Here is a 54,387-nt window from a genome sequence, read left to right on the forward strand (position 1 = left end):
GTCGTCAAGAACAAGGTGGCCCCGCCGTTCCGTCAGGCCGAGTTCCAGATTCTGTACGGCACCGGCATCTACCACAACGCGGAGATCATCGATCTGGGTGTGCAGATCGGTCTGGTTGAAAAGTCAGGCGCCTGGTACAGCTACCAGGGCAACAAGATCGGTCAGGGCAAGGCCAATGCGGCCAAGTTCCTGCAGGAAAACCAGCAGATCGCGGACGAAATTGAGAAGGCTATCCGTGATCAGTTGCTGGCCAAGCCGAGTAAGGCCAAGGCGGAAGCTGAGGCTGACGCCGAACTGGAAGGCTAAGAGCTGAGTGTGATGCGTTCGCGCGCCGCGTTGGACAGTCCGCTGGCGATTCGTCGCTCAGCAATGGATTTGCTGGCGCGGCGCGAGCATAGCTACAGCGAGCTGCTGGGCAAGCTACGTCAGCGCGGCGCCCCGACTGAGGCGGCAGAGATTGAGCTGGACCGTCTGGTCGAAGATGGCTTGCTCAGCGATGCGCGTTTTTGTGAAGCCTATCTGTATGCCCGTAGTCAGCGCGGTTACGGGCCTGCCCGTTTGAGAGAGGAGCTGCGCCAGCGTGGTGTGGCCGAGTCGCTGGTTGAGCGGACATTGGCGGAGTTTGATCAGGACTGGTCAGCTCTCGCCCAGCGTGTATTCAACAAACGGTTTCCCGAAGGTCGAGCCAGTGACGCTGCCGAGCGCGGTAAGCAATTGCGCTTCATGCAGTACCGCGGTTTTGGTGGTTTTCAGGTTGATTGACGAAGTCGATCAAGGCTCGCAAGCTACCCTGATCCCGCTCATTGAAGTCAAAGCACAGCCGTGTCAACGACCCTAACTCGGGCTCATCCTGTTCCATCGCGCAGACGCCTTGCTGAACAAACCCACCTGATTTGCAAATATGCCCGAAGCGGGCGTCCAACTGAGCCAGAGCCTGTTCGTTCAGTGGCTGGTTCAAGCGCAGCATGAACTGCTCGTCGACGCGCCTGGAAGAGTGGTAGTTGCTATAGAAATCTAGTACCACCTGCATCGCCTGAGCGGGGGATGCACAGGGTGTCAGCAGGTTGATGTCGTCCGGCTTGATGTAGTGGCTGTCTGCCAGGTGGCTTTGGACGAACTGCAGGAATGCTTGCCAGTACTGACCATCTGGCTGATCGAGCAGAATGATCGGCACCATCGGGCTCTTGCCTGTTTGCACCAGTGTCAGTACTTCCAGCGCTTCATCAAGGGTTCCAAAGCCACCGGGACAAAGGATCAGCGCGTCGGCTTCCTTGACGAAGAACAACTTGCGCAAAAAGAAGAAGCCAAACGACAGGTCGTGGCTGGTGCCGTGCACTACGTTGTTGGAGCGCTGCTCGAAGGGCAGAGTGATATTGAAGCCCAGGCTATGATCCAACCCAGCGCCTTCGTGGGTGGCGGTCATGATGCCGCCACCAGCGCCGGTAATCGCCATGTAATCGTTGGCTGCTAGCTCCGCGCCCATCGCGCGGGCAAGCGCATACAGGGGGTGGTCGGTTGGCGTGCGTGCCGAACCAAAAACCGTTACCTTGCGCCGCCGCTTGAATATTTCCATGCGGGCAAACGCTTGTTCCATCTCGCGGATGGTGTGCAGCATGATCTTGGCGTCCCAGCGATTGCGGTCTGCCTGCGCCATGCGAATAACATCCAGCAGCATGTCGCGGTAAAGCGGTGCGTTCTCGCTGTCCGCGGCGCAAAGTTGAATCAGTTCGTCGACCTTGACCGGTATTTCGCTACTACCGGTTTGCCAGTGACGACTGAGAAAATCGGCCGGATCGTTGTCTTGCATTGGGTGGACGCCTTAGAGAGTTTGGCAGTGGTCGGCAATAAAACTCTGGGTCAGCACGGGCTGGTGACTTTCCTTGAGGACGAAGTGATAGGTCAGGGTCGCTCCCATATCCAGCAGGCGACGGAAGCGCAGGTCGGTGCAAACGCTCGACTGCAACTGGCTGCGGATCAGTAACGGGTCCTCCTGCATGCGTTGGGCATAGTCGGGATTGACTGCCAGGCGGTTGATCAACTCATCGCCCTTGGCAGTGAAGCCAAGGTCAGTAATGTTGCTGTTAATCTCTCGCGGGGTGTTCTCGCTGCTCTGGGCGGCAACCTGCTGCAGGGTTTCCGTCAGGCGAATATCACGCAGGGAGGCTGCTTGAATGGGGGCCGCCAGGCTCGCGGCGAGAAGCAGGGGTAACCAGCGCATTGTCTTTCTCCAGATCAGATCATCTTGGTGCTGCGACTTCCCTTTCAGACCACGACTCCGGCAACTGGTTCGCGGTGGGTAACACACTGTTAGCGCGCCATCGGTCAGCAATGAATCGAGTAGAATGCTGGCATTGTGATGCTGTACCTGTCTAGCCTAGGAGTTAAGGGATGTCGGATAAGCCCGGCCATGCGGTCAATCGCTTACGCGAACAAGCGGTTGCGCGCTCCACCCGGCCGTTCAAGGCGCGTGGCGCAAGGGTGCAGCGTTGCCCCGGTTGTCAGCTGGCGCATTGGGCCTGTATCTGTGCGCAGCGTCCAACGCTGGAATGCGGAGTCAGTTTCTGCCTGCTGATGCATGCCTATGAACCGCTGAAGCCGACCAACACCGGTCGGTTGATTGCAGATTGTCTGCCGGATACCCGTGCCTTTGTCTGGGCCCGTACCGAGGTGGATCCGGCCTTGCTGGCGGTATTAGCCGACCCGCGCTATCAGCCCTACGTGGTCTTTCCCGGGGAGTACGCGTTGCCGGAGCAGCCGGTGTGCCGCTCGATTGGCCCCGAGGGTGGTCGCCGGCCACTGTTGATCATTCTTGATGCAACCTGGACGCAGGCACGCAAGATGTTTCGCAAGAGCCCGTACCTGGCCAGCTTGCCTGTGCTCAGCCTGCATACCGAGCGACTTTCCCGCTATCGACTGCGTCGCTCCAGCCGCGATGACCATTTGTGTACTGTCGAAGTGGCTGCGGCGTGTCTCGAATTGGCGGGGGAGGCGCTGGTCGCTCAGCAACTTGACGATTACTTCGAACTATTCAGCCAAGGCTATATGGCCTCCTGCCGACAGCGTTCTCAGTGATGCCCGGCTGGCTCTTGCTGCACCGCAACGGCGGCTTGCTTGCGCCGATCCAGATAGATCGGTACCAGCTGCGCGGTCAACATACCAGCCAGCATTAACCCACAGCCGAGCAGTCCCCGCGGGGAGAGTGTTTCTCCCAGAATCAGCCAGCCAGCGAGGGCGGCGAACACGGCTTCCAGACTGAGGATAATGGCCGCGTGGGAGGTGATTGCATCCTTTTGGGCGACGACCTGCAGGGTGAACGCCACACCCACAGCCAGAATACCGCCGTAGAGGATGGCCGGCAGGGCTTCAACGATGGCCGCCAGGCTGATGGGCTCGAAGACCAGCGCGAGGCTTAGGCTGACCACAGCGCAGACCAAAAACTGAATGAACGACACGATAATCGGGTCGTAGCGGCTGGCCAACGCGCCGACCAGCAGCACGTGCACTGCCCAGAAGCAGGCTCCCACCAGCTGCAGCCAGTCACCGGGGGCGACGGTGAATTCACTGGTTACACTCAGCAGCACCATGCCGACCAGTGCCATGACGGCTCCGGCCCAGGTGCCGCGATGGGTGCGCATGCCGATAAAAAGACCAAATACCGGCACCAGAATGACGTACAGTCCGGTAATGAAGCCGGAGTTGGTGACGGTGGTGAACATCAGGCCAATCTGCTGCAGGTTGATGCCGAGCGTCAGCACTGCACCAAGGGCCATGCTGCCGAGCAGCATGGCTTTGCCCATACGTGGTTGAGCGTTGCTCTTGGCCGGTTTGCGCAGTAGCCAGATCAACGGCATGACTGTGATGGCGCCAATCAGAAAGCGCAGGCCGGTGTAGAGGAACGGGCCAATATGGTCCATGCCCAGACGCTGGGCAACAAAGGTACTACCCCAGATCAGAGCAGTGATCAGCATCAGCACATCGGCACGATAGTGGCGCAAGTTCATTCAGGCAGGCTCGGCAGGCAAAAGCGCTATTATCCTCGGCGGCCGGCTGAATTTGCCAGATACAGCTGTTGGTGCAGACTGTACCGGAACAAAGGTGGCATTGACTGGAACGCCTCTGGCTGGCAGTCTCAGCCTGCTTGTCTCAGCCAATAACAAAAACGACTGCCAGGACACCTCGCATGGGTCTGACCTATGACATTTTGATCGCCGACGACCATCCCCTGTTTCGCAGCGCTCTGCGCCAGGCCTTGCACGACGGTCTGGGCGAAACCATCAGCCTGAGCGAAGTGGGCAGTATCAGTGAGTTACAGCAGCGCATGGCTGAGCGAGCGGATTGGGATCTGGTTCTGCTGGATTTGAATATGCCCGGCGCCTATGGTTTTTCGGGGCTGGCCCAGATGCGTGGCCAGTATCCGCAGATTCCCGTGATTCTGATTTCCGCCCAGGAAGAGCCGACAATCGCCCGTCGTGCGCGTGATTTCGGTGCCAGCGGGTTTATCCCCAAGTCCGCCAGCCTGGAGGACATTCAGGCCGCGGTCCAGGCGGTGCTTGATGGCGGTATCTGCTGGCCGGCCGGGATCGACAACCCGCCGGGCATGAGTGACGAACAGCAGCAGATCAGCGAGCGTGTTGCCAGTCTCACGCCGCAGCAGTTCCGCGTGCTGACCATGGTTTGCGACGGGTTGCTGAACAAGCAGATCGCCTACGAGCTGGATGTTTCCGAAGCAACCGTCAAAGCTCACGTTACTGCCATCTTCCGCAAGTTGAACGTGCGCACCCGCACCCAGGCGGCGCTGGTGCTGCAGCAGATGGAGCTCGCAAGCTAGCGCAGCTACGACGGAAGTCTGCTGGGCAAAGGCTTCCGGCACTGCCAGACTGCAGGTTGTGACACTGTTGCGGGTTGAACGCGCCTCATGATGCTTTCCGGTGGGCTGGTAGCCTTCATATTTCTGCTCTACATGGCCTTGCTGTTTGTCATCGCTTTTTGGGGTGATCGAAACGCGAGTGTGCTGAAGCCGCGTCTGCGGGTTTGGATCTACAGCCTTTCGTTGTCGGTTTGGTGTACCAGCTGGACCTTCTTCGGCTCGGTTGGCATGGCGACCAATCAGCTCTGGGGCTTCTTGCCTATCTACCTCGGGCCTTTGCTACTGTTTCTGTTCGGCTGGCGCCTTTACGCGCGCATGATCGCTATCAGCAAGCAGGAAAATATCACCTCCATCGCCGACTTCATCGCCTCGCGCTACGGGAAGTCGCAAAGCCTTGGCGTAGTGGTGTCGCTGCTCTGCCTGGTCAGCGTTCTGCCTTACATTGCCTTGCAGCTCAAGGGGATAGTGCTGGGCTACAGCCTGCTCAGTGGTTCGACCGCAGGTGCCGAAACAACGCCTAATGCGTTTGGTGCGGAGGATACAGCGCTGGCTGTGACGCTGGTGCTGGCGCTATTTACTGTGCTGTTCGGCACCCGCAGCCTGGATGTCACCGAGCACCATCGCGGCATGATGCTGGCGATTGCCTTCGAGGCGCTGGTCAAGTTGCTGGCGTTTCTGGCGGTTGGTCTGTTCGTGGTGTTTGGTCTGTTTGGCGGTGCGGTGGATTTGTTCAACCAGGCACGTGACAGCGCGGTACTGGATGGTTATTGGCAGCAGGACACGCCGGTGGTTGGCATTTTGCTGCAGACGTCCATCGCGATTTTTGCGTTTATCTGCTTGCCGCGGCAGTTCCAGGTGGCCGTGGTGGAGAACAGTGAGCCGGGTGATCTGCGCCTGGCGCGCTGGGTATTTCCGGTGTATCTGCTGCTGGCCGGTCTATTTGTGGTTCCCATTGCGCTGGCCGGGCAGATGCTGCTTGGTGGCGGTATGTCGGCCGACTCCTATGTGATCAACCTGCCGCTGCTGCAAGGAAGTCCGGTTCTGGCCATGGCAGCGTTCCTTGGCGGGGCATCGGCGGCCTCAGGTATGGTCATCGTGGCTGCGATTGCGCTCAGCACCATGGTGTCGAATGATGTAGTGCTACCCATTCTGTTGCGTAATCGTGTGCGTCCCGAGCGCTCTTACGAGCAGTTCCGCGGCTGGTTGCTGAATGTGCGTCGCACCAGCATTCTGATTATTTTGCTGCTGGCCTATGTCGTCTATCGCATGATTGGCAGCGAGACCAGTCTGGCCAGTATCGGTCAGGTGGCGTTTGCCGCGATCGGTCAGCTGGCACCGGCAATGTTTGGCGCGTTGTTCTGGAAGCAGGCCAACCGCACCGGTGTGCTTGCCGGGCTGTTGGTTGGGATTGTGCTATGGCTGTATTTGCTGGTGTTGCCGCTGGTTGGTGCCGGGCTGCATTGGCATACCCACCAGTTGCCGGTCATCGAGTCGGTGCGCAATGCAGCGGCGGATTGGGGGGTGGACGCACTGACGTTGGCCAGTGTGGTTTCGCTGGTGTGCAACTTCCTGGTCTTTGTTGCCGGCTCGCTGTTCAGTCGCACCCGGGTGCTGGAGCACTGGCAGGCCAGCCGTTTTGTCAGTCAGGACAGTGAGCCGTGGATTGGTGGTCCGGGCAAGGTGTTGCTGCGCGTTCGGGTGGACGATCTGCTCGAGCTGGCCTCGCGCTTTGTTGGTGAAGAACGCGCCGAATCGGCCTTCAACCAGTATGCGAAGCGTCTCGGTGGCGGTTTACACGGCAGCCAGACGGCCGACTCTGGCTGGATTACCTTGACCGAGCGTTTGCTCGCCGGGGTGCTTGGCGCGTCCTCCGCCCGGCTGGTGGTGAAAGCCGCGATTGAAGGCCGTGACATGCAGTTTGATGATGTAGTGCGCATCGTCGACGAAGCCTCCGAGGTGCTGCAATTCAACCGCGGCTTGCTGCAGGGCGCGATTGAGAACATCAGTCAGGGCATCAGCGTGGTCGACAAGTCGTTGCGACTGGTGGCCTGGAATCGTCGCTATCTGGAGATGTTTCAGTACCCGGACGGACTGATTGCGATTGGCCGTCCGATTGCCGACATCATCCTGCACAATGCCCAGCGTGGGCTGTGTGGTCCTGGTGACCCGCAGATGCATGTCGATAAGCGTATTTCCTGGATGCAGCAGGGCACACCGCATCGCTCTGAACGCATGTTCCCGGATGGCAGCGTGATTGAGATCATCGGAAACCCGATGCCGGGCGGTGGCTTTGTCATGAGCTTTACGGATATCTCGGCTTTCCGCGAGGCCGAGAAAGCGCTGCAGGAGGCCAACGAGAGTCTGGAGCGACGGGTGGATGAGCGCACCCGCGAACTGTCGCAGCTGAATCAGGCACTGCTACAGGCGCAGGCGCAGACCGAGCGGGCCAGCCAATCGAAAAGCCGCTTCCTGACCGCCGTCAGTCATGATCTGATGCAGCCGCTGAATGCGGCGCGGTTGTTCTCTGCTTCGCTGGCGCATCAGTCCGATATGCCGGCAGAGGTCGAGGAGCTGGTGCGCCACCTGGACAGCTCGCTGGCTTCGGCCGAAGAACTGATTTCCGATCTGCTGGATATCTCGCGCCTGGAAGCCGGTCGTATTGTGCCTGAGCTAGGCGACTTCGCGCTCAGCGAGCTGTTAGACCCGTTGCGCATTGAGTTCAGTGCGCTGGCGGTCGAACAGGGCATTGATCTGCGCATCCACAGCAGCCGCCTGCGGGTGCGCAGCGACATGCGCCTGCTGCGGCGGGTGCTGCAAAACTTCCTCACCAATGCTTTCCGCTATGCCAGCGCCGCCCGTGTGGTGCTCGGTGTACGGCACCTGCGAGGTGCCGTGCGGATCGAGGTCTGGGATCAGGGGCCAGGTATCCCGCAGGACAAGTTGCAGCTCATCTTTGAAGAGTTTCAGCGGCTGGACAGTCATCGTACCCAGGCTGAAAAGGGGCTTGGGCTTGGATTGGCGATTGCCGATGGTCTGTGCCGCGTGCTTGGGCACGAGCTGAGTGTACGTTCCTGGCCGGGCCACGGCAGTGTGTTCAGCGTCACCGTGCCGATGGCGAGTACACCGCGGATGGTGCGCAGCCGGACGGTCCAGCCTGAACTGCCGCCGCAGTTCGAGGGGGCACCGGTGTTGTGTATCGATAATGAGAGCAGCATTCTGGCAGGCATGCAGAGTCTGCTTGGGCGCTGGCAGTGTCGCGTGGCGGTTGCACGTGACCGGCAGGAGGCGCAGCGGGTGCTGGATCAAGGGTTTGTACCTGAACTGGTTCTGGTCGACTATCACCTTGATGATGGCGACACCGGCACCCAACTGATGCTCTGGTTGCGCGAGCGCCTTGGTTCCGATCTGCCTGGCGTGGTAATCAGCGCTGATGGACGTCAGGACGTGCTTAGCGAGATTTCGCTGGCGGGACTGTCCTACCTGCCCAAGCCAGTGAAGCCGGCGGCGTTGAGAGCGCTGATCAGTCGCCATATCGCTTTGGCATAAGCCCAGACCGTAACAGTTGTGCAGGGTGTTACGTTACAGCTGTATCTGTTCTGTTTTTGTTGGGCCGGATAGGCTGTTGCTTTCAATATTCTGATACTGCCTCAGCCTGCCGGTTAGCCCCATGTCTGCCAAAACCAATGCCCTGTTGCGCGGCGCGCGCGACACTGTTCCTATGCTGATCGGCGCTTTGCCGTTCGGTATCATCTTTGGCACGCTTGCCGTTGCCAGCGGGATTTCTGTGCCTGCAACGCTGTTGATGTCGGCGCTGGTCTTTGCCGGGTCTTCCCAGTTCATTGCGGTCAGCCTGATTGCCAGTGGCACGGGATTGTTCGTGTTGTTGCTTACCACCTTCATCGTCAATCTGCGACATATGTTGTACAGCGCCAGCCTGATGTCTTATGTCCGTCATCTGCCGCAGCGCTGGAAGATTCCGCTGGCGTTCTGGTTGACCGATGAGAGTTTTGCTGTGGTACATCGTCACTATCAGGATCCGCAGATGCCTGACGAGACCAAGCACTGGTACTTCCTCGGCTCCTGCATTGCCATGTACAGCAACTGGTTTATCTGCACGCTGATTGGTGCCCTGCTGGGGAATGCCCTGCCGGGTCTTGCCGGTTGGGGGCTGGATTTTGCCATGGTCGCGACTTTCACCGGCATTGTCGTGCCGCTGCTGCGCACCCGGCCGATGCTATTGGCTGCGGTCGTCGCCGGTGTTGTCGCGGTTCTGGCCTATGATCTGCCTTGGAAGCTGGGGTTGATGCTTGCCGCTTTGGCAGGTGTGGCTACCGGTGTGCTGGCTGAGCGCTGGGCGCTTGGACAGCGAGCCGAGGAGGTCGCCAATGAGTCAGTTTGAGATTGCCCTCCTGCTGGGCATGGCCACCATTACCTTTGCCATTCGCTACACCCTATTCGCAGTTGGAGACCGGGTACGCTTCAGCCCGCTGGTGAAGCAGGGGCTGGGGTATGTTCCGGTTGCCGTGCTGACGGCGATTATTGTCCCGGCGATGTTGATGCCGAACGGAGAGGGGCTGCAGTTGACGCTGGATAACGCCTATCTGGTCGGTGGCATTGTTGCTGCACTGATTGCCGCGTTCAGCCGCAACCTGCTGTTGACCATCTTCGGCAGCATGCTGGTGTTCTTTCTCTGGCGCTGGTGGCTGTTCGGCTGATCACCAGAGCGAGACGCGCTTGCTGCTCAGCGCGACCAGCATCAGTGCCAGCGCTGCACAGGAGATGATGCTGGTAAAGCCCAGCACGGTCGGCGCAAAGCCGATCATGTCGCTGACAAAGCCGACGCCCAACACCACCGAGGCCATGGTCAGGTAGGCCATCAGGTAAAACGCTGAGTTGATTCCGCCGCGCTGATCGGCCGGTGCGGTGTTGCTGATGGAGGCGATGCCGACCACACCGGTCGCGCCAGCGCCGCAGGCCGTCGCCAGAGTGGCGAGGGTGAACATCCAGGGTGAGCTGTAAAGCACCGCGGCGGCCATGACGCCCAGACCGATGATCAATGTGGTCGGGCCGACCAGCAGCAGGCGATCCAGAGGCTGGCGTTTGCAGGCAAATTGACTTATCCCTGCCATCAACTGCCAGCCGGCGGCGAACAGTCCGGCCTTGGTGCGGTCATCGATGCCCACCAGCTTGGTTGCCAGCGACGGGCCAAGGGAAGCATACAGGCTGCCGGTAGACCAGGCCAGACAGATGGCCGCCGCAGCAAAGATGAACGCGCCGAGCATTTCCCGTGGCACCTTGATGGTCGTCGGGCGCCATGCGCGCCAGCGGAAATCGGGGTGGCGCTGGCCTATATCGGCAGGCCAGGGAATGAGCAGCAGCAGGGCAACGGTCATGCCGCCCAATATCAGCGTCACCGCAAATGGCCATATCAGTGCGGCATCGCCCAGGCCAAGCATCAATGAACTGACGGTCGGGCCAGCAAAGGCGCCCAGGGTAAAGAACAGCGCCGACAGGGTGGCGGCCCGTGTCCAGTTGCCATCCGGCTCCAGCTCCACCAGCGCGGCAGAGGATGCACCGGTAACAATTCCCGTGCCGATGCCGGTTAGCACCCGGGCGATTCCCAGGCCGTAGATATCACGGGCCAATATGAACATTACTGCGCCAGCCAGAATAAACAGCAGGCCCGGTACCATCATCTGGCGGCGGCCGATCTTGTCTGACAGCGAGCCCAGGGTGAGCAGGGTGGTTACGACGCCGAGTACATAGATCGAAAATACGGCGGTCAGTGCGGTGGAGGAAAACCCCATCTTCGCCTGCCAGACCGAGTACAGAGGGGTGGGCACGTTGCTGGCGAAGATGGTCGTGAAGATCGCCATGAGTGCGGCGACCATCGCCAGGTGGCGATGGGATGCTGCAGTGTTGGCTGGCGAAAGGCCTGACATCTTCACGTTCCCCCTCGGGCAAAAGCGGGCATTATCGCAAAATCCCTGGCTCAGCGGACAGCCAGTGCGGCCATCACCGTTGCTGATGGGGCGCCGGTTCGGCGAGTGAGCGTGACAACTCGGCAATCGACAGCGGCGCTCTTGCGTCCAGCGCCCGCTCGGCCATCAGGCGCAATGCGGCGACATCCGGTCGTCGTTGTGGCCATTGCTCCACCTGCGGGATCAGTCGAACCTCGCCGGTTTCGGGGTCAACGGTAGCCAGGGCGAAGCGGAACGGATGGTAGCCGCTCATGCCAAGGCGCAGATCGGTCGCCACCCACTGCCCATCGATCAGGTCGTAACGCAAACGCTCGCCGGTAAACCAGCGCAGTCGTTGATCCTGCGGTGACTCTGCCAGCGCCTGCTGCGCCTCACTGGCATGGGTCGGCAGCGCCGTAAGGGTGAGCGGTTCACGATCCAACCAGCCGACCAACCCCTCATAATACGTATCGCCGTCGACCGCCATCACCCGCCAGAGCAGGGTATTGAATGGCGTCGGCGTGCTGAAGGTCGCCTGCGGCTCGATACCTTGCTGTGCCAGTGCTGCATGAAGCTGGTGTTCTGCCATCTGCTTACCGATCAGCGTGCTGCCGAGATACAGCGAACTGAGCAGCAGACCGGCGTATTGCCAGCGTAAACCGCTGCGGCCAAGGCCGATAAACAGCCCCACCAGCATCGCTAGCAGCAGTGGCAGGGTGTAGAGCGGGTCGATGATAAAAATGCTGGAAATAGCGATCGGCGGGATCGGCAGTGGCCAGAACAGCTGGGTGCCGTAGGTGGTGAAACTGTCGAGCAGAGGGTGGGTGCAAAGCACCAACGCCAGAGTGGCAAACAGCCGTCGGCTGCTGTATTCCGCGTTCGGCCAGCGCTTGCGGATCAGCCACGTCAGCAGCGCCGCAAGTGTTGCCAGCACGAGCAGAGAGTGGCTAAACCCGCGGTGGTAGGTCATATCGGCCACGGCGTCGCCGTAGTCGATCAGCACATCCAGATCGGGCACCGTGGCGAGCGCAGCGCCGTAGATCAGCGCCTTACGGCCTTGCCAGCGGCCAAGCATCGCGCCTTGGATCGAAGCGCCGAGAACGATCTGGGTAACTGAATCCATGGCAAGACTCCGCAGGGTGAGATGCACAGACTACTGCATCTCGCTGTCTCGCGCAGTCCTGCCACGTTTCCCGGTTTTTCAGCTCAGGTCGTGCTGACGGTCCAGCTCAATGCACTGGTCCAGCAGTTCCAGGTAGGCTTTGCGGCTCTTGACCTTGGTCTGGCGGAACGCAGTCATATTCAGCGCTGCCAGCTCTTTGGCTTTGGCCATGGCTGCCGCCTCCAAGTCATCGGCGGCGACTACCTTGTCGAGGAAACCGGCGGTTACGGCTTCTGCCGGATCGAACATTTCGGCATTGATCACCGCGCGGCCGAAGGCTGCTGGCGTCAGGCGGGCACGGGCCAGCTCAATGCCGGCGTGGTGCATGGTCATGCCGATGGCGGTTTCGTTCAGACCGATCTTGAACGGACCCTCAACGCCCAGTCGGTAATCGGACGACAGCAGCAGAAAGGCGCCCTTGGCAATCGCGTGGCCGGTGCACACGGCAACGATCGGGAAGGGATGGGCAAGCATGCGGCGCGACAGTGTCGAGCCGGAAGCGACCAGCGCCTTGGCCGCGTCCGGGCCCGAGGTCATGACTTTCAGATCATAGCCGCCGGAGAAAATGCCGGGCTTGCCGCTCAGTACCACCACGGCGCGGTCTTTTTCCGCCTGATCCAGCGCAGCGTTAATCGCAGCGATCATGTCGGGCGACAGGGCGTTGACCTTGCCATTGTCCAGGCTCAGGTGGGCAACGCCGTCAGCGAAACGATAGGAGACCAGCTCGCTCATCAGAAAGTCCTCACATAGTAAAGTCCTACGGCATCAGTGCCGCAGCAGAAAGCAGGCAGTTTACCAACTAATTTATGACTGGCGAGTCCGCGGCAGTCACAGCCACGAGTGGTTGAAAACAATGGAAAAAGGGTTTGCCAAAGCGCCTGCGTTTCGATACATTAGCGCGCCTCGGTAGCAGGGTAACCTGTGACCGAGATCCGGAGAGGTGTCCGAGTGGCTGAAGGAGCACGCCTGGAAAGTGTGTATACGTTAATCGCGTATCGAGGGTTCGAATCCCTCTCTCTCCGCCATACAAACAAAAAAGCCCCAGCGCAAGCTGGGGCTTTTTTGTTTGTGCGGTGAAACGACGGAAGAGAATCCTAATGGTTCGACCGGAGCCAGTATCGCTGGCGAAGGAACGTTGGAGCGCAGCGACGACGGCCAGAGTGCTGGCCCAGCCGTAGGGCGAGGCGCTCAGCGCCGAGTAATTCCTTTCTACCAGAAAATGAAGGACCTTGGCGCAAGCTGGGGTTTTTCTTTTTTAGCTTCCGAAACTGTCGACAAACTGTCGAGCGGATCTGCAGCGCAGACTCCTCAGCGAGTTACCAAGCGCACTGTGCGGGTATCGCCAGCGTGGTATGCCGCAATCTTCAGCCCCCACTTTCTCTCTCCTGCCAAAGTGATCAGCGCTATCGCTGAGGGTTTCTGCGTGCCGCAAAAACGCGAGCGCGCCGGCGGGGCTCATGCCGCGCACGATAGCCCGCTCGAATCTGCTCGACCATGCCCAGAATCTTGGCAGTCAGGAGGGCTGAAGCAGAGAGCTTTCATTGGCCGGTTTGGGGCGCGAACGACGCCAAGAAAAACATGATCTGGTTAACCAGTTGAAAATAATTCTCAAAAAATGATTTGCATCAACTAACGTATGTCTAGGTGCTGATACATTCAACAGTGTCAGTATTCGGCTTTACGGCTGTTTATTAATGGTCGTTTGAATGGATTTGCCCTTGCCTGTGCGTCGTGTCAGGGGTGAATGCGGACAGGGCTTCATTCTTCTGGAGGTGTCCAATGGACAGTGCACCCGAGCTTGAGAAAGATAAGAGCCAGGATCTGGCTTCCCGTTTTCCCACTGCATATTCGATACTTTTCCTTCTTATCATTCTGATGGCCGGCCTCACCTGGATCATTCCGGCAGGCAAGTATGACCGCGAGATGAATGAGGCGGTTGGACGTGAGGTGGCGGTCGCCGGGACTTACCATCAGGTTGAGCCGAATCCGCAAGGCATCGTTGAGGTGATGCTGGCACCCGGTGCAGGTTTTTACGATCCGGACAGTTATGTTGCCAATGCAATTGATGTGGCGCTGTTCGTGCTCTTTCTTGGGGGCTTTCTCGGGGTAGTGAATGCCACTGGCGCCATTGATACCGGCATACGGTCGGCGATGGTCCACCTGAAGGGCCATGAAATCTGGATGATCCCCATACTCATGAGTCTGTTTGCCATCGGTGGCACGACCTATGGCATGGCTGAGGAGACGCTGGCGTTCTATGCCTTGCTGATTCCCGTGATGATGGCGGCGGGGTATGACTCCGTCACCGGCGTGGCGATCATTCTGGTCGGTGCCGGCATTGGTGTGCTTGGCTCGACAATCAACCCGTTCGCGACGGTCATTGCCGCTAATGCGGCGGGTATTCCTTTCACTGACGGGATTATCCCGCGGTTCGTGATTCTGCTCGGCGGTCTGGTGATCTGCATCGCCTATGTAATGGTCTATGCCCATCGGGTGAAGCGGGACCCGTCCAGGTCTGCTGTTGCCAAACAGTTTGAAGAGCACAAGGCCTTTTTCCTGAAGCGTCAGGAAGCTGAGCAGCATAGTGATCACCTGACTGGCATACAGTCGGTTGTGCTCGTGCTGTTTGCGGTGACGTTCGCAGTGATGATCTGGGGCGTTTCATCGCAAGGCTGGTGGATGGCACAAATGGGCGCGCTGTTCCTGGGCGCTGCGATCGTTATCGGCGTGATTGCGCGGCTGGGTGAGAAGGGTCTCACCAATCATTTTGTTGACGGTGCCAGAGAGTTGCTGGGTGTGGCATTGGTTGTTGGGCTGGCGCGCGGGATTGTGGTGATCATGGAAAACGGCCTGATCGCAGACACCATGCTGCACAGCGCAGCACAAGCACTGGACGGGGTTGGCGGGTTGGCTTTCGTCAATCTGATGTTCTGGATTGAGGCGGCTATGAGTTTTCTGGTGCCATCGTCTTCCGGACTGGCCGTGCTGTCCATGCCGATTCTTGCTCCTTTGGCCGATTTCGCTGGCGTAGGACGCGACCTCGTCGTAACTGCCTATCAGTCCGCAAACGGGCTGGTGAACTTCATCAATCCGACATTTGCAGTCGTGGTTGGCGGGCTTGCCATTGGCCGGGTTTCCTATGACCGCTGGCTGGCTTTCATCTGGCCTCTTTTGCTTATTTTGATCCTGTTCATAACCGTCGTTCTGAGCATTTCCACCCTGCTTTGAGCGGTTCACCAATGGAATATGGAGAAATGGATATGTCTGTACAAAAGCTTGGTGTGCATTCTGAAACTGGGCGTCTGCGCCAGGTGGTTGTCTGCCGGCCTGGTTTGGCGCACCGGCGCTTGACCCCTGGTAACTGCCAGGAGCTGCTGTTTGATGATGTGTTTTGGGTAAAACAGGCTCAAAAGGATCACGACGTCTTTACCCAGGCGATGCGCAACGAAGGGGTGGAGGTGTTGGACGTCAACACCCTACTGGCAGAAACCCTCGATAATGCAGAAGCGCGCAGCTGGGTGCTCGATCACCGAATTACCGCAGACCAGGTAGGGGTGGGGGCGAAAGCGGAGCTGGCCAGCTGGATGAAAGAGATTCCGAGTGAGCTGCTGGCGACGCACCTGCTGGGTGGCTTGACGGTAGAGGAGTTGCCATTTGAGCCTTCGGGGCTGTTCGGCAGTTACATCGGGCACCACGGATTTGTATTGCCGCCGTTGCCAAACGCGCTCTTTACTCGGGATAACAGCGCCTGGATCTATGACGGTGTCGTGGTTAACCCCATGTACTGGAATGCCCGTCGTCCGGAGACTCTGCTGAATACCGCCATTTACAAGTTTCACCCGAACTTCGCTGGCCGCACGAACATTCACTGGGGTGACCCGACAGTCGACCATGGCTTGGCGACCCTTGAAGGGGGCGACATCATGCCCGTCGGCAACAAGACGGTACTGGTTGGCATGGGGGAGCGCTCCTCGCCGCAAGCGGTCGGCCAGTTGGCGCAGGCCCTGTTCGCCAAAGGCGTGGTCGAGCGCGTGCTGGCTTTCCGCATACCCAAGTCCCGTTCGGCCATGCACCTGGACACCGTTTTCACCCTGTGCGGTGGCGATGTGGTGACAACCTTCAAGGAAGTGGCGGATGAACTGGTGTGCTACGACATCCGCCCCGGTAATGTTGAAGGCGCACTGGATTTCCGTCAGGACCCGCGGCCGATCTTCGAGATCGTGGCCGAGGTGCTCGGCTACAGCAAGCTGCACATTGTGCCCACGGGTGGCGCTACCGAGGAGGAGCGGGCACGTGAACAGTGGAATGATGGCAACAACGTGTTGGCGATTCGTCCCGGCGTAGTCATCGGTTACGACCGCAATGACGATACCAACGCTGAGCTGAAAGCAGCGGGTATTGAAGTGCTGGAGATTCCTGGCGCCGAGCTTGGCCGTGGCCGTGGCGGCGGCCATTGCATGAGCTGCCCAACGGCACGTGACCCGCTGTGAACAGGACAGGAGATAACAGGTTATGGCATTCAATCTGAAAAATCGTAGCTTTCTGACGCTACGTGATTACACGCCGAAAGAGATCGCTTTTCTGCTGAAGTTGGCAGCCGATCTCAAGGCGGCCAAATACGCCGGTACCGAGCGTCCTGGTCTGCAGGGCAAGGATATTGCGCTCATTTTTGAAAAGAGCTCCACCCGAACCCGCGTTGGGTTCGAGGTGGCCGCCTATGATCAGGGCGCCAGAGTGACCTATCTCGGGCCTTCCGGGAACCACATTGGTCACAAGGAAACGGTCAAGGATACCGCGCGGGTGCTTGGCCGAATCTATGACGCCATCGAGTACCGGGGGTTTGGGCAAGAGGTGGTGCAGACGCTGGCCGATTACTCGGGTGTTCCGGTCTACAACGGGCTGACGGACGAGTTTCACCCAACCCAGATTCTGGCTGACTTCCTGACCATGCAGGAGCATGTCGACAAACCGTTGCATCAGGTTGCCTACGCCTTCCTCGGCGATGCGGGCAACAACATGGGCGACAGTCTGCTGATCGGTGGCGCCAAAATGGGCATGGATGTGCGCCTCTGTGCTCCGCGTGCCTGCTGGCCTGAAGAGAGCGTGCAGCGTGAGGCTCAAGACATCGCAGAGCAGACTGGTGCGCGTCTCATGCTGACCGAGAGCGTGGATGAGGCTGTGCAGGGAGTGGATTTTATCTACACCGATGTCTGGGTCTCCATGGGCGAGGCCAAGGAGAAATGGGCAGAGCGCATCAAGTTGCTCAAGCCCTATCAGGTCACCCGCGAGGTGATGGAGAAAACCGGTAATCCGCGTGCCTGCTTTATGCATTGTCTTCCTGCCTTCCACAATACGGAAACCGCTGTCGGCGCTGAAATTCAGCGTGAATTCGGCCTCGATTGCATGGAAGTGACGGAGGAGGTATTCGAGAGCCCGGCATCTATTGTGTTCGATCAGGCGGAAAACCGAATGCACACCATCAAAGCGGTTCTGGTCGCGACCCTGGGAGGCTAGCATGCTGATCGTCGTCGCTCTGGGGGGCAATGCTCTGCTCAAGCGGGGAGAGGCCATGACCGCAGAGACCCAGCGGGCCAACGTGAACAAGGCCGCTGCCGCGCTGGCGGAGCTGATCAAGGAAGGCCATCAGATAGTGATCACCCATGGCAATGGGCCGCAGGTCGGCCTGTTGGCCCTGCAGGGCGCGGCCTATCGACCTGCTGGCGCCGACCCGCTTGATGTGCTGGGTGCCGAGACCGAAGGCATGATCGGTTATATGATCGAGCAGGAGCTGGAAAATGCCATCAATCACCAGAAGCCGGTCGCAACGCTGTTGACCCAGGTAGTGGTAGATCTGGCTGACCCGGCGTTTCAGAAGCCGACCAAGTTTGTCGGGCCTGTCTACGAAAAGGCCGAAGCTGAGCGCAGGGCCGCTGCCGCCAACTGGTCGATTGCGCAGGATGGTGACAAGTGGCGTCGCGTGGTTCCGTCGCCGGCGCCGCTTGAAATTCCGGACTTGTCAGTGCTGAAGATACTGCTGCGCAATGATGTGATTGTCATCTGCGCGGGGGGTGGTGGCATTCCCGTGGTACGTCGGCGCGATGGCAGCCTTGTTGGCGTGGAGGCGGTCATCGACAAGGATGCGGCCAGTGCACTGCTTGCAGAGCAGATAGATGCCGATGCGTTGCTTCTATTGACCGATGTTGACGCGGTATACCGTGATTTTGGTACGCCGCAGGCCCAACGGGTGAGTGCTCTGAGCGTGGATGATCTCGACCACATCAGCCTGCCGGCGGGCTCGATGTTGCCAAAGGCAAAGGCCGCAGCGCGGTTCGCAGGAACCGGCAAGATCGCAGCTATCGGCCGTCTGGAGGATGCGTCAAGCATTCTGCGAGGGAGCGCCGGGACGCGAATCGGCTGACGGTAACCGGGCTACTCCGTCAAACAAAGAGGGCCTTGGCGTAAGCCAAGGTCCTTTTTATTTGTGCTCTGGTTACCCTCGCGATAATCCTATGCGTCGCACCGAGTCAGCGAATCATTTACCTGTGCTGCCGCTTTCTGCCTCAATTTTCACCCTTGTTCCCGTCGCCATCTCGCGCAATGATCGGGTTGTGCGGCAGTGTACCGCGTCCCCGGATTGGTCCGGGTCCAATGACAAGGAGTGGGTATGGCGTCGGCTGTGAGTTCGCAGGGTGAATGGCGCAACTGGTCAGGGTCGCAGCGTGCGATGCCTGGGCGTTGGTGGCGTCCGGGTAGCGAGGACCAGCTGGTTGCGCTGTTGCAGGGCTCGACCGGTGAGGTTCGGGTAACCGGGGCGGGGCATTCGTTCAGTGCACTGTGCAAAACGGCAGGGAATCTGGTTTCTCTTGATCATCTGAGCGGGCTGGTATCCCACGACGCTGAACGGCTGACGGCCACTGCGATGGCTGGCACGCCGTTGCATGAGTCGGGCTGTGTGCTTTGGCCGCTCGGGCAGGGACTGATCAATCAGGGCGATATTGATGCGCAGTCGCTGGCGGGCGCCTGCGGTACTTCGACTCACGGCACCGGGCTGGGCTTGGGGTCGTTCTCTGCACTGGTGCGTGGACTGCGGCTGGTGACGCCGAGCGGTGAGGTGATCGACGCTGATTCCTCGCGCAATGCGGACATTCTGCAGGCGGGGGCAACTTCGCTTGGTGCGCTGGGCGTGATCACCCAGATCACCCTGCAAAACCGACCCAATTATCACCTGGCGGAGCGCGAGTACCTGCTGCCGCTGGCTGAGGTGCTGAGCTGTTTTGAGGGGCTTGCACGGAATAACCGCCACGCCGAGTTCTGGGCGTTTTTCCGCACCGACAAGGCTGTCGTGAAGGTACTAAACGAGTCAACCGAGCCGCCGACCCCACAGCCCCGTTTTAATTTGCCGGTCGACAGGGTGCTGGATATCACCTCACGGATTGCCCACGGGGTGGCAGGCGCAGATGCGTTGATGCAGCGGTTGTTGATCGCGCTGCACTCGGAGGTGCGTCGAGTCGGGCGCTCCTACCAGATTTTCCCTAGCCCGCGGGCGTCGCGCTTCAATGAAATGGAATACGAGCTGCCGTTGGCGCGGGGCCTTGAATGCGTCGAAGAGGTGCTGACGACGGTGCAACGCTCGTCGCTGCGCACGTTGTTTCCGCTGGAGTACCGCACGGTGGCGGCAGATGAGGCTTGGCTCTCGCCGTTCTACGGGCGTGACAGCGCGTCCATCTCGATTCATCAGCATGTCTGCACGGATTACCGCCCGCTGTTCAACCTGGTGGAGCCCATATTCTGGAAGTACGGCGGGCGGCCCCATTGGGGCAAGTTGCATTCGCTGGATGCGGTGCGACTGGCGGAGCTGTATCCGCGCTGGGATGACGCTTGCCGCGTACGTGAGCAACTGGACCCGCAAGGGCGGATGCTCAACGATCACTTGCGCACGCTGCTGGTGATGCCATGACAGGACACAATGCGTACTTCGGCCAACTGCAGGCCGCCTTGCAGCAGGAAGGTGAGTTGCTGCCGCGGCTGATCGTCGATCTGGATCGTCTGGATCACAATATTGATCAGGCGGTGGCCTTTGCCACGCAGACCGGCAAGGCACTGCGGCTGGTGGAGAAGTCGCTGCCGTCGTTCCAACTGCTTGATTATGTAGCTCGGCGAGCGGGCACCCGGCGTCTAATGTCGTTTCACCAACCCTTTCTTAACCTCGACGCGCAGCACTGGCCGGATGCCGACATTCTGCTTGGCAAGCCGCTGCCGGCGGCGTTAGCTGAACGTTTCTATCGGTTGCATCAGGGTGAGTTTGATCCGCAGCGGCAACTGCAGTGGCTGATCGATTCGCCTGAGCGGCTGCTGCAGTATCTGGCGTTGGCACAGCGGCGCGAGATTCGCCTGAACGTGAATATCGAGCTGGATGTGGGTCTGCATCGTGGCGGCATTCCCGAAGGCGAGGCCGGTGTGCTGATGCTGCGTGAGCTGCTGCTAGTGATTCAACGACACCCGCAACATCTGGCCTTTACCGGTTTTATGGGTTACGAGCCGCATGTGGCGATGGTGCCGCGGCTGTTGGGGGCACCGGAGCATTTACTCGCACAGGCAATGGCGACCTATCAGGCGCTGGTGGAGCAGGTGCAGTGTGAGGCGCCGGTCCTCTGGGCTCAGGCGTTGGCAGCGGACGGTCAGCCCGCGCTGACACTCAACACCGCGGGTAGCCCGACCTATCGCTTGCATGATCAAGAGCGGATCAGCAACGAGCTGGCGCTCGGCAGCGGGCTACTCAAACCCACGCATTTTGACCTGCCGAGCCTGGCCGATCACTTGCCGGCGCTGTTTATTGCTACACCGGTACTAAAACGTGCGCCTTCGCTGACCTTGCCCGGCCTTGGTCGCTTGCCGCGGCTACTGTCCCGACTGTCCGCTCGGGGCCGTGAGGCGATGTTTGTCTACGGTGGCAACTGGCTGGCTGATCCGGTCTCGCCTGGTGGGTTGGCGCCGAGCTCACTTTATGGCAGCAGCTCCAATCAGCAGTTGTTGCTGGCGCCCGCCAATACGGCACTGCAGCCTGATGAGCTGGTGTTCCTGCGTCCCAGGCAGAGCGAAGCGGTACTGCTGCAGTTTGGGGATCTGCTGGCGGTGCGCGGCGGGCAGGTGGTCGAGCGATGGCCGGTGTTCGCTGACTGATTGCTGCTGCCGATTTGGGCTTGATCACATTTCAGGCCTTTATCGGCACCTAGCATGCTCTGGCTCGATAGCATGACCGGGATTGCTGCTACGACAGCTCAGGACGAGCTGCGACGAAACAGGGAGTGTTGCATGCGAGCAGATTTGGATGAGCGGCCGCAGCGTGGCCGTGGCGCAGGTGAATCAGGCGAACGGCTGATTCGTTGGGGATTCTGGGGCGTTCTTGTCGCGTTGATCCTGTACACCACCCAGCCCGAGTTGGTTGCGCGGCTGCGTGACCGGTTTTTCGTGTCTGCACCCGCTCATCAGCAGGCCGCGCCACCGGCCCCGGTGAGTGTTCCGCCGCCGACCGTGGAGTCGTCTGGTGAGTACGAGTCGACTATCTCCGAGGCGGATCTGGCTGCTGCTCGGTCGATTGCGCAGGGGCAAACTGCAGCCGCGTCGGATGAGCGGCAAACATCGTTCAGTGATGACAATTATGTGCCGCGCCGCGATGTCAACGTGATGGAGTCTCGTCACGTGCGTGAGTACGCACGGACGGAGTCGCGGCGGGCTGAGTCGCCTCGTTCACGGGGGCTGAACGGTACAGGTCAGGCGACCGTCAAGTGGGAGGATGCCCGGCGGCGGGTTACCCGTTGGCGGACCTCTTACACTTACCGTAACAGCCGGATCGATAACGCCAGTTTCTGCAGTAATTATCGCCGTGGCTCCATCGAGTACCGTACCTGTCGCAAAGCAGCCAAGGCGTGGCTGGGCGAGCGATGCGGCAACGCCAATCGGGTAGGTAGCGAGCGGCAGCGTATGTACTGCCATGCACATAACGGCTTCACGCACTGACTGTTCAGTCGTTATTCATCCTGCTTGTGGGCTGATATTTCAGCACTACCGCCCGGCGGGTTTCGCCTTGCTTTTTATGAATGGAGGATTTAGCTTCTCGATCCGAAGCTAAATCACTGGTCGGCACGGTCGACCCGTCATTTCCCAGCAAGAGGCGAAAACAAAGTGAAAACACGTATTACAGAACTGTTCGGCATCGAGCACCCGATTCTCCAGGGCGGCATGCACTGGGTTGGTTTTGCCGAACTGGCGGCTGCCGTTTCCAACGCTGGCGGTCTGGGTACCATTACTGGTCTGACCCAGAAGACCCCGGCTGATCTGGCCAACGAAATCGCCAAGTGCCGGGAACTGACCAACAAGCCGTTCGCCGTCAACCTGACCTTCCTGCCGACCGTCAACGCGCCTGACTACCCGGGCTACATCGACGCTATCGTCAAGGGCGGCGTCAAGATCGTCGAAACTGCTGGCCGCAGCCCGCAGGAATACATGCCGCTGCTGAAAGACGCCGGCATCAAGGTCATCCACAAGTGCACCTCCGTTCGTCACTCGCTGAAAGCCCAGTCCATCGGCTGCGATGCTGTTTCCGTTGACGGCTTCGAGTGTGGCGGTCACCCGGGTGAAGACGACATCCCGAACATGATTTTGCTGCCGCGCGCTGCCGAAGAGCTGGACATCCCGTTCGTTGCCTCCGGCGGCATGGCTGACGGCCGCTCGCTGGTATCTGCCATGGCGCTGGGCGCCGAAGGCATGAACATGGGTACCCGTTTCATCGCTACCAAGGAAGCGCCGGTTCACGAGAACGTCAAGCAGGCTATCGTTGCGGCTTCTGAGTTGGATACCCGCCTGGTCATGCGTCCGCTGCGCAACACCGAGCGCGTGCTGAACAACGCCGCTGTCGCCCGCATCGTCGAGAAAGAGAAGGCGCTTGGCGACAAGCTGACCTTCGCTGACATCATCGACGAAGTTGCTGGCGTTTACCCGCGGATCATGCAGAACGGTGAAATGGATCTGGGTGCCTGGTCCTGCGGTATGGTTGCCGGTCTGATCCATGACATCCCGAGCTGTGAAGATCTGATCGAGCGCATCATGAAGCAGGCCGAAGAGATCATTCGCGCCCGTCTGGTGTCGATGCTGTAATTCGGATCGCCGCTCGGTCCGCGCCGGGCGGTTTTCCTGTCAGGATATCTCCATGCAGACCACCCATATCGACTGCAGTGTCGTGAAAACTGCCGAGATCATCGGCGAATGGTGGTCGCTGCTCATTCTGCGCAATGCCTTTCATGGCATGCGTACCTTTGATGCCTTCCAGCGCCAGCTGGACATCTCCAGCAGTGTGCTGAGTACCCGGTTGAAGAAACTCACTGCCGCAGGCGTGCTGCAGAAAGTCCCGTCCGCCGCCGATGGACGATCCTTCGAGTACCGTCTTACGCCTGCCGGTATGGACCTGTATCCCGTTATCATCAGCCTCATGCAGTGGGGTGAGAAATGGCGCCCCAACGGCCGTGGTGACCGGATGCTGCTGCTTGAGAAACGCTCTGGACGCCCCATTCTCGGCGCTGAAGTGCTATCGGCCGATGGTCGGCCGTTGAAAGCATGGGAAGTTGAGGTCCAGGCGGGGCCGGGTGCTGATGAATACGTGCGCGAACTGGTCGGCGATACCTGATTCGGTCACGAATCCGCTGTTTCGGGGTAGGCATATCGTTTCACTTCGGTATCATTTGCCGACGCTCCGCGCACTGCGCGGCCTCCTCATGGCTACAGGGACGGTTATTGAATGAAAGTTACCTCACTGCTTGCGCTGGGTCTGACCGGCGCCTTGCTCTCTACACCGCTGCAGGCGGTTACTGAATACGAAAAGAAAGGCGATCTGCGTGCCCAGATCACCCAGTGGATCAGTCAGGCGCTCAATGGCGATGCCGAAGCCCAACGGGAGCTCGCGCAGCGATACTACGATGGTGAGGGCGTCGAGCAGGACTACGCCAAGGCCTTCGAGCTGTACAGCGAAGCAGCTGCTCAGGGCGATGCCGAGGCTGAGTTCTCTGTTGCCTACATGTATGACATGGGCCAGGGCGTCGAGCTGGACGATCTCAAGGCCATCGAGTACTACACGCGCTCCGCTGAGCAGGGCAATGCGGCGGCGCAGTTCAACCTCGCGCTGATGTATGACGAAGGCGAAGGCGTACCAGTGGATGACCTCAAGGCCATCGACTGGTACTTGCGCGCCGCCGAGCAGGGTCACGCCGACGCGCAATACAATCTGGCGTTGATGTACGACGTGGGTGAGGGTGTGCCGGCCAACGACCGCAAAGCCGCCGAGTACTACCTGATGGCGGCGCAGCAGGGCCATGCCGACGCCCAGTACAACCTGGCGCTGCTGTATGACAGTGGCGAAGGCGTGCCGCTGGACGATCGTGAGGCCATCCGTTGGTACACCGCAGCTGCCGAGCAGGGTGACGCGGCAGCGCAATACAACCTGGCGATTATGTATGACGAGGGTGAAGGTGTGCCGGTCGATGACCGTCGTGCCATCGAGTGGTACCGCAAGGCCGCAGAGCAGGGCCACAAGGATGCCCAGTACAACCTCGCATTGATGTACGACGAAGGTGAAGGCACCAAGGTGGATGACGCCGAGGCGATCAACTGGTACTCCTTCGCAGCCGAACAGGGCCATGCCAAGGCCCAGTACAACCTCGCGCTGATGTACGACGAGGGTGAAGGCACCGCCGAAGACAATCAGGCTGCGATCAAGTGGTACACCGCTGCCGCCGAGCAGGGTGAGCGCAATGCCCAATACAACCTGGCTATCATGTATGACGAGGGTGAGGGCACGCCAGAGGACAACCTCGAGGCGATCAAGTGGTATGGCGCTGCAGCCAGTCAGGGTGAGCCCAGTGCGATGTTCAACCTGGCGATCATGTATATGAACGGTGAGGGTATACGCACCAACAACGCGATGGCCTACATGCTGTTCGCGCTCAGTGCCGGGCAGGGGCTGGAAGGCGCCCGCGAGGCGCGTGATGTGGTGGCCGATGAGCTTAGCGCCAGTCAGCTCAAGAAGGCTCAGCGCGCGGCCGCTGAATGGTCGGTAGGTGACCCACTGCCTGTTCTCTGAGTGCGGTAGCTTCTGTCTTATTCATGCTGTGAATAAGCTTTATCAGTGTGGCGGGGGTCCATTCCGGGCGCAATTTGCGTACTGTATCGGTCCCCGCAGAACGGCCAGTCGGCCGCCTTTGCATACCGAACAGTCTTTGTACTTCATCTTGCTCACATTATCCGGAGGTAGCTGACATGGCTGCGTTTGAAGATATCAAGAAGGTTGGCGTTATCGGCGCTGGCACCATGGGTCGCGGCATCGTGATGAACTTCGTCAATGCTGGCTACCCGGTCACCTGGTTGGACGTCAACGGCGAGATGCTGGAGAAGGGGCTGGTTGAAATCGCTGCGGTCTACAAGCGCTCGGTTGCCCAAGAGCGTTTTGACGACGCCGAAGCACAGGCTCGTGTCGCCCGCATCAGCACCACTCAGGACTACGCAGACCTGGCTGACATGGACCTGGTGGTTGAGGCTGTCTATGAAAACATGGATCTGAAGAAGAAGATCTTTGCCGAACTGGACAAGGCGGTTAAGCCGTCCGCGATTCTGGCCACCAACACCTCTTACCTGGATATCGACGAAATCGCTTCTGCGACCCAGCGTCCGACTCAGGTTCTGGGCCTGCACTTCTTCAGCCCTGCACACATCATGAAGCTGCTGGAAGTCGTTCGCGGCAAGGCAACTGCTCAGGACGTTATGGACGCCTGTCTGGCCGTTGGCAAGAAGATTGGCAAGGAAGCGGTTCTGGCTGGCAACTGCCACGGCTTCATCGGTAACCGCATGCTGGAGAAGTACTCTCGCCAGTCTCGCGAAGTTGTGCTGGAAGGCTCCACTCCGTGGGAAGTTGACCAAGCGCTGCAGGGCTTCGGTATGGCTATGGGCCCGTACCGCATGTACGACGTGGTTGGTGTCGACCTGGGCTGGCGTTCCCGTCAGCTGGCCGGCGTCGGTCGTGGCGAGCCGATCGTATGGCTGGACAACAAGCTGTGTGAAATGGAGCGTTTCGGTCAGAAGAGCGGCCATGGCTTCTACAAGTACGAAGCGGGCAGCCGTCAGGCGATCCACGACCCGGAAACCGACATGATGGCCCGTGAAGTAGCGGAAGAAGCCGGCTACACCGCCCGTGACGTATCCGCTGACGAAATCGTGACCCGCTGCATCCTGGCGCTGGTCAACGAAGGTGCGCGCATTCTGGACGAAGGCTTTGCCGAGTCTGCCGAAGATATCGACCGCGTTTACCGCTTCGGTTACGGCTTCCCAGCCGACCGCACTGGTCCGATGGCCTACGCCGACAGCCTGGGTCTGGACAAGGTGCTGGCCGAGATCCGTGCGCTGGAAGCCGAGCGTGGCGAGTTCTGGAAGCCGGCCGCCGGTCTGGTCAAGCTGGCTGAAGCGGGTGGTCGCTTCACCAAGGCCTGATCTGGTCAATAAAAAACCGCGACAGCCTGGGCTGTCGCGGTTTTTTTGTGCCTGTTATCCGGGCAAAGCCAGCTCCGTGGGGCGGCGCTGTGGTCTTAGTCGTTGCTGACCGGGATGCCGGTAACCGGCTGGCCGTTGACGGTCGCTTCCTTGAGCATGATCTGATAGTGCTGGCCATCGGTTTCAATTTGGCTCAGGCGAACCAGCAGGTAGTTCCAGTCCTTGGCAAACCAGAGGGTGGTTTCACGACGTGCGTCGGGCTCGCGCACACGCTCTACTTCAACGGCGTCAAATTGGCCGGCACGGGTTGTCACCCGTTCTTCGCCGACGACGCGGAATTCATATTCTTCTACTTCGTCGCCGTCGACCACGCGGTAGGTCATGTCCTTCTTGCCGGCAGCCAGATCGGCCTGCAGGGCCAGCTGGTAGGTGGTCTTGTCGAGCAAGCCGGGTTCGGTTGGCAGGCTGAACGCTTCGCCCTTGTAGGTGCCGGTGACCTGCGCCTGGGGCCAGTCGAAGTGTTGCAGGATTTCCTTGCCCCGACCGAGGCCGCGGCGCTCGTAGTGGTAGTCAATCGGCTGAATCTGATTGTCGGCCACCCGCAGGGTGCTTTGCTCGGTTAGCCTGGCAACGAACATGCTGGCGCTGAAGGAGAGCTTCCAGCTGCCGTCGGCGTTGGGCTGCAGGCTGTGAATGGCTTCGCCGTTGACCGGGATGTTTTTCATGTCTGCGGCGTAACTGGCGCTGAATGGCTCCAGCTCGAGGGCGCCGGCGGTGCTGGCAGTTAAGCTGAGCAGCAGGCCTGCGAGGGGGTTGGTAAAACGATGGTGCGCTATTCTTTTAATGGTCGTGTTGGCATGCATCTGGTCTTGTCTCATCTGCCGGATTCGATGTCTTCCAGTCTTAACCCGCTGGGCGGAACGGGCACGTCGTCCAGACGGGCCTGATCACCCTCCAGGCGCAGGCGACCGGTTGCAAACCAGCGCGCTGCGAGCGGATACAGACGGTGCTCCTTCACCTGTACGCGAGCGGCCAGACTGGCAGCGTCATCGTCCGGGTGAACGGTCACTCGTCCCTGTATGACTACTGGACCGCCATCAAGTTCTTCAGTGACGAAATGAATACTGGCTCCGTGCTCTTCATCGCCCTCGTCCAGTGCGCGCTGGTGGGTCTGCAGACCCTTGTGTCGCGGTAGCAGTGAGGGGTGAATGTTGAGTAGCCTGCCACGGTAATGTGTCACAAAATCGGCAGTGAGAATGCGCATGAAGCCGGCGAGCAGCACCAGATCAGGCTGGAATGCATCAATTTCGGCGATCAGTGCCTGGTCAAATGCAGCGCGGTCGGTGAAGTTGCGGTGGTCCAGGGCGCGGGTCTCAATGCCTGCGTCGCTGGCGCGGACCAGACCATAGGCCTCGGCCTTGTTGGAGATGACCGCGACGATCTCGGCCGGCGCATCCGCGCCGGCGAGGTCGTCGATCAGTGCCTGCAGGTTGGTGCCTGATCCGGAGATCAGGACAACAATACGGCTGCGCACCTTTTAGTTGCCGTGCTGCAGAACAACAGCTTCAGCGCCTTCTGCGCCGCTGGCGATACGGCCAATGATCCAGGGTTGCTCGCCGGCGTCACGCAGGCTCTGGAGGGCAGCTTCGGCCTGCTCTTCTGCAACGCAGATGACCATGCCAACGCCGCAGTTCAGCACCCGGTGCATTTCGGTTTCGTCGACATTGCCCTGCTCCTGCAGCCAGTTGAATACGGCGGGGCGCTGCCAGCTGGCCAGATCAATGATTGCCTGTGAGCCTTCCGGCAGAACGCGCGGAATGTTCTCCAGCAGGCCGCCACCGGTGATGTGGGCCATGGCTTTCACGGCACCGGTCTGCTTGATCAGTTGCAGCAGGGCCTTGACGTAGATGCGGGTCGGCGCCATTAGCAGTTCGCTCAGTGGCTTGCCGTCGAGCTGGGTGCTGTGGATGTCGATACCGGCGACTTCGATGATCTTGCGGATCAGCGAGTAGCCGTTGGAGTGCGGGCCGGAGGAGGGCAGGGCAATCAGGGCGTCGCCGTCGATGACCTTGCTGCCGTCAATGATATCGGCCTTTTCGACCACGCCAACACAGAAGCCGGCCAGGTCGTAGTCTTCGCCTTCGTACATACCGGGCATTTCGGCGGTTTCACCGCCAACCAGCGCGCAGCCGGCCAGTTCACAGCCGGCGCCGATGCCGGTCACAACCTGAGCGGCAACATCCACGTTCAGCTTGCCGGTGGCGTAGTAGTCGAGGAAAAACAGCGGTTCGGCACCGCAGACCACCAGATCGTTTACACACATGGCGACCAGGTCGATACCGATCTGGTCGTGCATGTTCAGATCCATCGCCAGACGCAGCTTGGTGCCGACGCCGTCGGTACCGGACACCAGTACCGGCTGGCGATAGCCTTCAGGGATTTCGCACAGGGCGCCAAAGCCGCCCAGGCCGCCCATTACCTCCGGACGCGCGGTGCGCTTGGCAACGTGCTTGATACGGTCGACCAGGGCGTTACCGGCGGCGATGTCCACACCGGCGTCTTTGTAGCTGATCGAGGGTTTGGAAGGCGTCTGGCTGCTCATGAGCGGTTCTCGAACTGTTGAAAAAGGATAGGGCTCGACACGCCTTGGGTGCTGTGCGGGCAGGCGCTTTCGAATAGCGGCATAGTCTACCAATTCATGCTCGGCAGAGCCATGCCGAACGCGGTCTCCCGACATACTGAATGCGGCATGCTGCGCTGGTCTGCGGCAAGTTGGTTGCCGCGCCTGCGAGGCTTGGTTAATGTAACGGGCTATCGCAGCATTATCGTGGCTGTGAAAATTTCCAGCTATCCGACGGAACTGTCCATGCTCCTGTTGCGTAACGCCTGTATCGGTCTTGTCTCATTCTGTCTGCCGCTGTTTTCCCAAGCGGCTGTCGTCGAATCCCTATATCAGGTCGATGTTCCGCCCCACGCTGAGGCTGATCAGTCTGCCCAGTTGGCCGTCGCAGCCAAGGTGATGCTGGAGCGGCTGGCAGGCGCCGGCGTAAAGACCGATAGCGGCCCGTTGGCCGATGTGCTGGCGGAGCCAACCCGAGTTACCCGCCAGGTTGGTTCGCTTGGCGACGATGGCGCGTTGCGTGTCGAGTTTGATCCCGTGTTGCTGCGCGAGGCGTTGGGGAAGGCCAGTGTGCCGGTTCTCGGGCGTAATCGTCCGGGGATTCTGGTCTGGGCAGTGCAGGGAGATGATTACAGCCGTGATTTTATCGGTACTTCCGGTGAGATGGGGCAGGCGTTAAAAACCGCAGGGCGTTACCGTGGTGTTGCTCTGATGCAGCCGCTGGCCGATCTGCAGGATCGCAGCAGCGTCAGCGAGCAGGATGTGGTGGACGCGAGTCAGGATGTGCTGGAAAGCGCCAGTGATCGCTACTCCAGCGAGGGTGTGCTGGCGCTGTCGGTCAGCCATGAAGCGGACACCTGGGGTGCCCAATGGACCCTGTGGCTGAATGATCGGAAGCTGACCGGCAAGGCCAGCAGTGAGGACCCTCTGGCGGTTGCTGACGAGTTGATGCAGGCGATTGCTGCCGAGGTTCATCGGCAGTACGCCGTGGGCGGGGCGTCTTCGGCTGCCCCGGTATCTGGCTGGCAGCTGGAAGTCAGCGGTATTAACAGTGTTGATGCGTTTGCCAACCTGCAGCGTACGCTGCAGCAGTTGGGTATGGAGCAGCAACCCAGCCTGCTCTCGGTTGAAGGTGATCGTGTGCACTTCAGCGTCGATTTTGCCGGTGACCGTGCTCAGCTTGAGCGCATGCTGATGCTGGATCAGCGCCTGGTTGAAGTCGCTCCGCCAGCTGCCGAGCCAGTCGAAACAGCTGAGCCAGAGGTGCTGGTGGACGACGCAGCAGAGCCAATCGAGCCAGCAGAACAGGTCAATACGCTGTATTATCGCTGGCGCTGATTAGCGTCGGCGGGCCGCTCAGGCGCTTGTGGGCATTTTGCGCTGCGTGATCTCGTTAGCCGTATCGTGCTCTGGCCCTCTACAACGGGCGGTCGCCAGGCAATTATGAAGTCGACAATGTACGTGTCGAGTTGGATGAGGAAGAGCAACACTGATGTCGGCGGGACAACCAGTTCAACTGCCCTTGGGTATCAAGCTGCGCGACGAAGCGACCTTTGCCAGCTATTACCCGGGCCCGAATGCGACGGTGCTGGCGGCGACGCAGGCGTTTGCCTCCTTGCAGACGCCTGCGTCGGAGTGTTGCCTGTTTCTCTGGGGAACTGAAGGCACTGGTCGCACGCATTTGTTGCAGGCGGCCTGTCATGCTCTCGCCGATGAAGGTGGTCTGGCCATGTACCTGCCGCTGGATGAACTGGTCGACGAAGGTCCGTTGCTGCTCGAAGGCATGGAGTCGGTAGACCTGCTCTGTCTGGACAAGCTGGAGGCGATTGTCGGCCGTGCGGACTGGGAGGAAGCCCTGTTCCATCTCTACAACCGGTTGCGTGAGCAGGGTGGGCGTTTATTGCTGGCCGCGACCGCGGCGCCAAAAGCCCTTGGCCTCAAGCTGGCTGACCTCGAATCACGGTTAGGCTGGGGGCTGGTATTTCAGCTGCAGCCGCTGGATGACGAGGGCAAGCAGGAAGTGTTGAAGTTGCGCGCTGCCCAGCGTGGTCTGCAACTGGGTGATGATGTTGCCCGGTACATTCTCAGTCGCGGAGCCCGCGGCATGGGGGAGTTGTTTGCCGCCCTGGAAACACTGGATCAGGCGTCACTGCGTGATCAGCATCGATTGACCATTCCCTTCGTCAAGCGGGAGATGGGCTGGTAGCCGAATCTCCCGCTGGGTTCTCTGGGTGGCCCCGCTCAGGTTTCTCCCCGCTCTACCCGTTGCGCCTGGAAGCTCCAGCGGATGTAGTAGAGCGCTGCAATGAAATACAGCACGCTGAATCCGGCCATAAACAACCCGTAGCCCAAGCGACCGGGCTGGAAACAGATCAGGACGCCCTGAATGAAATACAGGTTGATGGCAAAGCTGAGCCAGGCGTGAGTCCGCACATGGCCGGTGATGATGCCGGGCAGGAAGATCAGCAGTGGCAGCAGCTGCACGCCGATGATGATGACCGGGTTGGCCCCGTGCAGGTCGGCGATCAGCAGGTTGTAGGCGAGCATGCCGAGCAGCAGTCCAGCGTAACCGGTCAGTGCGACCACGCGACTGATTTGGCAGCGTGGCCGGAGGTAGTCCAGGGACGGTAAGGGTTTCTTCCTAGCCAAGGGCCTGTGCTCCTGCTGCCAGTTGAGCGGTGATGCTGCCGACCCGCTTGCCGAGTGCCCGGCACAGTTGGCTTTCGTGCTGATCCAGTCGACGCTCGCCCTGGCTGCCAGCGTGATGGCTGGCACCATAGGGTGTACCGCCCCCACGGGTCTCGATCAATGCGTTCTCACTATAGGGTAAGCCAACCAGCAGCATGCCGTGGTGCAGCAGCGGCAGCTGCATTGATAACAGCGTGGCTTCCTGCCCGCCGTGCAGGCTGGCGGTCGAGGTGAACACGGCTGCGGGTTTGCCATTCAGGTTGCCGGCGAGCCACAGGCTGCTGGTGCCGTCGATGAAGTGCTTGAGCGGGGCTGCCATGTTGCCGAAACGGGTCGGGCTGCCGAGAATTAGCGCCGAGCAGTGCTTCAGGTCATCGATGCTGCAGTACATCGCGCCGTCTTCCGGCACAGGTGGCAGGCTGGCTGTCGTCTCCGGCGCAACCGGCGGCACGGTGCGGATGCGCGCCTCAATGCCATTCTGCTCGACCCCTTCGGCGATCAGGCGGGCCATCTCGGCGGTGGCGCCATGGCGGCTGTAGTACAGAACCAGAACGTAACCTGGTTGACTCATGCGAACAGCTCCAGAACGCGCTCCGGTGGACGGCCAATCACTGCCTTGCCATCATGGATGACTATCGGGCGCTCGATCAGTTTCGGGTAATCAACCATGGCTTGTACCAACTGCGCTTCGCTCAAATCCGGGTTGGCCAGGTTGAGTTCCTTGTAGGGATCTTCCCCCTTGCGCATGAGCTCGCGCGCGCTGAGGCCCAGGCGTTCGAGCAAATCGACCAGGGTGGCGGCGTCCGGCGGGGTTTCCAGGTAACGAACGATCTCCGGGTTGATGCCCTGTTGCTCGAGTAGCTCGAGTGTCTGACGGGATTTGGAACAACGCGGATTGTGATAGATGGTAGTGGTCATCGGGCAGTGCTCCGTGTGACGGTGGCCTGAAGCAGGGTTGGGGGGTATTCTAAGCGCTAGCGGCCAGTTGAAAAACTACCTGCGTTGCCATCTGCTGGCTGCCTAGCCTACGTTTTGCAACAGGCTACTAAAAGTTAAGGCTGTCAGGGAGATAAGATGCCGCGCCAACTGAATCTGTTTTTGCATTTTGTTCGCTATCTGGGGCGACGCTTTCTCGAAGACAACTGTATAAAGAATGCGGCTGCATTGACCTACACCACGCTGTTCGCTGTGGTGCCGGTAATGACGGTCGCTTACGCCATGCTCGCGGCGATCCCGGCGTTTGATCAGGTGGGTGGTCAGGTCGAGGCGTTCATTTTCAAGAATTTTCTCCCCGCCAGTGGTGAGGCGCTGCAACGCCATCTGAGCGCGTTTTCAACCCAGGCTAGGCAGTTGACTGGCGTTGGTATCGCCCTGCTGATGGTCACTGCGTTGATGATGCTGGTGAATATCGAGAAGGCATTCAATGCAATCTGGCGTATTCGCCAGCCCCGCCGGGGATTATCCAGCTTTTTGCTCTACTGGGCCGTCCTGAGTATCGGGCCGTTGCTGCTTGGCGCCGGCTTTGTCGTCAGTACCTATATCGCTTCCATTTCGCTGTTTCAGCAGGGCGCACTGCTCGGCTCAGTTTGGAACAAGCTGCTGCTGGCGCTGCCCATATTGCTGAGCATTGCCGCTTTTACCCTGATCTTTGTGGCGGTGCCAAATACTCGCGTACCGGTGCGCTATGGCCTGGCTGGTGGCATCTTCGTTGCTTTGCTATTTGAGGCCGCCAAGGCCTGTTTTGGGGTCTACGTTACTCTTTTTCCAGGTTATCAGTTGATCTACGGCGCCTTTGCCGCCGTGCCGCTGTTCCTTTTGTGGATCTATGTCAGTTGGCTGATCATCCTGCTTGGCGCTGAGCTGGTTAGCAATATGGGTAATGGGCACGCCTGGCGTCGTCCCGAGTATCCTTGGATGATCAATTTGCTGGCGTTGCTGAGGGTGTTCCTGTCTGCCCAGCAACGTGGTGAACAGGTTGATCTGGCACGGGTAAATGCCGCTGGCTGGTCGATGCATGAGGAGCTCTGGCTGCAGTTGACCGACTGGCTGGAAAGTGAGCAGGTGGTAACGCGCACCCAGAATGGCTGCTATGTGTTGTGCCGCGATCTGGATGAAATGGAGCTGAGCCGGTTGCTCGAGCGTATGCCGGTGCCGATGGTGGCCCATGAGGCCTTGCCCGCAGCACTTCCCGCAGGGGAGGACTGGTATCCGGCCTTCAGCGAGGCACTGGCCGAAGCGGACGAGGCGCGGCGCACTCACCTGCGGGGTACCGTGAAACAATGGCTGTTGGGCGGCTCGTTCTCCGCTGCCGAACAGACCAGTAAGGAGGGCGTATGAGGTTGCTCGGGCGAATCACGCTGCTGCTCGGGGGGCTGTTGCTCGGTGCCTGCGATGGTACTGATGTGTGGCTGGATCATAACGGCAATGCGGTTGCGCGTGAGCAGCTGCAGGGGCAGCGGGTGTTGGTCAACTTCTGGGCTGAGTGGTGTGGCCCCTGCCGCGACGAGTTGCCGGAATTGAATCGGTTGGCGGCTGAGCTGGCGACCGGACGCGTGGTCGGTGTCGATTACGACGGCGCTGCTGGTGAGCAGCTCAAGGCAACTGCGGAGCGGATGGATATTCGGTTCCCGGTACTGGGGGCGGAGTTTGTCAGCGCCTTTGGGCTGCCGCGCCCGCAGGTATTGCCCACCACCTATTTGCTTGATGGTGACGGGCGAATACTTGAGACCCTGCAGGGGCCGCAGCATTACGATGAGCTGAAACAGTTGATGACGACCGAATAGGCTGGAGGCGTTGATGAGTGATATTTGCGTGCAGGGAAGGGTGGTCGGAAAGGTGCAAGGTGTTGGTTTTCGGCAGGCGACGGTTCGTGAGGCCTCGCGGCTGGGGATCAACGGCTGGGTACGAAACCAGGCTGATGGCAGCGTGGCATTGCTGCTGTGTGGCTCGGAGGATGCACTCGAGGCGATGACTGGTTGGCTGCAGCGCGGCTCAGCACAGGCAAAGGTTGAGAGTGTCGAGCTGGAAGCCTGTGTCTGGCAGGATATCGCCGGCTTTGTTCAGCTGTGACGGGCGCTTGATCAGTCCTTGACGTACCAGTAGCTGTACCAGTAGTCCAGTACGCGGTCAGGGTAGCGGTTGCTGCCGAGGCTGCCGTTGTAGCGCGCTAGCGCCCGGCGCAGATTGCCGTTTTCCTTGTCCAGATAGAACTTGAGAATGGTGCAGCCGTATTGCAGATTGGTCGCCAGGTCGATCAGGTTATCGTCTGGCCGACCAATCTCATTCTTCCAGAACGGCATGATCTGCATCACGCCCTGAGCGCCAACCGATGACAGCGCGTAGGGGTCGAACAGGCTTTCTGCGTGCATCACCGCAATGACCAGATCGGGCTTGAGCTTTGCGCGGGTGGCTGCCTGATGCGCCAGGCGCAGCAATCTCAGTCGAGCCTGCTCATCGGGTATGAACGGCGCCATCCGGGTCGACATGTCGAGCAGCCAGACTTCGGCATCGAAGCGATCATGAAAGCTGTCTGCGCTGGCGATGGTACGCATCAACTCGGCGCGCAACTCCGGGTCAACCGGCGGGCTGGCCGTGGTTGCGTGGCTGGCAGCACTGATCACCAGTAACAGGAGAAACAGCACCGTCCCTGGGCGCATGGTTCAGTCCTGTGCTTGGTTGCTTTGGTCGAGGGCGTGGATAAAGTCGCCCTGCAGGTGTGGGTCCCCTGTGGTCAACAGGATAAGCATATTCTCCAATTGACTGGCCTCTTCCTTGAGTCCGAGCTCGCCCAGGCGGTAGATCCGCTGGACCCACTGGTCGACGTCATCTTCTTCAAGGTTGTCGTAAATCAGCTCGGAGGCCTCGTGCAGCACCGCGCGCAGCTCACGGTCGACCAGTAGTATTGCCTCAGCGTGTACTTCGGCGCTGTTGCGGGCTTCAAGTTCGATAGTGCGAAGCTGCTCGAAATCGACCGGCACGATATCTTCGTCGAGCAGGTTCAGGCGGAAATGCCCTTCGCTGTCGGTTTCACGTTGCACGCTCAGTTCGCCAAGCTGGATATCGATCACGTGATTCGCCCAGGGCAGGGTCTGGTACTGCCGATGCTGGTCGAGCAGGTTGCCACTGGCGTCGTACTGGCTAACCCGGAACAGTCGATTTTCACTGACGCGAATACTGCGGTGCGGGGTATCGAGTACCCGCGGCTCGCCGGTTTCGATGTGCAAGGTGTGGCTGAGCAGTTCGCGTTCGATGTGGCCGGACGCGGCCTCCTGCTGTTGGGTTACGCTGCAGGCCTGGAGTGTGGCCAGCACGGCGCTGGCCCACAACAGGTGGCTGCCCGTGCGGGCATCAAGTCGGCGCGGCATCATTTCCCCTGAATGCGCTCCAGCAGGTAAGGCAGCATCTGGTCGCTAGCGACGCTGATTGCATCCTGATCGCGGCGGTACTTGTATTCCAGCTGGCCTTCGGCCAGACCGCGGTCGCTGATGACGACGCGGTGAGGAATGCCGATCAAGTCCATGTCAGCGAACTTCACGCCAGGGCTGGTCTTCTTGTCGCGGTCATCGAGCAGTACCTCGACGCCAGCGGCTTGCAGGCCTTCATACAGCGCCATGGTCGCTTGTTGAACCGCTTCAGAGCTTTCCATCTTCATCGGGACCAGGGCAACCTGGAACGGCGCCAGAGCGTCCGGCCAGAGAATGCCACGGTCGTCGTAGTTCTGCTCGATGGCTGCGGCGACGACGCGGGAAACGCCAATGCCGTAGCAGCCCATGATCAGGGTTTGGGCCTTACCCTGCTCGTTGAGTACGCTGCAGTCCATCGCCTGGCTGTACTTCTGGCCGAGCTGGAAGATGTGGCCGACCTCGATCCCGCGCTTGATAACCAGCGTGCCGTTGCCGTCCGGGCTGATATCACCCTCGACGACGTTGCGCAGGTCGGCTACGCGGGTGTACTGCGCGTCGCGCTCCCAGTTCACGCCGGTGTAGTGCTTGCCGTCGACATTGGCGCCGCAGACGAAGTCCGCCAGATGAGCGGCGCTGTGGTCGGCAATGACGGTGATCGGCAGCTTGACCGGGCCAATGGAGCCGGGCTTGCAGCCGATGGTGGAGACGATCTGGGCTTCGCTGGCAAATGTCAGCGCCGCGTGGACTTCGGGCAGGTGTTCTGCCTTGATTTCATTCAGCTCATGATCGCCACGCAGCACCAGGGCAACCAGCGGCTGCGGTTTACCTTCTTCTTCCGCACCAAGCACGATCAGGGTCTTGACCGACTGCTCGGCCGGCACCTTGAGGAATTCGCTGACGGCTGCAATGGTGAGCTGGTCAGGCGTGTCGACCAGCGTCATTGGCTGACTGGCGGCTGGGCGGTCGCCCTGCGGCAGCTGAGCGGTGGCCTTTTCCATGTTGGCGGCGTAGCTGCCGGTGTCGGAGAAGATGATGGCGTCTTCGCCGGAATCGGCCAAGACGTGGAATTCGTGGGAGCCTTCACCGCCGATAGAGCCGTTGTCGGCGACTACCGGGCGGAATTCCAGACCCAGGCGGTTGAAGATGTTGCAGTAGGCCTGGTACATGCCATCGTAGGTCTGCTGTAGCGACTCCTGGGTCAGGTGGAAGGAGTAGGCATCCTTCATCAGGAACTCGCGGCCGCGCATCAGACCGAAACGCGGACGGATTTCGTCACGGAATTTGGTTTGGATCTGGTACATGTTGATCGGCAGCTGCTTGTAGCTGGTGATCTCGTTACGGGCCAGATCGGTGATCACTTCTTCGTGGGTCGGGCCAACACAGAAGTCTCGGTCGTGGCGGTCTTTCAGGCGCAGCAGCTCGGGGCCGTATTGCTCCCAGCGACCGGATTCCTGCCACAGCTCGGCGGGTTGAATGGCTGGCATCAGTACTTCCAGTGCGCCGGCTTTATCCATTTCGTCCCGCACAACGGCTTCCACCTTGCGCAGAACGCGAAGGCCCATCGGCAGCCAGGTGTAGAGGCCGGAGGCGATTTTGCGAATCATGCCTGCACGCAGCATCAACTGGTGGCTGATGACGGTAGCGTCGGAGGGCGTCTCCTTGAGAGTGGCAATCAGATACTGGCTGGTACGCATGGGGAAGCGGATCCTGATGTAACGGGCAATTGGGGCGGTATTGTACGATTGTGCCGGTGAACCGTACAGTCCGTGCAGCGGGTGTCTGATCAGAGGGGTAGAAACAGAAAACCCGGCCGAAGCCGGGTTTTCCTCAATACCTGGAAGCTTACAGCAGAGTCCAGGTGTAACCGACGATCAGGCGGTTCTCGTCAACGTCGCCGTTGTCGATAGCCGCGTCCTGACGGACGGTAGCGTTACGCCAGCGCACGTTCAGGCCTTCCAGCATGCCGTTCTGAACGGTGTAGCGCAGTTCACTGTCACGCTCCCAGCGAGAATCGCGGGTGCCGCCAGCAACGGCGTTGTCGATGTCGGTGCCGTGGATGTAACGGGTCATGAAGCTCAGGCCCGGAATGCCCATGCCAGCGAAGTCGTAGTCATAGCGAGCTTGGTAGGACTTTTCATCCTTGGCGTTGAAATCCAGGTACTGAACCGAGTTGGCCAGGAAGATTTCGCCGTCACTGTAGTTGTAGCCAGTGTCGCCGCGCATTTGCTGATAAGCAACACCAAAGGCGTGGTTGCCGGTGTTCAGGGTAACGGCAATGGAGCCGGCCTGGTTGTCCCACTCGGCGCCATCGTTGGAGTCAGAGTCGCTGGTATCGTAGTAGGCAATATTGGTGTTCAGGCTGGTGCCTTCGCTCAGCGGAACGGTCCAGTCAAGGCCGGCGAAGCCGCGCTTGAATGAATCTTCGCTCTTGGCGCCGTACAGCGAAACGCTGACGTTGTCGTTGAACGAGTAGGAGCCGCCAGCGTAGGTCAGGTCTTCGTTGTCTGCCTGAACGCCGTCAGTTTCGTTTGACGTGGCCATTTCACCGCGGTCAGTCAGACGACCGGCTTCAACAAACAGGCCTTCAATGGAGTTGTTGGTGATGCTGTAACCTTCGTAGTGGTTCGGCAGCAGGCGGGAATCGTCATAGGCGACAACCGGGTTTTCCGGCATATGAACGCCGTAACGCAAAACGGTGTCATCCAGAATGGCCATTTTCACGGCGCCGCGGATTTCCGAGTATTCATCCTTGGCCTTACCGTTGTTGTCGGTAGGCAGGAGGCCGGTGTTGACACGGCCACGGCCGCTATCCAGCTTGATACCTTCCATTGCAATAACATCAGCACCGAAACCGATCGGGCCTTGGGTAAAGCCGGACTCGAAGTTCAGCAGGAAGCTGGTAGCTGTTTCTTCTCGTTTGCTTTGGCCGGGAGTGCTATCGCGGAAATCGCGGTTGAAGTAAACAGTGCGGTTGTACAGGGTGGCGGAAGCGCCTTCGACGAAGCCTTCGCCCTCTGCCATTGCGTGGCTAGCCAGCAGGCCATTACCGGCGGCGACTGCCAGTGCCAGCGAACTCCATTTAACTGCGTTCTTCATTGGTGTGCTCCTTTGATATAAAGAAAACCTGTAGGCTCTTTGGCCTGGTCTCTTGTTTTCGCCCTATATTTAAGCACCGATGTGCCGAGCGCGAAAGCAAGTGCCTTAAAAAACAGCATTTTGTCGGGGACTGTTTATAGAATATTGCGCCGTAAATGGCGATACCCGGTGTGCATTTTTTTATACGCATTGTGCGGCTATACCGGAAATAAGGCGCTGTTTGTCTGCTTGTGAGACTATTTTTATTTTTACTGCTGAGGTTTATCTGAATGTTTGAACTGCACGCGCAGCTGCAAGCGGACTGTTTTGTCGTTGGCGACTTTACACTTAGCCAAGTTCTACTGTTGAACGACAGTCAATATCCTTGGTTCGTTCTGGTCCCGCGTCGAGCCGATATGCGTGAGGTTTTTCAGCTGTCCGATGATGATCGGGCCCAGTTTCATCGCGAATCGGATTGTCTCGCTGGTCTGCTGTCTACAGCGTTTTCGGCGGACAAGATGAATGTGGCAGCTTTGGGGAATATGGTGCCGCAGTTGCACGTTCATCATATTGCGCGTTATCGCACCGATGCCGCCTGGCCGGCGCCAGTGTGGGGCAAGGTTCCGGCTGTGCCTTATGAAGCGAAGGCATTGGAGCAGATGCTGGTCAAGGTGCGGACGTTGCTTAACGGTCAGCAGGGTTTTGTGGAGAGTACTAAATGAGCCATGACCAGTTGGTTCGGCGAATCGATGAGTTGGAGATGCGTCTGGCGTTCCAGGATGACACTATCCAGGCGTTGAACGATGCGCTGTCGGTCCAGCAGATTGAGCTTGATCGGCTGCGGCGTTCGCTTGAACTGGTGGCCAAGCGGCAGGCTGATTTGGCTACGCAGATCCCGGGAGAGGCAGGGGAGGAGCCGCCGCCTCCCCATTACTGAGGTTCCAGTTTTTAGCGTTTGCGATTGTTGAGGATGGCTACATCCTCAGCCTGCAGGCCCTTGTCTCGATTGGCAACCTGATAAGACACACGCTGCCCCTCCTGCAAGGCGCGGTGACCTTCGCCCTGAATCGAGCGGAAGTGGACGAACACGTCGCCGCCGTTATCCCGCGTGATAAAGCCAAAGCCTTTGCTGGTGTTGAACCACTTTACCGTGCCGGTTTCACGCGCGTCGTCTTTGGCCGGTGCGGGCTTGCGAGCGGGTTTGGCCGGACGCGGTGCGCGTGCGATGCTGCTCAATTCCTGTTTCAGTACGATAAGGGTATGCAGGCAGACACCGGTGATGGCTGCGCTGAGTGCCCAAATGCTCCACGCGGCAAACAGGGGGCTAATCAGCAGCGCGCTGAAAGGTACGCAGGCAGCAATGATCAGCAGGGCTGAGCCGAGCAGTGCTATACCCCCTGAGAGGCCGGTTTCTGCTGTGCGCTGTTGAGCGAACTGTTGCAGGTTGATAAGGCCGCAGAAAATAGCCAGCAGGCCGGGGTAGTTGATCGGGGCTGATTGGGTCAGGAATGGAGCGCTGGCAAACAGGCCGGCCAGCAGGGCGGCAGCACCGATGGAAAGGTGCAGATAACGAAGGGTCTTCAAAAGGCTCACCGTGATTAGAGTGCTGTGTTGGTCTTATGGTTGTGATGATTGATGCAGCTCGCAATGAGAGCTGCCGAGGCACTCTAACCTGAAAACGCTCGGCCTCCAAACGGAGGCCGAGCGTTGTGTGATCTGAAGCGGTGGTGGATCAGCTTTCGAGCAGGCTGCGCAGCATCCAGGCTGTTTTTTCGTGGGTTTGCATGCGCTGTGTCAGCATGTCGGCGGTTGGCTCGTCGTGAGCTTCATCGCAGACCGGGAAAACGCTGCGGGCGGTGCGTACGCAGGCTTCATGACCCTCCACTAGCAGGCGGATCATGTCTTTTGCCTCAGGCACGCCTTCTTCTTCCTTAATACTGCTTAGTTCGACGAACTGTCGGTAGGTGCCGGGGGCCGGGAAGCCAAGCGTGCGGATGCGTTCGGCAATGTCGTCAACGGCTAGCGCAAGCTCGTTGTAGTGCGTTTCAAACATCAGGTGCAGGGTCTGGAACATCGGGCCTTTTACGTTCCAGTGAAAGTTGTGGGTCTTCAGGTACAGCGTGTAGGTATCCGCCAGCAGGCGGGACAGGCCCTCAGCAATTTGAGCGCGATCATTTTCAGTGATGCCGATATCGATTTTCATCATGGCTCCTTGCTTGAATCAGAGTGTTCGTGCCGTGTTTAAGACTATTCTTGCATAGCTATTATGGCTCGCCTTTTACTCCGATACCCGGATGGTGCGATAGGTTCCCGAGGATTGCATGAACAGAGGGGCAGGCTCCCTTGTAAGGCAAGTTTCCGGTATAGTATGGCGTTTTATCTGGGCGTCATCCGCGTCTATCCGCGCACTGCGTCCCATCGCACCGAATTTGCAGACCACAGGAAGCACCACACCATGATGCGTAGCCACTATTGCGGCCAGCTGAACGAATCGCTGGCGGATCAGGAAGTAACTCTTTGCGGCTGGGTTCACCGTCGCCGTGACCATGGTGGGGTCATCTTCCTTGATATCCGTGATCGCGACGGCCTTGCCCAGGTGGTGTTTGATCCGGACCGTGCCGACACTTTCGCCAAGGCTGACCGTGCGCGTAGCGAGTATGTAGTCAAGGTGACCGGCAAGGTCCGCCTGCGTCCTGAAGGCGCGCGCAACCCTAACATGGCGTCCGGTGCCATCGAGGTGCTGGGTTACGAGCTGGAGGTTCTGAACGAGGCTGAGACGCCGCCGTTCCCGCTCAATGAGTACACTGATGTGGGTGAGGAAACCCGTCTGCGCTATCGCTTTATCGATCTGCGTCGTCCGGAAATGGCCGAGAAGCTGAAGCTGCGTTCGCGCATCACCTCCAGCATCCGCCGTTACCTGGATGACAACGGTTTCCTCGATGTCGAAACCCCAATCCTGACCCGTGCCACACCCGAAGGGGCGCGCGACTATCTGGTGCCGAGCCGCACCCATGCCGGCAGCTTCTTCGCGCTGCCGCAGTCGCCGCAGCTGTTCAAGCAGCTACTGATGGTTGCCGGGTTCGACCGTTACTACCAGATCGCCAAGTGCTTCCGCGACGAAGATCTGCGCGCAGACCGTCAACCGGAATTCACCCAGATCGACATCGAGACCAGTTTCCTCGATGAAAAAGACATCATGGATATCACCGAGACCATGGTGCGCAACCTGTTCAAGGAAGTGCTGGACGTCGAGTTCGGCGAGCTGCCGCACATGTCACTGGCCGAAGCCATGCGCCGTTTCGGCTCCGACAAGCCCGACCTGCGTATCCCGCTGGAGCTGGTGGATGTTGAAGATCAGCTCAAGGATGTCGAGTTCAAGGTGTTTGCAGGCCCGGCCAATGATCCCAAGTGCCGCGTCACCGCGCTGCGCGTTCCGGGCGGTGCGAGCATGCCGCGCAAGCAGATCGACGACTACACCAAGTTTGTCGGCATCTACGGTGCCAAGGGCCTGGCGTACATCAAGGTCAACGAGCGCGCAGCAGGTGTAGAAGGCTTACAGTCGCCGATCGTCAAGAACATCCCGCTGGACAACATCAATGTGATTCTGGATCGCGTTGGCGCGGTTGATGGCGACATCGTGTTCTTTGGCGCAGACAAGGCGCGCGTCGTCTCTGAAGCGCTGGGTGCACTGCGTATCAAGCTCGGTCACGATCTGAATCTGTTCACCTGCGAGTGGGCGCCACTGTGGGTTGTCGACTTCCCGATGTTCGAAGAGAACGACGACGGCAGCCTGACCGCGATGCACCACCCGTTCACAGCACCCAAGTGTACCCCGGCCGAGTTGGAGGCCAATCCGGCCACCGCGCTGTCGCGTGCCTACGACATGGTGCTTAACGGCACCGAGCTGGGTGGCGGCTCCATCCGTATTCACGACAAGACTATGCAGCAGACGGTGTTCCGCGTGCTGGGTATCAGTGAAGACGAGCAGCAGGAGAAGTTCGGCTTCCTGCTGGATGCGCTGAAGTACGGTGCGCCGCCGCACGGTGGTCTGGCGTTTGGTCTGGATCGTCTGGTCATGCTGATGACCGGTGCGCAGTCGATTCGTGAAGTCATTGCCTTCCCGAAAACCCAGAGTGCTGCCTGTGTTATGACCCAGGCTCCGGGTGAAGTGGATAACAAGTCGCTGCGCGAATTGCATATCCGTCTGCGGGAGCAGCCCAAGGCTGAGTAAGTCCTTCGTCCCCGTCATGCCGCTGGTTTGGCGGGGATTCTACTATCTGGAGTTGGTTTTATGGCCGGTCATTCCAAATGGGCCAATATCAAGCATCGCAAGGCGGCTCAGGACGCCAGGCGTGGCAAGATCTTTACCAAGCTGATTCGTGAGCTGACGGTATCCGCCAAGGTTGGTGGCGGTAACCCGGCTGACAACCCGCGTCTGCGCGCGGCGGTCGACAAGGCGCTTGGCGCCAACATGACGCGCGACACCATTGATCGCGCCATTGCCCGTGGTGCTGGCAGCAACGATGCCGACAACATGGAAGAGCTGACCTATGAAGGTTATGGTGCTGGTGGTGTAGCGGTGCTGGTCGAAGCGATGACCGATAACCGCAACCGTACTGTCAGTGAAGTGCGTCATGCGTTTAGCAAGTGCGGCGGCAATCTGGGTACCGATGGCTCTGTTGCCTATCTGTTCACCCGGCGCGGGCAGTTGGCCTTTACCGCCGATGCGGATGAAGAGTCGCTGATGGAAGCGGCGCTGGAGTCGGGCGCGGAAGATTTTGTCACAAACGATGACGGCTCCTTTGACGTGTTCACCAGCTTCGAGGAGTTCGGTGCGGTGCGCGATGCCCTCGAGGCGGCAGGGTTTTCCCCGGAATCTGCCGAGGTCACCATGGTGCCGTCGACGCAGGCCGAGCTGGATCTGGATACGGCGCAAAAGGTCGTCAGGCTGATCGACATGCTGGAGGACCTGGACGACGTACAGAATGTCTATTCCAATGCATCGATCTCCGATGACATCATGGAACAGCTAGGTTGAGCCGGCGCACACTGATGCAGTTAAGGGAGGCGCGGGCCTCCCTTTTTTCTATGGCTCGTATGCTGGCGGATAATACATGGCGCTGATACTGGGGATTGACCCCGGCTCCCGAATAACCGGTTTCGGTATCGTCCGTCATGCGGCGGGCCGTCAGGAGTATGTGACGTCCGGGTGCATTCGGGTGGGTGACGGCGCATTTCCGGAGCGACTGCAGAAAATTTTTCATTATCTGTCCGAACTGATTGTGCAATATCAGCCGGATGTGGTCAGCATCGAGCAGGTGTTTATGGCGCGCAACCCCGATTCCGCGCTGAAACTGGGTCAGGCGCGTGGCGCGGCTATCGTGGCGGCGGTCAATGCCGGACTGGTCGTTCACGAGTACAGCGCCCGTCAGGTCAAGCAGGCGGTAGTCGGCACCGGGGCGGCTGACAAGAAACAGGTCCAGCACATGGTGACTCAGCTGCTGGGGCTGGGTGGCACGCCCCAGGCCGATGCTGCCGATGCACTGGCGATTGCGTTGTGTCATGCCCACATGAGCGGTGTGCAGCAGCAGCTTGGTAATGCAGCGTTGGCGATGCGCGCAGGTCGCGTGCGCCGTCGTTGATCTGAATTTCAGGGAGTAGGTCCGGTGATAGGACGTTTGAGCGGTATTTTGCTGGAAAAACAGCCCCCACATATTTTGCTGGATGTGCAGGGCGTCGGGTACGAGCTGGACGCGCCGATGAGTACCTTCTATCAGTTGCCATCGCTGGGTGAGAAAGTGACCCTGCATACCCATATGGTCGTGCGTGAAGATGCGCAGCTGCTGTATGCCTTCGCTGACAAGCGCAGTCGAGAGCTGTTTCGCGAGCTGATCCGGCTGAACGGGGTCGGTCCGAAGCTGGCACTGGCGCTGATGTCGGGCATGGATGTCGATGAGCTGGTGATGGCTGTGCAGCATCAGGATGTCAGTGCCCTGGTGAAGATTCCGGGTGTTGGCAAGAAGACTGCGGAGCGACTGTTGATCGAGTTGCGCGACCGGTTCAAGGCGTGGGACGCGTTGCCGGGCGCCGTGTCGTTGGCAGCTCCGTCTGGGGTCACCAGTGCGCCGATCAAACCGAGCGTCGATGCGGTCAGCGCGCTGATCGCTCTGGGTTACAAGCCGCAAGAAGCGAGCAAGGCCGTTGCGGCAGTGGAAGAAGACGGCCTCAGTAGCGAAGAGTTGATTCGTCGTGCGCTCAAGGGCATGGTGTAGCGCATACCTGTGCCGGGGCGCATTGCTCCCTTTTTGATGGATAACACATGCTGGAAGAAGATCGCCTGATCGCGGCAACGCCCAGGCAGCAGGAAGAAGTTATTGACCGGGCAATCCGTCCGCTGAAGCTGGCTGAGTATATTGGTCAGCCAACCGTGCGTGAGCAGATGGAGCTGTTCATCAAAGCGGCCAAAGGGCGAGGGGAAGCGCTAGATCATGTGCTGATTTTCGGGCCGCCCGGTCTCGGTAAGACCACGCTCGCCAACATCATTGCGCAGGAAATGGGTGCCAAGATCAAGAGCACTTCGGGGCCGGTGCTGGAGCGTGCCGGTGATCTTGCCGCGTTGCTGACCAATCTTGAGGCCGGCGATGTGCTGTTTGTTGACGAGATTCACCGCCTGTCGCCGGTTGTTGAAGAGATTCTCTACCCCGCGATGGAAGATTATCAGCTCGATATCATGATCGGCGAGGGCCCGGCTGCCCGCTCGATCAAGCTGGACCTATCGCCCTTTACCCTGGTCGGCGCCACCACCCGCGCCGGTATGCTGACCAATCCATTGCGCGACCGCTTTGGTATTGTTCAGCGGCTTGAGTTCTACTCGGTTGCTGATTTGGCCACCATCGTGGCGCGCTCTGCAGCGATCCTTGGTCTACAGATGGACGATGGCGGCGCGCGTGAAATTGCCCGCCGCTCCCGTGGGACGCCGCGAATTGCCAACCGTCTGTTGCGCCGTGTACGTGATTTTGCCGAAGTACGCGAAGCCGGCATCATCAGTAAAGCGGTGGCGGATCAGGCGCTGAACTTGCTGGATGTGGATGAGCAGGGTTTTGATCACATGGACCGCCGCTTGCTGTTAACCATGATCGACAAGTTCGATGGGGGGCCGGTCGGGCTGGACAACCTGTCGGCGTCCATCGGCGAGGAGCGGCATACCATCGAAGACGTGCTGGAACCCTACCTGATTCAGCAGGGCTTCATTATGCGTACGCCACGCGGTCGAGTGGTGACGCGCCACGCGTACCAACACTTTGGACTCAGGTTGCCCTCGCGGATGGTTTCACCGGCGGCAGACCTGTTCGATGATCCGGCAGCGCCGGATTCACCCTGAAAAAATATTTTGCATTTAGCGAGGACACCCACTATGCAAAATCATTGCTTGGCTCTACATTATGCGCGTTGAACGTTCTGGGCCGCCGTTCGAGCTGAAAGCCCGCGTCTACTTTGAAGATACCGATGCCGGTGGCATCGTCTACTACGTCAATTACCTGAAGTTTATGGAGCGTGCGCGGACGGAGCTGGTCCGTACTCTGGGCTTTGATCAAAGCGCTCTGCAGAGAGAAAACGTCATTTTTGTTGTGCACTCTGTCACGGCACGTTATCACGCGCCCGCACGATTGGATGATGAACTTGTCGTAACTGCGACTGTCTTGGAAACCAAGCGAGCAAGTATTCGCTTCCGCCAGAGCGTGACTCGGGCGGGAGAGTTGTTGTGTGAAGGAGAGGTGCTGGTCGCCTGCGTCAGTGCCGACCGCTATCGCCCGAGAGCGATTCCCGAAGCTATGCGTACGGCGTTCGAGAATACTGCGCGGGCCGAGATCAACGGGTAATGAGTCAAGAATTCGATGGACAAGCGAGGAGTAGCTGAGCGTGCAGGCTGACCAAATGTCGATATGGCACCTGGTGTCCGGCGCCAGTGTACTGGTGCAACTGGTAATGCTGACGCTGCTGGCAGCGTCGGTAACGTCGTGGGTGATGATTTTCCAGCGTGGCAGCGTAATGCGCTCTGCCAAAAACGCGCTGGATGATTTTGAGGACCGTTTCTGGTCTGGTGTCGACCTGTCGCAATTGTATCGACAGGTTACCGGATCGCCGGATGAGAACTCCGGCCTTGAGCAGATATTCCGTGCCGGCTTCAAGGAATTTTCGCGCATGCGCCAGCAAGCTGGTGTCGACCCGGACGCGATAATGGATGCCGTGCAGCGCTCGATGCGTGTCGCTATTTCACGTGAAGAGGAAAAGCTGGACCTGCATCTGCCGTTTTTGGCGACCGTTGGCTCGACCAGTCCCTACATTGGTCTGTTCGGTACCGTCTGGGGGATCATGAACTCCTTCCGCGGTCTGGCAACCGTACAGCAGGCAACCTTGGCAACGGTCGCGCCGGGCATCGCAGAAGCGCTGGTGGCAACGGCCATTGGCTTGTTTGCTGCTATCCCGGCAGTGGTCGCATACAACCGTTTTTCTGCCCGATCAGAAATGCTGATCGGCCGCTACTACACCTTTGCAGAAGAGTTCTCCAGCATTCTGCACCGCCGCGTTCACGCACGCGAGGAGTAAGCGGAGTCGTTATGGGCATGCACATGCAGGGGCGTCGTCAGAAGCGTAAGCCGGTCGCGGAAATGAACGTGGTGCCATACATCGACGTGATGCTGGTGCTGTTGGTGATTTTTATGGTGACCGCACCAATGCTGAATCAGGGGGTCAAGGTCGATCTGCCACAGGTATCCAGCGAGGTCTTGCCCTCTGATAGCAATCAGCAGGTACTGACGCTGTCGGTGCTGGCTGACGGAACGTACTACTGGAACCTGGGTGATGGGGTCGACACTGAAAACCACACCGACAGCGTTGTTTCGCTGGCTGAGATGACGGAAGGGGTGTCCAAGATCATGGCCGCCAAGCCCGACACGCTGGTCTACATCCGTGGTGACAAACAAGCCAATTACGGTGTGGTTGTTACCGCAATGGGTGCGCTGCAGCAAGCGGGTGTGCCCAATGTAGGTCTGATTACCGAGGCGCCGTGAGCACGCGATATCAACACCGGCCAACGGAGTCCGAGCGTTACTCTGCTCCGTTGCTGAAGGCCGCAGCTCTGCACTTGGCGGTGGCGATTCTGCTGTTCGCCTCTTTCAGTCGTGCGCCGGATTTTGAGCCGGCTCGGCCGATTGTTCAGGCAACGCTGGTGCAGCTGGATTCGATGAGTCCTGCTGTGACGCAGACGGACCAGAAAATTGCCGGTGAGGCGCCAAAGACCGCCGCGCCTCGCCATGAAGAAGAGGCGATGGAGGCCCAGCGGCAGCAGCAACAAGCCGCAGAAGCAGCCAGGGCTGCCGCTGCTGAAAAGGCTCGGCAGCAGGCGGAAGCCGCTGCGGCTGAAGCGGCGAGGGATGAGGCTGATCGCAAAGCTGCTGAAGCTGCGGCGGCTGAGCGTCGTAAGGCTGAAGAGGCTAGAAAGACGGCTGAGGCTGAGGCGGCTCGCCGGGCTCAGGCTGAAGCCGAGCGTAAGCGTGCTGAGGAAGAGGCCCGCCGCAAGGCTCAGGAAGAAGCGCGTCGCAAGGCCGAGGCTGAACGCCGCGCTGCGGAGGCCGCCGAGCAGCGCCGCCGCGAGCAGGAGCGCCTGGCAAACGAGCGTAAGGCGCAGGAGGAGGCCAAGGCGCGTGCGTTGAGCGAGGCGTTGGCGGAGGAAACCCAGTATCAGCAGGCGCAGGCTGATCGCAGTGGTGACCAGGTTGCGGCCAGTTACGACGACGTTATTCGTCGCTATGTCAGCCAGCAATGGCGTCGCCCGCCAACAGCCCGTAACGGTATGACGGTGGAAGTGCGTTTGAGCATGTTGCCGACTGGGCAGATTACCGATGTTGTTATCGTGCGTTCCAGTGGGGACGCCGGTTTTGATCAGTCCGCCGTGCAGGCGGTCAGAAACGTGGGGCGCATTCCGGAAATGCAAACACTGTCCCGTGAAAATCCCGCAGCGTTCGATCGCTTGTATCGACAGCGAACGCTGCGCTTCAAACCAGAGGATCTGGCATTCTGATGAAGAGACTGACGCACGTTTTTGCAGGCTTGGTTGTGTTGTGCCTTGCCCAATTGTCGCTGGCGCAGGACGCCATTGAAATTACGCGTGGCACCGACAAGGCTACCCCGATTGCGGTGGTACCCTTTGGTTGGCAGGGCAGCACGCCGCTGCCGGAAGACATGGCGGAGATTACCGCTAACGATCTGCGCAACTCCGGCATGTTTGCGCCGATTCCGCGTGGCAACATGTTGAGCTATCCGACCCGTGACGGTGAGATTAATGCGCGGGACTGGCGCATGATTGGGGCTGACTATGTGGTGGTCGGGCAGGTCGCGGCCACTGGCGCCGATGCCTTTGAACTGACTTACAGTCTTTACAGTGTGGTTCGCGAGCAGGTATTGCTGTCGCGTTCGATCAGCGGTACCCGTGCGCAGCTGCGTGATATTGCCCATCACCTGAGTGATGAGGTGTTCAAGGAGCTGACCGGTATTCAGGGCGCCTTTAACACCAAGCTGCTGTACGTCGCTGCCGAGCGTTTTTCGGTCGACAATACACGGTACACGCTGCAGCGTAGTGATTACGACGGCGCCCGTGCTGTAACCTTGCTGCAGTCCCGTGAGCCGATTCTCAGTCCGAGCTACTCGCCGGATGGCGAGCGCATCGCCTATGTATCGTTTGAATCGCGTCGTCCGGAGATCTACATTCACTATATCCGGACTGGCCGCCGCGAGCGTATCAGCAGCTTTGAGGGCTTGAATGGCGCGCCGGCCTGGTCGCCAGACGGAAGTCGACTGGCTTTTGTACTGTCGCGCGATGGCAATCCGGAAATCTATGTGATGGATCTGGCCAGCAAGCAGCTGCGTCGGGTGACCAACCATTTTGCGATTGATACCGAGCCGAGCTGGATGGGTAACGATACGCTGGTGTTTACCTCGGATCGTGGCGGGCGCCCGCAGATCTATAAGCAGAATTTGAGTTCGGGTACTACCGAGCGTTTGACCTTCGTTGGCAACTACAATGCCAACGCCAAGCTGTCCGTTGATGGCCGCACCATGGTGATGGTGCACCGTCAGGAGGGCTACCGTAATTTTCAGATTGCCACGCAGGATCTTGAGCGCGGCAACCTGAGAGTTTTAACAGAAACGTCACTGGATGAGTCCCCGACGGTCTCACCCAACGGCGTTATGTTAATTTATGCTACCCGTCAACAGGGGCGGGGTGTACTCATGCTGGTATCAACAAACGGGCGTGCACGGTCGGTGATACCGACTCAGTTCAACGACCTGCGCGTACCATCATGGTCCCCATACCTGCCATAGGGCGCACCAACACTAAACCATATGGGGTTAATAGGAGTTCATGATGCAAGTTATCAAGTTTGGCAAAGCCGCTGCTCTGGTCGTTGCTTTCGGCGTTGTTGTTGGCTGTTCCTCCAAAGGTGGCGACACCTCTGGTGCAGTTGATCCGAACGCTGGCTACGGTGCTGGCAGCAACGGCGCTGGTATGGACAACGGCATGAACAGCGAAGAAGCTGCTCTGCGCGCCATCACCACGTTCTACTTCGAGTACGACAGCTCCGAGCTGAAGCCGGAAGCCATGCGCGCTCTGGACGTTCACGCTAAAGACCTGAAGTCCGCTGGCAACCGCGTTGTTCTGGAAGGTCACACTGACGAGCGCGGCACCCGCGAGTACAACATGGCTCTGGGCGAGCGTCGTGCGGCTTCCGTACAGCGTTACCTGGTTCTGCAGGGCGTGTCTCCGGCTCAGCTGGAACTGGTATCCTACGGTGAAGAGAAGCCGGCAGCGATGGGTTCTACTGAAGAAGCCATGGCTCAGAACCGTCGCGTAGAGCTGCGCAAGTAATAGAAGAGGTCTTATGAAGGGTTACAGAGGCATCGTAATGGCCTTGGCGCTGTCGCCGTTGGTGGCAGTTGCTCAGGTTCCGGTAATGGAAGGTAGTTCGAGCAATACGTCGTCTGCCAGTTACGCGGGTTCCTCGGTAACCCAGCAGGCCCCGGCTGGCCTTTCTGGTGAAGGCCAGCTGTTTCAGCAGATGTACCAACTGCAGCAGGAAGTCACCATGCTGCGGGGTATGCTCGAAGAGCAGAGTTACAAGATCAAGCAGATGGAGCAGGACCAGCTTGATCGCTATCAGGATATTGATCGTCGACTGTCTGGCCTGACCGCCGCGCCGGCTCCCGCCGCCAACGGTAGTGCGCCTGCTGACAGTGACACTGCGACAACGCCCGCTCAGGCGCCTGCGGCCAGCACTGCGCCGGCTGATCCCGAGCAGGAAAAACTGCTTTATGACGCGTCCTTTGACCTAGTCAAAGCGCGGGATTTTGACAAGGCTGCACTGGCCTTCAACGCTTTCCTCAGACGTTATCCGGACAGTCAGTATGCGGGCAATGCGCAGTACTGGTTGGGTGAGGTCTATCTGGTTCAGTCTGATCTGGAGTCCGCCGGCAAGGCGTTTGCTCAAGTGATCAGCCGTTATCCGAATCACCGCAAGGAGTCGGATGCGATGTACAAGCTGGGCGACGTCGAGCGTCGTCTTGGTAATAACGACAAGGCGCGTGATCTATTCCAGCAGGTCATCAGCAAGTACCCCGACTCGTCGGCGGCGCAGCTGGCCGGCCGTGAGCTGAACACGCTCAACTGATGGGGGGGGCAGCCAGCCCGCCGATCTGTCTTTGCAAAAGCGCCCATCGGGCGCTTTTGCATTTCTGCCCGGGAGGTTTTATGAGTAACGCCAACACTGTTTCGGATTTGCCGGCTGCCGTCGTGCTCTTGTCCGGCGGTCTGGATTCGGCCACTGTGCTGGCGATGGCTCAGGCGCAGGGGCTGCGCTGCTATACCATGAGCTTCGATTACGGCCAGCGCCACCGCGCCGAACTGCAGGCCGCCGAGCGGGTTGCCCGCGCCGCTGAAGTTATCGAGCACAAGGTCGTTGGTATGAATCTCAACGGGATAGGCGGTTCAGCGCTCACCGATGACAGTATCGCGGTGCCCGAAGGGCCGCAGGATGGCATTCCGGTAACCTACGTGCCGGCGCGCAACACGCTTTTTCTTTCGCTTGCGCTGGGCTGGGCGGAGGTATTGGGCGCCCGGGAGATTTTTATCGGCGTCAACGCAGTGGACTACTCCGGCTATCCCGATTGTCGGCCGGAGTTTGTTGAGGCGTTCGAGCGTCTGGCCAATCTGGCTACCCGCGCAGGCGTTGAGGGTGATGGGTTTCGTATTCGGGCGCCCTTGCAGTACATGAGCAAGGCGGAGATCGTGCAGGCGGGCGTGGCCCTCGGGGTTGATTACAGTCAGACGGTGTCCTGCTATCAGGCAGATGCTGACGGCAGGGCGTGTGGCCGCTGCGACAGTTGTCGTTTGCGTGCCGAGGGTTTCAGCGCGGCAGGGCTGGCTGATCCGACCCGGTACAGGTAATCAATTTTCACCGTGAGTGAAAAAAAGCTTGAGTTCCTCTGATAAATCAGTAATATAGCGCGCGTCCAGCAGGGGGTCGTTAGCTCAGTTGGTAGAGCAGTTGGCTTTTAACCAATTGGTCGTAGGTTCGAATCCTACACGACCCACCACTCTGGATCCCTCCTCTGAAGTGATCCCCTTTTTTTGAAAGTAACTGCCTTGAATCGGTTTGAGGTGTTCGCGCGCCTGCGATTCGGCCGCGCTGGGCAGCTCTGGCAGGCGTGCTACAATGCCGGCCTCCGTTGTTCTCCTGATGGATGCAAACATGTCCCAGATTCCCGAGCGTCTGCTCGTTCAGGCGCACCTGGATGCCAAGGCGCCTGCTCCGCTCAGTGATGCAGAAAAGGCTGACTTCAAGGCCCGCATCGCCGCTGCGCTGAAAGCCCAGAACGCTGTTCTGGTTGCCCACTATTACACCGATCCGTTGCTGCAGGAACTCGCTGAAGAAACCGGTGGTTGTGTTTCTGACTCGCTGGAAATGGCGCGCTTTGGTCGTGATCACCCGGCCACCACGCTGATTGTTGCCGGTGTGCGTTTCATGGGTGAAACAGCCAAGATTCTGAGCCCGGAAAAGCGTGTGCTAATGCCGACTCTGGAGGCGACATGCTCGCTGGACTTGGGATGTCAGATCGATGAGTTTTCCGCTTTCTGTGATCAGCATCCGGACCGCACCGTGGTGGTCTATGCCAATACTTCGGCAGCGGTGAAGGCGCGGGCTGACTGGGTTGTAACGTCCAGTTGTGCGCTGCCGATCGTCGAGCACCTGATGGATAAGGGCGAGAAGATCCTGTGGGCGCCTGATCAGCATCTGGGTAACTACATTCAGCGCGAAACCGGTGCAGATATGCTGCTGTGGCAGGGCTCCTGTATTGTGCACGAGGAGTTCAAGGCCAAGGCGCTGGAAGATCTGCGCAAGGTCTATCCTGACGCCGCCGTGCTGGTGCACCCGGAATCACCGCAGTCGGTTGTCGAGATGGCGGATGTGGTCGGCTCGACCAGCCAGTTGATTCAGGCGACCCGTGATCTGCCCAATCCGACCTTTATCGTTGCCACTGATCGCGGCATCTTCTACAAAATGCAGCAGGCGGCACCGGATCGGCTGTTGATCGAAGCGCCGACCGCAGGAAACGGCGCAACCTGCCGCAGTTGTGCGCACTGCCCCTGGATGGCGATGAACACGTTGCCGCGCGTGCTCGCGAGTCTGGAGCAGGGCACCGATGAGATTCTGGTTGATCCTGAGCTGATTCCAAAGGCCGTGCGGCCGCTGGATCGGATGCTCGACTTTACCCGTCAGGCCAGTCTGGCTGCCAAGGGTAATGCCTGACGCCAAGCCCGCCGCGTTTCGCGGCGGGCTTGGCGTGCTTCAGAGTGATTCGATCAGTTCGCGCTGACGCTGCAGCTCGTTCTGCTGCTCCTTGATGCGCGAGCTGATGACAAAGTTGCCCCCCGCCCGCTGCAGTGCCAGGTCAAGCTGTTGGCCGGCCTGCTGCATGTCCCCGGTCTGTTCGAAGAACTCCGCTCGTGCCAGGTGCACGCCCAGAAT

57 protein-coding genes, 2 tRNA genes and 1 pseudogene (2 of these 60 cut by a window edge) are annotated in these 54,387 nt (G+C 59.4%); 41 read left to right on the top strand and 19 right to left on the bottom strand.

Annotation, left to right across the window (positions count from 1 at the left end; translation table 11 throughout):
* Positions 1–306, top strand: partial view of a recombinase RecA gene (recA, locus tag C1949_RS03230; protein WP_104737045.1) — the end only. The gene continues 732 nt to the left of window position 1, outside the view; 306 of the gene's 1,038 nt are visible here — the last part of the coding sequence; the start codon falls outside the window, past its left edge; its stop codon occupies positions 304–306.
* A gap of 12 nt (positions 307–318) precedes the next feature.
* On the top strand, positions 319–762 hold the full coding sequence (locus C1949_RS03235) for a regulatory protein RecX (protein ID WP_104737046.1): 444 nt from the start codon (positions 319–321) through the stop codon (positions 760–762).
* On the opposite strand, the gene C1949_RS03240 is transcribed toward C1949_RS03235, so the two are convergent.
* Positions 722–1,807 carry an LOG family protein gene (locus C1949_RS03240; RefSeq protein WP_104737047.1) on the bottom strand — a complete coding sequence of 362 codons (1,086 nt, stop codon included), beginning with the start codon at positions 1,805–1,807 and terminating at the stop codon, positions 722–724. The genes C1949_RS03235 and C1949_RS03240 overlap by 41 nt on opposite strands.
* A gap of 12 nt (positions 1,808–1,819) precedes the next feature.
* Positions 1,820–2,218, bottom strand: a complete 399-nt coding sequence (locus tag C1949_RS03245; protein ID WP_104737048.1) for a PA3611 family quorum-sensing-regulated virulence factor — start codon at positions 2,216–2,218, stop codon at positions 1,820–1,822.
* Between the two features lie 170 nt (positions 2,219–2,388).
* On the opposite strand from C1949_RS03245, the gene C1949_RS03250 reads away from it, so the two are divergent.
* Positions 2,389–3,072 (top strand): tRNA-uridine aminocarboxypropyltransferase, encoded by a 684-nt coding sequence (locus C1949_RS03250; protein WP_104737049.1) that lies wholly within the window; start codon positions 2,389–2,391, stop codon positions 3,070–3,072.
* Here C1949_RS03250 and C1949_RS03255 read toward each other — a convergent pair.
* Positions 3,066–4,001 (bottom strand): DMT family transporter, encoded by a 936-nt coding sequence (locus C1949_RS03255; RefSeq protein WP_104737050.1) that lies wholly within the window; start codon positions 3,999–4,001, stop codon positions 3,066–3,068. The genes C1949_RS03250 and C1949_RS03255 overlap by 7 nt on opposite strands.
* 179 nt (positions 4,002–4,180) lie before the next feature.
* Between C1949_RS03255 and C1949_RS03260 the strand changes: the two genes are divergently transcribed.
* From C1949_RS03260 to C1949_RS03275, 4 genes are all read left to right on the top strand, one after another.
* A complete protein-coding gene (locus tag C1949_RS03260; RefSeq protein WP_104737051.1) occupies positions 4,181–4,828 on the top strand; it encodes a response regulator in 648 nt (215 codons plus the stop codon).
* An 87-nt stretch (positions 4,829–4,915) separates the two neighbouring features.
* Entirely contained in the window at positions 4,916–8,413 is a 3,498-nt protein-coding gene (locus C1949_RS03265; protein WP_104737052.1) for a hybrid sensor histidine kinase/response regulator, read from the top strand.
* Positions 8,414–8,534: 121 nt separating this feature from the next.
* Entirely contained in the window at positions 8,535–9,266 is a 732-nt protein-coding gene (locus tag C1949_RS03270; protein WP_104737053.1) for an AzlC family ABC transporter permease, read from the top strand.
* On the top strand, positions 9,253–9,582 hold the full coding sequence (locus C1949_RS03275) for an AzlD domain-containing protein (RefSeq protein ID WP_104737054.1): 330 nt from the start codon (positions 9,253–9,255) through the stop codon (positions 9,580–9,582). The genes C1949_RS03270 and C1949_RS03275 overlap by 14 nt, the downstream gene beginning before the upstream one ends.
* Here the strand turns inward: C1949_RS03275 and C1949_RS03280 are convergent, their stop codons facing one another.
* The 3 genes from C1949_RS03280 to C1949_RS03290 form a co-directional block, all read right to left on the bottom strand.
* Positions 9,583–10,809: an MFS transporter gene (locus C1949_RS03280; RefSeq protein ID WP_104737055.1), complete on the bottom strand. Its 1,227-nt coding sequence runs from the start codon at positions 10,807–10,809 to the stop codon at positions 9,583–9,585.
* Positions 10,810–10,882: 73 nt separating this feature from the next.
* Positions 10,883–11,950: a metal-dependent hydrolase gene (locus C1949_RS03285; protein ID WP_104737056.1), complete on the bottom strand. Its 1,068-nt coding sequence runs from the start codon at positions 11,948–11,950 to the stop codon at positions 10,883–10,885.
* Positions 11,951–12,028: 78 nt separating this feature from the next.
* Positions 12,029–12,721, bottom strand: a complete 693-nt coding sequence (locus C1949_RS03290) for a crotonase/enoyl-CoA hydratase family protein (protein ID WP_104737057.1) — start codon at positions 12,719–12,721, stop codon at positions 12,029–12,031.
* Between the two features lie 202 nt (positions 12,722–12,923).
* Here C1949_RS03290 and C1949_RS03295 point away from each other — a divergent pair.
* From C1949_RS03295 to C1949_RS03350, 12 genes are all read left to right on the top strand, one after another.
* Positions 12,924–13,014 (top strand) — tRNA-Ser (locus tag C1949_RS03295).
* A 754-nt stretch (positions 13,015–13,768) separates the two neighbouring features.
* Positions 13,769–15,217, top strand: a complete 1,449-nt coding sequence (locus tag C1949_RS03300) for a YfcC family protein (RefSeq protein WP_104737058.1) — start codon at positions 13,769–13,771, stop codon at positions 15,215–15,217.
* Positions 15,218–15,243: 26 nt separating this feature from the next.
* On the top strand, positions 15,244–16,479 hold the full coding sequence (locus C1949_RS03305) for an arginine deiminase (RefSeq protein WP_211287069.1): 1,236 nt from the start codon (positions 15,244–15,246) through the stop codon (positions 16,477–16,479).
* 22 nt (positions 16,480–16,501) lie between these two features.
* Positions 16,502–17,503, top strand: coding sequence for an ornithine carbamoyltransferase (argF, locus tag C1949_RS03310; protein WP_104737059.1), 1,002 nt, complete (start codon positions 16,502–16,504; stop codon positions 17,501–17,503).
* A 1-nt stretch (position 17,504) separates the two neighbouring features.
* Positions 17,505–18,407: a carbamate kinase gene (gene arcC / locus C1949_RS03315; protein WP_104737060.1), complete on the top strand. Its 903-nt coding sequence runs from the start codon at positions 17,505–17,507 to the stop codon at positions 18,405–18,407.
* 246 nt (positions 18,408–18,653) lie between these two features.
* The gene (locus C1949_RS03320) at positions 18,654–19,946 is read left to right on the top strand and encodes a D-arabinono-1,4-lactone oxidase (RefSeq protein WP_104737061.1); all 1,293 of its coding nucleotides are present in this window, start codon (positions 18,654–18,656) and stop codon (positions 19,944–19,946) included.
* Positions 19,943–21,169: an alanine racemase gene (locus tag C1949_RS03325; protein WP_104737062.1), complete on the top strand. Its 1,227-nt coding sequence runs from the start codon at positions 19,943–19,945 to the stop codon at positions 21,167–21,169. The genes C1949_RS03320 and C1949_RS03325 overlap by 4 nt, the downstream gene beginning before the upstream one ends.
* 132 nt (positions 21,170–21,301) lie before the next feature.
* On the top strand, positions 21,302–22,006 hold the full coding sequence (locus tag C1949_RS03330; RefSeq protein ID WP_104737063.1) for a hypothetical protein: 705 nt from the start codon (positions 21,302–21,304) through the stop codon (positions 22,004–22,006).
* A 165-nt stretch (positions 22,007–22,171) separates the two neighbouring features.
* Entirely contained in the window at positions 22,172–23,143 is a 972-nt protein-coding gene (locus tag C1949_RS03335; RefSeq protein ID WP_104737064.1) for an NAD(P)H-dependent flavin oxidoreductase, read from the top strand.
* Positions 23,144–23,195: 52 nt separating this feature from the next.
* The gene (locus C1949_RS03340) at positions 23,196–23,669 is read left to right on the top strand and encodes a winged helix-turn-helix transcriptional regulator (protein ID WP_104737065.1); all 474 of its coding nucleotides are present in this window, start codon (positions 23,196–23,198) and stop codon (positions 23,667–23,669) included.
* A 111-nt stretch (positions 23,670–23,780) separates the two neighbouring features.
* A complete protein-coding gene (locus C1949_RS03345) occupies positions 23,781–25,118 on the top strand; it encodes a tetratricopeptide repeat protein (RefSeq protein ID WP_104737066.1) in 1,338 nt (445 codons plus the stop codon).
* Between the two features lie 176 nt (positions 25,119–25,294).
* Complete coding sequence (locus tag C1949_RS03350; protein ID WP_104737067.1) at positions 25,295–26,518, top strand: 3-hydroxyacyl-CoA dehydrogenase; 1,224 nt, start codon at positions 25,295–25,297, stop codon at positions 26,516–26,518.
* 95 nt (positions 26,519–26,613) lie between these two features.
* Here C1949_RS03350 and C1949_RS03355 read toward each other — a convergent pair whose 3' ends face one another.
* From C1949_RS03355 to purM, 3 genes are read right to left on the bottom strand one after another with little or no spacing between them, the layout of a single operon-like run.
* Positions 26,614–27,396: a DUF3108 domain-containing protein gene (locus C1949_RS03355; protein WP_229744361.1), complete on the bottom strand. Its 783-nt coding sequence runs from the start codon at positions 27,394–27,396 to the stop codon at positions 26,614–26,616.
* Positions 27,393–28,052 carry a phosphoribosylglycinamide formyltransferase gene (purN, locus tag C1949_RS03360; protein WP_104737069.1) on the bottom strand — a complete coding sequence of 220 codons (660 nt, stop codon included), beginning with the start codon at positions 28,050–28,052 and terminating at the stop codon, positions 27,393–27,395. The genes C1949_RS03355 and purN overlap by 4 nt, the downstream gene beginning before the upstream one ends.
* Positions 28,053–28,055: 3 nt before the next feature.
* On the bottom strand, positions 28,056–29,120 hold the full coding sequence (gene purM / locus C1949_RS03365) for a phosphoribosylformylglycinamidine cyclo-ligase (protein ID WP_104737070.1): 1,065 nt from the start codon (positions 29,118–29,120) through the stop codon (positions 28,056–28,058).
* A 264-nt stretch (positions 29,121–29,384) separates the two neighbouring features.
* Between purM and C1949_RS03370 the strand changes: the two genes are divergently transcribed.
* Both C1949_RS03370 and hda read left to right on the top strand, forming a co-directional pair.
* Complete coding sequence (locus C1949_RS03370; RefSeq protein ID WP_170062989.1) at positions 29,385–30,476, top strand: DUF2066 domain-containing protein; 1,092 nt, start codon at positions 29,385–29,387, stop codon at positions 30,474–30,476.
* Between the two features lie 154 nt (positions 30,477–30,630).
* Entirely contained in the window at positions 30,631–31,344 is a 714-nt protein-coding gene (gene hda / locus C1949_RS03375; protein ID WP_104737072.1) for a DnaA regulatory inactivator Hda, read from the top strand.
* A gap of 35 nt (positions 31,345–31,379) precedes the next feature.
* Here hda and C1949_RS03380 read toward each other — a convergent pair whose 3' ends face one another.
* From C1949_RS03380 to arsC, 3 genes are read right to left on the bottom strand one after another with little or no spacing between them, the layout of a single operon-like run.
* On the bottom strand, positions 31,380–31,787 hold the full coding sequence (locus tag C1949_RS03380; protein WP_104737073.1) for a DUF2069 domain-containing protein: 408 nt from the start codon (positions 31,785–31,787) through the stop codon (positions 31,380–31,382).
* Entirely contained in the window at positions 31,780–32,397 is a 618-nt protein-coding gene (gene wrbA / locus C1949_RS03385) for an NAD(P)H:quinone oxidoreductase (protein ID WP_104737074.1), read from the bottom strand. Before wrbA ends, C1949_RS03380 begins: the two co-directional genes overlap by 8 nt.
* The gene (gene arsC / locus C1949_RS03390; RefSeq protein WP_104737075.1) at positions 32,394–32,744 is read right to left on the bottom strand and encodes an arsenate reductase (glutaredoxin); all 351 of its coding nucleotides are present in this window, start codon (positions 32,742–32,744) and stop codon (positions 32,394–32,396) included. Before arsC ends, wrbA begins: the two co-directional genes overlap by 4 nt.
* Positions 32,745–32,900: 156 nt before the next feature.
* Here arsC and C1949_RS03395 point away from each other — a divergent pair, with 156 nt between their 5' ends.
* The 3 genes from C1949_RS03395 to C1949_RS03405 are packed head-to-tail and all read left to right on the top strand — an operon-like array spanning position 32,901 to position 34,895.
* Entirely contained in the window at positions 32,901–34,163 is a 1,263-nt protein-coding gene (locus C1949_RS03395) for a YihY family inner membrane protein (RefSeq protein WP_104737076.1), read from the top strand.
* The gene (locus C1949_RS03400) at positions 34,160–34,609 is read left to right on the top strand and encodes a TlpA family protein disulfide reductase (RefSeq protein ID WP_104737077.1); all 450 of its coding nucleotides are present in this window, start codon (positions 34,160–34,162) and stop codon (positions 34,607–34,609) included. Before C1949_RS03395 ends, C1949_RS03400 begins: the two co-directional genes overlap by 4 nt.
* Before the next feature lie 13 nt (positions 34,610–34,622).
* A complete protein-coding gene (locus C1949_RS03405; RefSeq protein ID WP_104737078.1) occupies positions 34,623–34,895 on the top strand; it encodes an acylphosphatase in 273 nt (90 codons plus the stop codon).
* Positions 34,896–34,906: 11 nt separating this feature from the next.
* Here C1949_RS03405 and C1949_RS03410 read toward each other — a convergent pair whose 3' ends face one another.
* The 4 genes and pseudogenes from C1949_RS03410 to C1949_RS03425 all read right to left on the bottom strand — a co-directional run bounded on the left by C1949_RS03410 (position 34,907) and on the right by C1949_RS03425 (position 39,325).
* The gene (locus C1949_RS03410) at positions 34,907–35,482 is read right to left on the bottom strand and encodes a lytic transglycosylase domain-containing protein (RefSeq protein WP_104737079.1); all 576 of its coding nucleotides are present in this window, start codon (positions 35,480–35,482) and stop codon (positions 34,907–34,909) included.
* A 3-nt stretch (positions 35,483–35,485) separates the two neighbouring features.
* Positions 35,486–35,707 (bottom strand): annotated as a pseudogene (locus C1949_RS19810) (hypothetical protein); the annotation flags it as partial.
* Positions 35,708–36,189: 482 nt separating this feature from the next.
* Positions 36,190–37,923, bottom strand: a complete 1,734-nt coding sequence (locus tag C1949_RS03420) for a proline--tRNA ligase (protein ID WP_104737081.1) — start codon at positions 37,921–37,923, stop codon at positions 36,190–36,192.
* Positions 37,924–38,071: 148 nt separating this feature from the next.
* The gene (locus tag C1949_RS03425) at positions 38,072–39,325 is read right to left on the bottom strand and encodes an OprD family porin (protein WP_104737082.1); all 1,254 of its coding nucleotides are present in this window, start codon (positions 39,323–39,325) and stop codon (positions 38,072–38,074) included.
* Positions 39,326–39,594: 269 nt separating this feature from the next.
* Between C1949_RS03425 and C1949_RS03430 the strand changes: the two genes are divergently transcribed.
* Positions 39,595–40,026: an HIT domain-containing protein gene (locus tag C1949_RS03430; protein ID WP_104737083.1), complete on the top strand. Its 432-nt coding sequence runs from the start codon at positions 39,595–39,597 to the stop codon at positions 40,024–40,026.
* Positions 40,023–40,241, top strand: a complete 219-nt coding sequence (locus C1949_RS03435; RefSeq protein WP_104737084.1) for a SlyX family protein — start codon at positions 40,023–40,025, stop codon at positions 40,239–40,241. Before C1949_RS03430 ends, C1949_RS03435 begins: the two co-directional genes overlap by 4 nt.
* Positions 40,242–40,252: 11 nt before the next feature.
* On the opposite strand, the gene C1949_RS19790 is transcribed toward C1949_RS03435, so the two are convergent.
* On the bottom strand, positions 40,253–40,888 hold the full coding sequence (locus C1949_RS19790) for a cold-shock protein (protein ID WP_308421298.1): 636 nt from the start codon (positions 40,886–40,888) through the stop codon (positions 40,253–40,255).
* A 148-nt stretch (positions 40,889–41,036) separates the two neighbouring features.
* A complete protein-coding gene (locus C1949_RS03445) occupies positions 41,037–41,507 on the bottom strand; it encodes a Dps family protein (RefSeq protein WP_104737085.1) in 471 nt (156 codons plus the stop codon).
* A gap of 252 nt (positions 41,508–41,759) precedes the next feature.
* Between C1949_RS03445 and aspS the strand changes: the two genes are divergently transcribed.
* From aspS to nadA, 15 genes are all read left to right on the top strand, one after another.
* On the top strand, positions 41,760–43,535 hold the full coding sequence (gene aspS, locus C1949_RS03450; RefSeq protein WP_104737200.1) for an aspartate--tRNA ligase: 1,776 nt from the start codon (positions 41,760–41,762) through the stop codon (positions 43,533–43,535).
* Between the two features lie 60 nt (positions 43,536–43,595).
* Positions 43,596–44,342 (top strand): YebC/PmpR family DNA-binding transcriptional regulator, encoded by a 747-nt coding sequence (locus C1949_RS03455; protein ID WP_104737086.1) that lies wholly within the window; start codon positions 43,596–43,598, stop codon positions 44,340–44,342.
* 76 nt (positions 44,343–44,418) lie between these two features.
* The gene (ruvC, locus tag C1949_RS03460; RefSeq protein ID WP_104737087.1) at positions 44,419–44,946 is read left to right on the top strand and encodes a crossover junction endodeoxyribonuclease RuvC; all 528 of its coding nucleotides are present in this window, start codon (positions 44,419–44,421) and stop codon (positions 44,944–44,946) included.
* 24 nt (positions 44,947–44,970) lie between these two features.
* On the top strand, positions 44,971–45,576 hold the full coding sequence (ruvA, locus tag C1949_RS03465) for a Holliday junction branch migration protein RuvA (protein ID WP_104737088.1): 606 nt from the start codon (positions 44,971–44,973) through the stop codon (positions 45,574–45,576).
* 47 nt (positions 45,577–45,623) lie between these two features.
* Positions 45,624–46,685 carry a Holliday junction branch migration DNA helicase RuvB gene (gene ruvB / locus C1949_RS03470; protein ID WP_104737089.1) on the top strand — a complete coding sequence of 354 codons (1,062 nt, stop codon included), beginning with the start codon at positions 45,624–45,626 and terminating at the stop codon, positions 46,683–46,685.
* 61 nt (positions 46,686–46,746) lie between these two features.
* A complete protein-coding gene (ybgC, locus tag C1949_RS03475) occupies positions 46,747–47,184 on the top strand; it encodes a tol-pal system-associated acyl-CoA thioesterase (RefSeq protein WP_088275538.1) in 438 nt (145 codons plus the stop codon).
* Positions 47,185–47,239: 55 nt separating this feature from the next.
* Complete coding sequence (gene tolQ, locus C1949_RS03480; RefSeq protein WP_104737201.1) at positions 47,240–47,911, top strand: protein TolQ; 672 nt, start codon at positions 47,240–47,242, stop codon at positions 47,909–47,911.
* Between the two features lie 11 nt (positions 47,912–47,922).
* Positions 47,923–48,375: a protein TolR gene (gene tolR, locus C1949_RS03485; RefSeq protein WP_373289796.1), complete on the top strand. Its 453-nt coding sequence runs from the start codon at positions 47,923–47,925 to the stop codon at positions 48,373–48,375.
* Positions 48,372–49,385 (top strand): cell envelope integrity protein TolA, encoded by a 1,014-nt coding sequence (gene tolA, locus C1949_RS03490; protein WP_104737090.1) that lies wholly within the window; start codon positions 48,372–48,374, stop codon positions 49,383–49,385. Before tolR ends, tolA begins: the two co-directional genes overlap by 4 nt.
* Positions 49,386–49,393: 8 nt before the next feature.
* Positions 49,394–50,686, top strand: a complete 1,293-nt coding sequence (gene tolB, locus C1949_RS03495; protein WP_229744369.1) for a Tol-Pal system beta propeller repeat protein TolB — start codon at positions 49,394–49,396, stop codon at positions 50,684–50,686.
* A 43-nt stretch (positions 50,687–50,729) separates the two neighbouring features.
* Positions 50,730–51,230, top strand: a complete 501-nt coding sequence (pal, locus tag C1949_RS03500) for a peptidoglycan-associated lipoprotein Pal (protein WP_088275530.1) — start codon at positions 50,730–50,732, stop codon at positions 51,228–51,230.
* Between the two features lie 13 nt (positions 51,231–51,243).
* The gene (ybgF, locus tag C1949_RS03505; protein ID WP_104737092.1) at positions 51,244–52,029 is read left to right on the top strand and encodes a tol-pal system protein YbgF; all 786 of its coding nucleotides are present in this window, start codon (positions 51,244–51,246) and stop codon (positions 52,027–52,029) included.
* Positions 52,030–52,109: 80 nt separating this feature from the next.
* A complete protein-coding gene (queC, locus tag C1949_RS03510) occupies positions 52,110–52,805 on the top strand; it encodes a 7-cyano-7-deazaguanine synthase QueC (RefSeq protein WP_104737093.1) in 696 nt (231 codons plus the stop codon).
* A 73-nt stretch (positions 52,806–52,878) separates the two neighbouring features.
* Positions 52,879–52,954: transfer RNA gene (locus C1949_RS03515), tRNA-Lys, on the top strand.
* A gap of 155 nt (positions 52,955–53,109) precedes the next feature.
* Positions 53,110–54,168, top strand: coding sequence for a quinolinate synthase NadA (gene nadA, locus C1949_RS03520; protein ID WP_104737203.1), 1,059 nt, complete (start codon positions 53,110–53,112; stop codon positions 54,166–54,168).
* A 39-nt stretch (positions 54,169–54,207) separates the two neighbouring features.
* Here nadA and C1949_RS03525 read toward each other — a convergent pair whose 3' ends face one another.
* Positions 54,208–54,387, bottom strand: the 3' end of a protein-coding gene (locus C1949_RS03525; protein ID WP_104737094.1) for a M48 family metalloprotease. 1,269 nt of this gene lie beyond the right edge of the window; the window shows 180 of its 1,449 coding nt (coding positions 1,270–1,449); the start codon falls outside the window, past its right edge; the stop codon is at positions 54,208–54,210.

It is taken from the genome of Halopseudomonas oceani, from assembly GCF_002903165.1.
GTDB classification, from domain to species: Bacteria; Pseudomonadota; Gammaproteobacteria; order Pseudomonadales; family Pseudomonadaceae; genus Halopseudomonas; species Halopseudomonas oceani.

What these genes read in the sequence shown, in the direction of transcription:
- C1949_RS03235 (WP_104737046.1), top strand. Translation starts at nt 319, where the DNA reads ATGCGTTCGCGCGCCGCGTTGGACAGTCCGCTGGCGATTCGTCGCTCA.
- C1949_RS03240 (WP_104737047.1), bottom strand. Translation starts at nt 1,807, where the DNA reads ATGCAAGACAACGATCCGGCCGATTTTCTCAGTCGTCACTGGCAAACC.
- C1949_RS03245 (WP_104737048.1), bottom strand. Translation starts at nt 2,218, where the DNA reads ATGCGCTGGTTACCCCTGCTTCTCGCCGCGAGCCTGGCGGCCCCCATT.
- C1949_RS03250 (WP_104737049.1), top strand. Translation starts at nt 2,389, where the DNA reads ATGTCGGATAAGCCCGGCCATGCGGTCAATCGCTTACGCGAACAAGCG.
- C1949_RS03255 (WP_104737050.1), bottom strand. Translation starts at nt 4,001, where the DNA reads ATGAACTTGCGCCACTATCGTGCCGATGTGCTGATGCTGATCACTGCT.
- C1949_RS03260 (WP_104737051.1), top strand. Translation starts at nt 4,181, where the DNA reads ATGGGTCTGACCTATGACATTTTGATCGCCGACGACCATCCCCTGTTT.
- C1949_RS03265 (WP_104737052.1), top strand. Translation starts at nt 4,916, where the DNA reads ATGATGCTTTCCGGTGGGCTGGTAGCCTTCATATTTCTGCTCTACATG.
- C1949_RS03270 (WP_104737053.1), top strand. Translation starts at nt 8,535, where the DNA reads ATGTCTGCCAAAACCAATGCCCTGTTGCGCGGCGCGCGCGACACTGTT.
- C1949_RS03275 (WP_104737054.1), top strand. Translation starts at nt 9,253, where the DNA reads ATGAGTCAGTTTGAGATTGCCCTCCTGCTGGGCATGGCCACCATTACC.
- C1949_RS03280 (WP_104737055.1), bottom strand. Translation starts at nt 10,809, where the DNA reads ATGTCAGGCCTTTCGCCAGCCAACACTGCAGCATCCCATCGCCACCTG.
- C1949_RS03285 (WP_104737056.1), bottom strand. Translation starts at nt 11,950, where the DNA reads ATGGATTCAGTTACCCAGATCGTTCTCGGCGCTTCGATCCAAGGCGCG.
- C1949_RS03290 (WP_104737057.1), bottom strand. Translation starts at nt 12,721, where the DNA reads ATGAGCGAGCTGGTCTCCTATCGTTTCGCTGACGGCGTTGCCCACCTG.
- C1949_RS03300 (WP_104737058.1), top strand. Translation starts at nt 13,769, where the DNA reads ATGGACAGTGCACCCGAGCTTGAGAAAGATAAGAGCCAGGATCTGGCT.
- C1949_RS03305 (WP_211287069.1), top strand. Translation starts at nt 15,244, where the DNA reads ATGGATATGTCTGTACAAAAGCTTGGTGTGCATTCTGAAACTGGGCGT.
- argF (WP_104737059.1), top strand. Translation starts at nt 16,502, where the DNA reads ATGGCATTCAATCTGAAAAATCGTAGCTTTCTGACGCTACGTGATTAC.
- arcC (WP_104737060.1), top strand. Translation starts at nt 17,505, where the DNA reads ATGCTGATCGTCGTCGCTCTGGGGGGCAATGCTCTGCTCAAGCGGGGA.
- C1949_RS03320 (WP_104737061.1), top strand. Translation starts at nt 18,654, where the DNA reads ATGGCGTCGGCTGTGAGTTCGCAGGGTGAATGGCGCAACTGGTCAGGG.
- C1949_RS03325 (WP_104737062.1), top strand. Translation starts at nt 19,943, where the DNA reads ATGACAGGACACAATGCGTACTTCGGCCAACTGCAGGCCGCCTTGCAG.
- C1949_RS03330 (WP_104737063.1), top strand. Translation starts at nt 21,302, where the DNA reads ATGCGAGCAGATTTGGATGAGCGGCCGCAGCGTGGCCGTGGCGCAGGT.
- C1949_RS03340 (WP_104737065.1), top strand. Translation starts at nt 23,196, where the DNA reads ATGCAGACCACCCATATCGACTGCAGTGTCGTGAAAACTGCCGAGATC.
- C1949_RS03345 (WP_104737066.1), top strand. Translation starts at nt 23,781, where the DNA reads ATGAAAGTTACCTCACTGCTTGCGCTGGGTCTGACCGGCGCCTTGCTC.
- C1949_RS03350 (WP_104737067.1), top strand. Translation starts at nt 25,295, where the DNA reads ATGGCTGCGTTTGAAGATATCAAGAAGGTTGGCGTTATCGGCGCTGGC.
- C1949_RS03355 (WP_229744361.1), bottom strand. Translation starts at nt 27,396, where the DNA reads ATGAGACAAGACCAGATGCATGCCAACACGACCATTAAAAGAATAGCG.
- purM (WP_104737070.1), bottom strand. Translation starts at nt 29,120, where the DNA reads ATGAGCAGCCAGACGCCTTCCAAACCCTCGATCAGCTACAAAGACGCC.
- C1949_RS03370 (WP_170062989.1), top strand. Translation starts at nt 29,385, where the DNA reads ATGCTCCTGTTGCGTAACGCCTGTATCGGTCTTGTCTCATTCTGTCTG.
- hda (WP_104737072.1), top strand. Translation starts at nt 30,631, where the DNA reads ATGTCGGCGGGACAACCAGTTCAACTGCCCTTGGGTATCAAGCTGCGC.
- wrbA (WP_104737074.1), bottom strand. Translation starts at nt 32,397, where the DNA reads ATGAGTCAACCAGGTTACGTTCTGGTTCTGTACTACAGCCGCCATGGC.
- arsC (WP_104737075.1), bottom strand. Translation starts at nt 32,744, where the DNA reads ATGACCACTACCATCTATCACAATCCGCGTTGTTCCAAATCCCGTCAG.
- C1949_RS03395 (WP_104737076.1), top strand. Translation starts at nt 32,901, where the DNA reads ATGCCGCGCCAACTGAATCTGTTTTTGCATTTTGTTCGCTATCTGGGG.
- C1949_RS03400 (WP_104737077.1), top strand. Translation starts at nt 34,160, where the DNA reads ATGAGGTTGCTCGGGCGAATCACGCTGCTGCTCGGGGGGCTGTTGCTC.
- C1949_RS03405 (WP_104737078.1), top strand. Translation starts at nt 34,623, where the DNA reads ATGAGTGATATTTGCGTGCAGGGAAGGGTGGTCGGAAAGGTGCAAGGT.
- C1949_RS03410 (WP_104737079.1), bottom strand. Translation starts at nt 35,482, where the DNA reads ATGCGCCCAGGGACGGTGCTGTTTCTCCTGTTACTGGTGATCAGTGCT.
- C1949_RS03420 (WP_104737081.1), bottom strand. Translation starts at nt 37,923, where the DNA reads ATGCGTACCAGCCAGTATCTGATTGCCACTCTCAAGGAGACGCCCTCC.
- C1949_RS03425 (WP_104737082.1), bottom strand. Translation starts at nt 39,325, where the DNA reads ATGAAGAACGCAGTTAAATGGAGTTCGCTGGCACTGGCAGTCGCCGCC.
- C1949_RS03430 (WP_104737083.1), top strand. Translation starts at nt 39,595, where the DNA reads ATGTTTGAACTGCACGCGCAGCTGCAAGCGGACTGTTTTGTCGTTGGC.
- C1949_RS03435 (WP_104737084.1), top strand. Translation starts at nt 40,023, where the DNA reads ATGAGCCATGACCAGTTGGTTCGGCGAATCGATGAGTTGGAGATGCGT.
- C1949_RS03445 (WP_104737085.1), bottom strand. Translation starts at nt 41,507, where the DNA reads ATGAAAATCGATATCGGCATCACTGAAAATGATCGCGCTCAAATTGCT.
- aspS (WP_104737200.1), top strand. Translation starts at nt 41,760, where the DNA reads ATGATGCGTAGCCACTATTGCGGCCAGCTGAACGAATCGCTGGCGGAT.
- C1949_RS03455 (WP_104737086.1), top strand. Translation starts at nt 43,596, where the DNA reads ATGGCCGGTCATTCCAAATGGGCCAATATCAAGCATCGCAAGGCGGCT.
- ruvC (WP_104737087.1), top strand. Translation starts at nt 44,419, where the DNA reads ATGGCGCTGATACTGGGGATTGACCCCGGCTCCCGAATAACCGGTTTC.
- ruvB (WP_104737089.1), top strand. Translation starts at nt 45,624, where the DNA reads ATGCTGGAAGAAGATCGCCTGATCGCGGCAACGCCCAGGCAGCAGGAA.
- ybgC (WP_088275538.1), top strand. Translation starts at nt 46,747, where the DNA reads ATGCGCGTTGAACGTTCTGGGCCGCCGTTCGAGCTGAAAGCCCGCGTC.
- tolQ (WP_104737201.1), top strand. Translation starts at nt 47,240, where the DNA reads ATGTCGATATGGCACCTGGTGTCCGGCGCCAGTGTACTGGTGCAACTG.
- tolR (WP_373289796.1), top strand. Translation starts at nt 47,923, where the DNA reads ATGGGCATGCACATGCAGGGGCGTCGTCAGAAGCGTAAGCCGGTCGCG.
- pal (WP_088275530.1), top strand. Translation starts at nt 50,730, where the DNA reads ATGCAAGTTATCAAGTTTGGCAAAGCCGCTGCTCTGGTCGTTGCTTTC.
- ybgF (WP_104737092.1), top strand. Translation starts at nt 51,244, where the DNA reads ATGAAGGGTTACAGAGGCATCGTAATGGCCTTGGCGCTGTCGCCGTTG.
- queC (WP_104737093.1), top strand. Translation starts at nt 52,110, where the DNA reads ATGAGTAACGCCAACACTGTTTCGGATTTGCCGGCTGCCGTCGTGCTC.
- nadA (WP_104737203.1), top strand. Translation starts at nt 53,110, where the DNA reads ATGTCCCAGATTCCCGAGCGTCTGCTCGTTCAGGCGCACCTGGATGCC.